The sequence below is a fragment of the Rhodococcus sp. FG69 genome (assembly GCF_057808915.1).
Window position 1 is genome coordinate 54,148 of the sequence record NZ_JBMDIX010000019.1, and the last position, 57,671, is coordinate 111,818.

Annotated in this window: 54 protein-coding genes and 2 tRNA genes (1 of these 56 running past the window's edge); 18 read left to right on the forward strand and 38 right to left on the reverse strand. The window is 63.8% G+C overall.

What is annotated here, in order from left to right:
- From smc to ACODSO_RS16330, 14 genes are all read right to left on the reverse strand, one after another.
- Positions 1-1,288, reverse strand: partial view of a chromosome segregation protein SMC gene (gene smc / locus ACODSO_RS16265; protein ID WP_489037805.1) — the start only. 2,372 nt of this gene lie to the left of the window's left edge; the window shows 1,288 of its 3,660 coding nt (coding positions 1-1,288); it begins with the start codon at positions 1,286-1,288; the stop codon falls past the left edge of the window.
- Positions 1,289-1,307: 19 nt separating this feature from the next.
- Positions 1,308-1,583: an acylphosphatase gene (locus ACODSO_RS16270; protein ID WP_489037807.1), complete on the reverse strand. Its 276-nt coding sequence runs from the start codon at positions 1,581-1,583 to the stop codon at positions 1,308-1,310.
- Positions 1,580-2,482: an SMP-30/gluconolactonase/LRE family protein gene (locus ACODSO_RS16275; RefSeq protein ID WP_489037808.1), complete on the reverse strand. Its 903-nt coding sequence runs from the start codon at positions 2,480-2,482 to the stop codon at positions 1,580-1,582. Before ACODSO_RS16275 ends, ACODSO_RS16270 begins: the two co-directional genes overlap by 4 nt.
- Before the next feature lies 1 nt (position 2,483).
- On the reverse strand, positions 2,484-2,912 hold the full coding sequence (locus ACODSO_RS16280) for an OsmC family protein (RefSeq protein ID WP_489037810.1): 429 nt from the start codon (positions 2,910-2,912) through the stop codon (positions 2,484-2,486).
- 38 nt (positions 2,913-2,950) lie between these two features.
- Complete coding sequence (mutM, locus tag ACODSO_RS16285) at positions 2,951-3,817, reverse strand: bifunctional DNA-formamidopyrimidine glycosylase/DNA-(apurinic or apyrimidinic site) lyase (RefSeq protein WP_489037812.1); 867 nt, start codon at positions 3,815-3,817, stop codon at positions 2,951-2,953.
- Entirely contained in the window at positions 3,818-4,579 is a 762-nt protein-coding gene (rnc, locus tag ACODSO_RS16290) for a ribonuclease III (RefSeq protein ID WP_489037814.1), read from the reverse strand.
- 22 nt (positions 4,580-4,601) lie between these two features.
- Entirely contained in the window at positions 4,602-4,784 is a 183-nt protein-coding gene (gene rpmF / locus ACODSO_RS16295; RefSeq protein ID WP_082897847.1) for a 50S ribosomal protein L32, read from the reverse strand.
- A gap of 2 nt (positions 4,785-4,786) precedes the next feature.
- Positions 4,787-5,308, reverse strand: a complete 522-nt coding sequence (locus ACODSO_RS16300) for a YceD family protein (RefSeq protein WP_489037816.1) — start codon at positions 5,306-5,308, stop codon at positions 4,787-4,789.
- A gap of 215 nt (positions 5,309-5,523) precedes the next feature.
- A complete protein-coding gene (locus ACODSO_RS16305; RefSeq protein ID WP_489037818.1) occupies positions 5,524-6,291 on the reverse strand; it encodes a DivIVA domain-containing protein in 768 nt (255 codons plus the stop codon).
- 123 nt (positions 6,292-6,414) lie between these two features.
- Complete coding sequence (gene coaD / locus ACODSO_RS16310; protein ID WP_068375380.1) at positions 6,415-6,903, reverse strand: pantetheine-phosphate adenylyltransferase; 489 nt, start codon at positions 6,901-6,903, stop codon at positions 6,415-6,417.
- A gap of 29 nt (positions 6,904-6,932) precedes the next feature.
- Positions 6,933-7,487: a 16S rRNA (guanine(966)-N(2))-methyltransferase RsmD gene (rsmD, locus tag ACODSO_RS16315; protein ID WP_489037820.1), complete on the reverse strand. Its 555-nt coding sequence runs from the start codon at positions 7,485-7,487 to the stop codon at positions 6,933-6,935.
- A gap of 14 nt (positions 7,488-7,501) precedes the next feature.
- Positions 7,502-10,918, reverse strand: a complete 3,417-nt coding sequence (locus ACODSO_RS16320; protein WP_489037822.1) for a pyruvate carboxylase — start codon at positions 10,916-10,918, stop codon at positions 7,502-7,504.
- A 113-nt stretch (positions 10,919-11,031) separates the two neighbouring features.
- The gene (gene recG / locus ACODSO_RS16325) at positions 11,032-13,299 is read right to left on the reverse strand and encodes an ATP-dependent DNA helicase RecG (RefSeq protein WP_489037824.1); all 2,268 of its coding nucleotides are present in this window, start codon (positions 13,297-13,299) and stop codon (positions 11,032-11,034) included.
- A gap of 63 nt (positions 13,300-13,362) precedes the next feature.
- A complete protein-coding gene (locus ACODSO_RS16330) occupies positions 13,363-15,048 on the reverse strand; it encodes a DAK2 domain-containing protein (protein WP_489037881.1) in 1,686 nt (561 codons plus the stop codon).
- A 226-nt stretch (positions 15,049-15,274) separates the two neighbouring features.
- Here ACODSO_RS16330 and rpmB point away from each other — a divergent pair, with 226 nt between their 5' ends.
- Entirely contained in the window at positions 15,275-15,466 is a 192-nt protein-coding gene (gene rpmB, locus ACODSO_RS16335; protein ID WP_008717389.1) for a 50S ribosomal protein L28, read from the forward strand.
- 134 nt (positions 15,467-15,600) lie between these two features.
- Positions 15,601-16,389, forward strand: a complete 789-nt coding sequence (locus tag ACODSO_RS16340; protein WP_489037826.1) for an enoyl-CoA hydratase-related protein — start codon at positions 15,601-15,603, stop codon at positions 16,387-16,389.
- Positions 16,390-16,397: 8 nt separating this feature from the next.
- Here the strand turns inward: ACODSO_RS16340 and ACODSO_RS16345 are convergent, their stop codons facing one another.
- Together ACODSO_RS16345 and ACODSO_RS16350 are read right to left on the reverse strand one after the other, a co-directional pair.
- Positions 16,398-17,090 carry a uracil-DNA glycosylase gene (locus tag ACODSO_RS16345; protein WP_489037828.1) on the reverse strand — a complete coding sequence of 231 codons (693 nt, stop codon included), beginning with the start codon at positions 17,088-17,090 and terminating at the stop codon, positions 16,398-16,400.
- On the reverse strand, positions 17,087-18,109 hold the full coding sequence (locus ACODSO_RS16350; protein WP_489037830.1) for a thiamine-phosphate kinase: 1,023 nt from the start codon (positions 18,107-18,109) through the stop codon (positions 17,087-17,089). Before ACODSO_RS16350 ends, ACODSO_RS16345 begins: the two co-directional genes overlap by 4 nt.
- A gap of 147 nt (positions 18,110-18,256) precedes the next feature.
- Here ACODSO_RS16350 and ACODSO_RS16355 point away from each other — a divergent pair, with 147 nt between their 5' ends.
- Positions 18,257-18,493, forward strand: coding sequence for an Lrp/AsnC ligand binding domain-containing protein (locus ACODSO_RS16355; RefSeq protein WP_489037832.1), 237 nt, complete (start codon positions 18,257-18,259; stop codon positions 18,491-18,493).
- Positions 18,494-18,530: 37 nt separating this feature from the next.
- A complete protein-coding gene (locus ACODSO_RS16360; RefSeq protein ID WP_489037882.1) occupies positions 18,531-19,106 on the forward strand; it encodes a DUF3515 domain-containing protein in 576 nt (191 codons plus the stop codon).
- Between the two features lie 6 nt (positions 19,107-19,112).
- On the opposite strand, the gene ACODSO_RS16365 is transcribed toward ACODSO_RS16360, so the two are convergent.
- Complete coding sequence (locus ACODSO_RS16365) at positions 19,113-20,219, reverse strand: D-alanine--D-alanine ligase family protein (RefSeq protein WP_489037834.1); 1,107 nt, start codon at positions 20,217-20,219, stop codon at positions 19,113-19,115.
- 72 nt (positions 20,220-20,291) lie between these two features.
- Positions 20,292-21,290 (reverse strand): NAD(P)H-dependent glycerol-3-phosphate dehydrogenase, encoded by a 999-nt coding sequence (locus ACODSO_RS16370; protein WP_068375345.1) that lies wholly within the window; start codon positions 21,288-21,290, stop codon positions 20,292-20,294.
- A 153-nt stretch (positions 21,291-21,443) separates the two neighbouring features.
- Here ACODSO_RS16370 and cofC point away from each other — a divergent pair, with 153 nt between their 5' ends.
- From cofC to ACODSO_RS16385, 3 genes are all read left to right on the forward strand, one after another.
- Complete coding sequence (gene cofC, locus ACODSO_RS16375) at positions 21,444-22,094, forward strand: 2-phospho-L-lactate guanylyltransferase (RefSeq protein ID WP_197480783.1); 651 nt, start codon at positions 21,444-21,446, stop codon at positions 22,092-22,094.
- 154 nt (positions 22,095-22,248) lie between these two features.
- Positions 22,249-24,396, forward strand: coding sequence for an RNA degradosome polyphosphate kinase (locus tag ACODSO_RS16380; RefSeq protein ID WP_489037883.1), 2,148 nt, complete (start codon positions 22,249-22,251; stop codon positions 24,394-24,396).
- Positions 24,396-25,331 (forward strand): NUDIX hydrolase, encoded by a 936-nt coding sequence (locus ACODSO_RS16385; RefSeq protein ID WP_489037836.1) that lies wholly within the window; start codon positions 24,396-24,398, stop codon positions 25,329-25,331. The genes ACODSO_RS16380 and ACODSO_RS16385 overlap by 1 nt, the downstream gene beginning before the upstream one ends.
- A 76-nt stretch (positions 25,332-25,407) precedes the next feature.
- On the opposite strand, the gene ACODSO_RS16390 is transcribed toward ACODSO_RS16385, so the two are convergent.
- The 3 genes from ACODSO_RS16390 to leuC all read right to left on the reverse strand — a co-directional run bounded on the left by ACODSO_RS16390 (position 25,408) and on the right by leuC (position 28,304).
- Positions 25,408-26,061: an HU family DNA-binding protein gene (locus ACODSO_RS16390; protein WP_489037838.1), complete on the reverse strand. Its 654-nt coding sequence runs from the start codon at positions 26,059-26,061 to the stop codon at positions 25,408-25,410.
- 148 nt (positions 26,062-26,209) lie between these two features.
- A complete protein-coding gene (gene leuD / locus ACODSO_RS16395) occupies positions 26,210-26,827 on the reverse strand; it encodes a 3-isopropylmalate dehydratase small subunit (RefSeq protein WP_489037840.1) in 618 nt (205 codons plus the stop codon).
- A gap of 52 nt (positions 26,828-26,879) precedes the next feature.
- Entirely contained in the window at positions 26,880-28,304 is a 1,425-nt protein-coding gene (gene leuC / locus ACODSO_RS16400) for a 3-isopropylmalate dehydratase large subunit (RefSeq protein WP_489037843.1), read from the reverse strand.
- Positions 28,305-28,438: 134 nt separating this feature from the next.
- Here leuC and ACODSO_RS16405 point away from each other — a divergent pair, with 134 nt between their 5' ends.
- From ACODSO_RS16405 to ACODSO_RS16415, 3 genes are all read left to right on the forward strand, one after another.
- Complete coding sequence (locus ACODSO_RS16405) at positions 28,439-29,140, forward strand: IclR family transcriptional regulator (protein ID WP_489037845.1); 702 nt, start codon at positions 28,439-28,441, stop codon at positions 29,138-29,140.
- A 54-nt stretch (positions 29,141-29,194) separates the two neighbouring features.
- Positions 29,195-29,692 (forward strand): pyridoxamine 5'-phosphate oxidase family protein, encoded by a 498-nt coding sequence (locus ACODSO_RS16410; protein ID WP_489037847.1) that lies wholly within the window; start codon positions 29,195-29,197, stop codon positions 29,690-29,692.
- Positions 29,693-29,783: 91 nt separating this feature from the next.
- Positions 29,784-29,951 carry a DUF5302 domain-containing protein gene (locus tag ACODSO_RS16415; protein ID WP_489037849.1) on the forward strand — a complete coding sequence of 56 codons (168 nt, stop codon included), beginning with the start codon at positions 29,784-29,786 and terminating at the stop codon, positions 29,949-29,951.
- Between the two features lie 73 nt (positions 29,952-30,024).
- On the opposite strand, the gene ACODSO_RS16420 is transcribed toward ACODSO_RS16415, so the two are convergent.
- Positions 30,025-30,097 (reverse strand) — tRNA-Glu (locus ACODSO_RS16420).
- A gap of 104 nt (positions 30,098-30,201) precedes the next feature.
- Positions 30,202-30,273 (reverse strand) — tRNA-Gln (locus ACODSO_RS16425).
- Between the two features lie 203 nt (positions 30,274-30,476).
- Between ACODSO_RS16425 and ACODSO_RS16430 the strand changes: the two genes are divergently transcribed.
- Positions 30,477-32,009, forward strand: coding sequence for a bifunctional 3'-5' exonuclease/DNA polymerase (locus ACODSO_RS16430; RefSeq protein ID WP_489037851.1), 1,533 nt, complete (start codon positions 30,477-30,479; stop codon positions 32,007-32,009).
- Here the strand turns inward: ACODSO_RS16430 and ACODSO_RS16435 are convergent.
- From ACODSO_RS16435 to ACODSO_RS16445, 3 genes are read right to left on the reverse strand one after another with little or no spacing between them, the layout of a single operon-like run.
- Entirely contained in the window at positions 31,991-32,974 is a 984-nt protein-coding gene (locus ACODSO_RS16435; protein WP_489037853.1) for a YihY/virulence factor BrkB family protein, read from the reverse strand. The two genes, ACODSO_RS16430 and ACODSO_RS16435, sit on opposite strands and share 19 nt — an antisense overlap.
- Before the next feature lie 4 nt (positions 32,975-32,978).
- Positions 32,979-34,460 (reverse strand): glutamate--tRNA ligase, encoded by a 1,482-nt coding sequence (gltX, locus tag ACODSO_RS16440; RefSeq protein WP_489037855.1) that lies wholly within the window; start codon positions 34,458-34,460, stop codon positions 32,979-32,981.
- Between the two features lie 33 nt (positions 34,461-34,493).
- Positions 34,494-35,267, reverse strand: coding sequence for a fumarylacetoacetate hydrolase family protein (locus tag ACODSO_RS16445; protein ID WP_489037856.1), 774 nt, complete (start codon positions 35,265-35,267; stop codon positions 34,494-34,496).
- A 134-nt stretch (positions 35,268-35,401) separates the two neighbouring features.
- On the opposite strand from ACODSO_RS16445, the gene ACODSO_RS16450 reads away from it, so the two are divergent.
- Entirely contained in the window at positions 35,402-36,598 is a 1,197-nt protein-coding gene (locus tag ACODSO_RS16450) for an MFS transporter (protein WP_489037857.1), read from the forward strand.
- A gap of 279 nt (positions 36,599-36,877) precedes the next feature.
- On the opposite strand, the gene ACODSO_RS16455 is transcribed toward ACODSO_RS16450, so the two are convergent.
- The 5 genes from ACODSO_RS16455 to ACODSO_RS16475 form a co-directional block, all read right to left on the reverse strand.
- Positions 36,878-37,888, reverse strand: coding sequence for a 3-isopropylmalate dehydrogenase (locus ACODSO_RS16455; RefSeq protein ID WP_489037859.1), 1,011 nt, complete (start codon positions 37,886-37,888; stop codon positions 36,878-36,880).
- Between the two features lie 50 nt (positions 37,889-37,938).
- Positions 37,939-39,534, reverse strand: a complete 1,596-nt coding sequence (gene serA / locus ACODSO_RS16460; RefSeq protein WP_489037860.1) for a phosphoglycerate dehydrogenase — start codon at positions 39,532-39,534, stop codon at positions 37,939-37,941.
- A gap of 187 nt (positions 39,535-39,721) precedes the next feature.
- Positions 39,722-40,723: a ketol-acid reductoisomerase gene (gene ilvC, locus ACODSO_RS16465; RefSeq protein WP_170944858.1), complete on the reverse strand. Its 1,002-nt coding sequence runs from the start codon at positions 40,721-40,723 to the stop codon at positions 39,722-39,724.
- Positions 40,724-40,781: 58 nt separating this feature from the next.
- Positions 40,782-41,285, reverse strand: coding sequence for an acetolactate synthase small subunit (gene ilvN / locus ACODSO_RS16470; protein WP_068376145.1), 504 nt, complete (start codon positions 41,283-41,285; stop codon positions 40,782-40,784).
- Positions 41,282-43,255 (reverse strand): acetolactate synthase large subunit, encoded by a 1,974-nt coding sequence (locus tag ACODSO_RS16475; RefSeq protein WP_489037861.1) that lies wholly within the window; start codon positions 43,253-43,255, stop codon positions 41,282-41,284. Before ACODSO_RS16475 ends, ilvN begins: the two co-directional genes overlap by 4 nt.
- A 258-nt stretch (positions 43,256-43,513) precedes the next feature.
- Between ACODSO_RS16475 and ACODSO_RS16480 the strand changes: the two genes are divergently transcribed.
- Together ACODSO_RS16480 and ilvD are read left to right on the forward strand one after the other, a co-directional pair.
- Positions 43,514-43,996: a PH domain-containing protein gene (locus ACODSO_RS16480; RefSeq protein WP_489037862.1), complete on the forward strand. Its 483-nt coding sequence runs from the start codon at positions 43,514-43,516 to the stop codon at positions 43,994-43,996.
- Positions 43,997-44,052: 56 nt separating this feature from the next.
- Positions 44,053-45,894 carry a dihydroxy-acid dehydratase gene (ilvD, locus tag ACODSO_RS16485; RefSeq protein WP_489037863.1) on the forward strand — a complete coding sequence of 614 codons (1,842 nt, stop codon included), beginning with the start codon at positions 44,053-44,055 and terminating at the stop codon, positions 45,892-45,894.
- A gap of 78 nt (positions 45,895-45,972) precedes the next feature.
- Here the strand turns inward: ilvD and ACODSO_RS16490 are convergent, their stop codons facing one another.
- Positions 45,973-46,809 carry a DoxX family protein gene (locus ACODSO_RS16490; protein WP_489037864.1) on the reverse strand — a complete coding sequence of 279 codons (837 nt, stop codon included), beginning with the start codon at positions 46,807-46,809 and terminating at the stop codon, positions 45,973-45,975.
- A gap of 112 nt (positions 46,810-46,921) precedes the next feature.
- Here ACODSO_RS16490 and ACODSO_RS16495 point away from each other — a divergent pair, with 112 nt between their 5' ends.
- On the forward strand, positions 46,922-48,064 hold the full coding sequence (locus ACODSO_RS16495) for a PQQ-dependent sugar dehydrogenase (protein ID WP_489037865.1): 1,143 nt from the start codon (positions 46,922-46,924) through the stop codon (positions 48,062-48,064).
- On the opposite strand, the gene ACODSO_RS16500 is transcribed toward ACODSO_RS16495, so the two are convergent.
- Both ACODSO_RS16500 and gatB read right to left on the reverse strand, forming a co-directional pair.
- Positions 48,024-49,232 carry a cation:proton antiporter gene (locus tag ACODSO_RS16500; protein WP_489037866.1) on the reverse strand — a complete coding sequence of 403 codons (1,209 nt, stop codon included), beginning with the start codon at positions 49,230-49,232 and terminating at the stop codon, positions 48,024-48,026. The two genes, ACODSO_RS16495 and ACODSO_RS16500, sit on opposite strands and share 41 nt — an antisense overlap.
- Before the next feature lie 14 nt (positions 49,233-49,246).
- Positions 49,247-50,752: an Asp-tRNA(Asn)/Glu-tRNA(Gln) amidotransferase subunit GatB gene (gatB, locus tag ACODSO_RS16505; RefSeq protein ID WP_489037867.1), complete on the reverse strand. Its 1,506-nt coding sequence runs from the start codon at positions 50,750-50,752 to the stop codon at positions 49,247-49,249.
- Positions 50,753-50,846: 94 nt separating this feature from the next.
- Between gatB and ACODSO_RS16510 the strand changes: the two genes are divergently transcribed.
- Positions 50,847-51,311 (forward strand): acyl-CoA thioesterase, encoded by a 465-nt coding sequence (locus ACODSO_RS16510; protein ID WP_231912569.1) that lies wholly within the window; start codon positions 50,847-50,849, stop codon positions 51,309-51,311.
- 84 nt (positions 51,312-51,395) lie between these two features.
- On the opposite strand, the gene ACODSO_RS16515 is transcribed toward ACODSO_RS16510, so the two are convergent.
- The 3 genes from ACODSO_RS16515 to ACODSO_RS16525 form a co-directional block, all read right to left on the reverse strand.
- Positions 51,396-52,427 carry an ATP-dependent 6-phosphofructokinase gene (locus tag ACODSO_RS16515; RefSeq protein ID WP_489037885.1) on the reverse strand — a complete coding sequence of 344 codons (1,032 nt, stop codon included), beginning with the start codon at positions 52,425-52,427 and terminating at the stop codon, positions 51,396-51,398.
- Positions 52,428-52,505: 78 nt separating this feature from the next.
- The gene (locus ACODSO_RS16520; RefSeq protein ID WP_489037868.1) at positions 52,506-53,168 is read right to left on the reverse strand and encodes a response regulator; all 663 of its coding nucleotides are present in this window, start codon (positions 53,166-53,168) and stop codon (positions 52,506-52,508) included.
- A 25-nt stretch (positions 53,169-53,193) separates the two neighbouring features.
- On the reverse strand, positions 53,194-54,327 hold the full coding sequence (locus tag ACODSO_RS16525; RefSeq protein ID WP_489037886.1) for a sensor histidine kinase: 1,134 nt from the start codon (positions 54,325-54,327) through the stop codon (positions 53,194-53,196).
- Between the two features lie 268 nt (positions 54,328-54,595).
- Between ACODSO_RS16525 and ACODSO_RS16530 the strand changes: the two genes are divergently transcribed.
- On the forward strand, positions 54,596-55,243 hold the full coding sequence (locus ACODSO_RS16530; protein ID WP_489037869.1) for a hypothetical protein: 648 nt from the start codon (positions 54,596-54,598) through the stop codon (positions 55,241-55,243).
- A complete protein-coding gene (locus tag ACODSO_RS16535; protein ID WP_489037870.1) occupies positions 55,240-56,625 on the forward strand; it encodes an alpha/beta-hydrolase family protein in 1,386 nt (461 codons plus the stop codon). Before ACODSO_RS16530 ends, ACODSO_RS16535 begins: the two co-directional genes overlap by 4 nt.
- On the opposite strand, the gene ACODSO_RS16540 is transcribed toward ACODSO_RS16535, so the two are convergent.
- Complete coding sequence (locus ACODSO_RS16540; protein ID WP_489037871.1) at positions 56,622-57,671, reverse strand: alpha/beta hydrolase; 1,050 nt, start codon at positions 57,669-57,671, stop codon at positions 56,622-56,624. The genes ACODSO_RS16535 and ACODSO_RS16540 overlap by 4 nt on opposite strands.

The window sequence follows — 57,671 nt, forward strand, 5'->3', positions numbered from 1 at the left end:
CCGCTCGCGCAACGTCACCGCGCTCGCGCGCCTCGTTTATCGCCACCGAGAGCCTCGACACCTCCGCGTCGATGGATTCGGCTTTGGTTCGATAGGTGTCCACCTGACCGGACAACCGTGCGAAGCCCTCGCGTCGGTCCGCAACTGCACGCACTGCGGCCATGTGAGCGCGCTCGGCTTCGGCTGCAGCCGCTTCTCGCTCGAACAACTGCTCCCGTGCGGCTTCGAGAGACTCCCGGGCGATCTCGACCGCTTCGACGAGTTCCATCTCCTCTTCGGCGACGCGTTCGGCCTGCTGTTCGAGCTCGTCCGGATCCTGGCCGCGTCCCCCCGTCGGTGCCGAGTCGAGGTGCCGGGCCCGTTCCTTCGCAATGCGGATGGTTGCGTTCACGCGTTCGGCAAGTGCAGACAACGCGAACCACGTCTGGCCGGCAGCCTCGGCGCTCGGGGTCAGGCGTGCGACCGACTGCTCGAGCTCGCCAAGAGCGACGGTGCCTGCTTGGAGCGTGTCCGCAACCGCCGCATACTGCTCGCGCGCGGCAGCCTCGTCCTGGGTCTGGTTGGCGAACTCCTCTCGTCGTGTGACGAGATCGTCTGCGGCAAGACGCAATCGGGCGTCACGCAGATCCGCCTGAACTGTTTGTGCACGCCTGGCGACCTCGGCCTGCCTGCCGAGAGGTTTGAGCTGACGACGCAGCTCCGCGGTCAAGTCGCTGAGCCTCGCCAGGTTCGCCTGCATCGCATCGAGCTTGCGAACAGCCTTCTCTTTGCGTTTGCGGTGCTTGAGGACACCTGCGGCCTCCTCGATGAAGGCTCGGCGGTCCTCGGGACGCGATTCGAGAATGGCCGCGAGCCGCCCCTGCCCGACGATCACGTGCATCTCGCGGCCGATGCCCGAATCGCTCAAGAGTTCTTGCACATCCATCAGGCGGCACGAGTTCCCGTTGATCTCGTACTCACCCGCGCCATCGCGGAACATCCGCCGCGTGATCGACACTTCGGTGTAGTCGATGGGAAGGGCGCCGTCGGAATTGTCGATCGTCAGCGTGACCTCGGCCCGACCGAGCGGCGCGCGCCCCGACGTCCCGGCGAAGATGACATCTTCCATTTTGCCGCCGCGAAGGGCCTTGGCGCCCTGCTCCCCCATGACCCACGTCAGCGCGTCGACGACGTTGGATTTTCCCGATCCGTTCGGCCCGACCACGCACGTGATTCCCGGCTCGAAACGAAGAGTCGTCGCCGAAGCAAAGGACTTGAAGCCCTTCAGCGTCAGACTCTTGAGATGCATGGCGGTCGAGCCTACCGTTCTAGCGCTCCACGAATCCGGACAGACCCCCTCGTGGCGGATCCCAACTCTCGACGACGAGTGTGACCGTTCCTGGAGTCGACCGACCTCGTAGTCGAGACAGCAGCTGCTCGAGGCGATCTCGGGCGCCTTCGGCGACTACCAGCACCCGACCGTCCGCATGGTTGGTCGCCGAGCCGACGAGTCCGAGCTCCAGCGCTTGCGATCGTGTCCACCAACGGAAGCCGACTCCTTGTACCTGCCCGTGCACCCAGGCGGTCAGGCGCGCATCCGTCACGAGGGCGACACCTGTCGAACCGTGCCGTCGAAACTGGTGGCGAACAAGGACGCGGTGTCCCAACCGGGCCCGCCGAAGCGGACGGAGGTGGTGAGCGGCACACCGGTGGCGATCACGCACGAGGAGCCATCCATCGGATCGATCCGAAGGATGCGACTCGCCAGATTCTGTGCCAGGTAGATCCGCCCGTCCGGTCCCACCGTCATGTCGTCCGAGGCGGTAACGGGGCCGAAACCGTCGACCGGGATCGTCCGAGCAGCACCACCGGGATCACGCACGTCCAACACTGTGATCCGGAGTTCGGGATCGAACGTGTTCGATATGTAGAGCATGTCCCCGTCGTTCGCGATCCCGTTGGCAGTACCGAGATCGGTGCGCACCACCGTCGGCTCGTGCGGCGCAGCACTGGGCACGAGTGTGAGACCCGTCGAAGCCCCGAGATTGCGGGTGGCGAAGAGGTCCCCGTCGGAGGATCTCGCGAGACCGTTGGGCATCACGAGTCCGCGTGCGTAGGTCGAACGAACACCCGACTCGAGATCCACCGTGTCCACGGTCCCGTCCGGGGTACCGAAAAGTCCTGCAGCCGTGCCGTTCCCAGTCGCGAAGTAGAGCGTGCGGTCGTGTACGACCAACCCTCCCGGCGAGGACACGTCGGGCACAGCCACCGAACGGAGGGCGTCCGGCGTCAACCGCTGGATGGTCCCCGGGCCGACGGGCGAGGTTTCCGACAGATACATCGAGCCGTCGCCACCGAACGCAAGATTTTCCAGCATGCCGTATCCCGTCGCCACCGTGTTCACGGACCACGGTGCGCACACCGGAGCCGCGGACGCCGTGGGGGCACACAGCAGCATTCCTGCAGCCATCGACCCGACTGCGGCCGCGGCCCGGATCTTCATGTCAGGCGTCCACGTCTATATCCAGAGTGACGGTCGTGCCCGCCTTCAGTGTGCGGCCGACGGTGCACACTTTGTCGATAGCTCGCTGGACCACCGTCAACAGCCGTTCCTGCGCTTCCGGATCCAGTTCACTGAGGTCCACCTTGAGAATTTCGTTCAGTTCCGGGTAGCGCTCGTTCTCACGGTCCGCGTGCCCGGATACTTCGATTGTGGCGTCGTAGCTGTCGCCCAAACGACGAGAGAGCGGCAGATCGGAACTCATTCCGGTGCATGCGGCGAGCGCGATCTTCAGGAGCTCACCCGGGGTGAATACGCCCTCCACCGAAGCGGATCCGATCAACACCTCGGCGCCGCGTGAGCTCTTGCCGGTGTAGCGGCGGGTTCCGGTGCGTTCGACCCACAGCGATGTCGGAGTGCTTTCGTCAGCCATGAGAGCCGATTGTAGGGACCACTGCGACGGGAGCGGTATCAGGACCGAGTAATTCTCGGTCTCGGCTGGCACTTCGAGCAACTGAACGAGGATCTGTTCATGAACTTCTCCCGCCTGATCGGACTGCCGCAGCGCGAGCACGGCAATCCTTCCTGCCCGTAGGCGTCGAGCGAGCGATCGAAGTACCCGGACTCGCCGTTGACGTTGACATACAACGCGTCGAACGACGTGCCACCCTGCGCCAGGGCCTCACCCATCACGGCATGCACCGCTGTCAACAATCGCCGCAGTGCCGGCCGGGTCAACGTCTCGGCGATCCGATTTCCGTGGATCTTCGAGCGCCACAGCGCTTCGTCGGCATAGATGTTTCCGACTCCGGACAGCACCGTCTGATCCAGAAGGGCTCGCTTGATCTCGGTGTGCTTGCCGCGCAGCACCGTGACGACGGCCTCGGCATCGAACAGGGGGTCGACGGGATCGCGAGCGATGTGCGCCACCGGTTCCGGAACGATCGAACCGTCCACTTCCTCGAGCGGGGCAATCGCCCACCCCCCGAAGGTCCGCTGATCGACGAATCTCAGATCTGCACCGATGTCCAACCGCGCTCGGATACGCAGATGTTTCTCGTCCGGCACCGTCGGAGGCTGGACCAGCATCTGTCCGCTCATCCCGAGGTGAACCACGATAGCGACGTCGCGAGGTTCGAGAGGAAGCCACAAGTACTTCCCTCGACGCTCGGCAGAGGAAATTCGGCGTCCACGCAGTTGCCCGACAAGATCCGGGCCGCCCGCGAAGTGGCGCCGTACCGCTCGTGGATGCAGAACATCCACCGACTCGATGGTGGAACCGACGATATGGGATTCGAGTCCGCGTCGAACCACCTCGACCTCAGGCAGCTCAGGCATTCAGGCCGGGGCCTGTGGGTCGGCCGGGGACAACGTATTCCACGCTGTGCTCGCAGCCTTCTGCTCGGCTTCCTTCTTGTTCCGACCGATCCCGACGCCAAGTGCGCGGCCCCCGACAAGCACCGTGGCGGTGAATTCCTTGTCGTGGTCCGGCCCGGTGGACGTGATCTCGTACACGGGCACGCCCAGCGATTTCTCGGCGGTCAGTTCTTGAAGACTGGTCTTCCAATCGAGTCCTGCTCCGAGGCGCGGCGCACGATCGAGCAATTCAGCGAACAGCGTGAGTACGACGCGGCGCGCGGTGTCGATCCCATGCTCGAGATGTATCGCCCCCAGAAGGGACTCCATACCATCGGCAAGGATGCTCGGCTTGTCGCGTCCGCCCGTTTGTTCCTCGCCTTTTCCGAGCAACAGATGCCGACCGAGCCCGCCGTCACCGAGACTGCGGGCCACCTCGGCCAGGGCATGCATGTTCACGACACTGGCACGGATCTTGGCGAGCTCACCCTCCGATTTGGTCGGATGCGCCACGTAGAGGCGCTCGGTGATCGTCAGACCGAGAACCGAATCACCGAGAAATTCCAGGCGTTCGTTGGTGGGGAGACCGCCGCGCTCGTACGCATACGAGCGGTGCGTCAGCGCCAACGTCAGCAGTGACTCGTCCAATACAACGCCAAGAGCGGCGAGGAGCGACTTTCGGTCGTCCCCGCCGCTGTCGACGGTCGAGCTCTTCTTTACGGCAGAACTGCCTTTGCTCGGCACAGTGTGTCCGCTCCTAGGGAGATCAGACAGCTGCTGCGACCTGGCGGCCCTTGTACGTGCCACACGACGGGCACACGATGTGCGGCATCGTCTTCTCGCCACAACCGCGGTTGGGGCACGTCACGAGGGTGGGTGCAGTGGTTTTCCACTGTGCACGACGCGACCTCGTGTTGGAACGCGACATTTTACGCTTCGGGACAGCCACTTCTACTTCTCCTCGGCTTCGTTGTTCACAAGTTTGTTGCTCGGTTCTGTTCCCACGCCAAATTTGGCTGCAAGACCAGCCCAGCGAGGATCCAGTATGTCATGACTGTGCTCAGATCCAGCAATCGCCAGGCGAACGCCACATTCGGAGCACAATCCTTCGCAGTCTTCGCGGCACAGCGGATTCAGCGGAAGTTCTAATCCGACAGAATCCACGACGACTGGTTCGAGGTCGATCTGATCGTCGAGGATGCGACGAATCTCGTCCTCGTCGGTCGTCTCTTCGGTAACACTGTTCGGGTAGGCGAACAGTTCGGTCAGATAGACATCCACCGAACCCGTCACCGGTTCCAGGCACCGGGTGCACTCGCCCGCCGTGGCAGCTCGAACCGTGCCGGTCACCAGCACGCCCTCCGACACGGATTCGAGCCTGAGATCGAGTTCCACAGGAGAACCCGCCTCGATCGCGATCGCGTCGAGTCCGATCCGCGCGGGCGCAGCGACCGTGCGCTGTATCTGCTTCATCGACCCCGGCCTGCGGCCGAGACTGTCGATATCCAGAACGAAACCCGTACCCGGTTGGGGGCGGGGGGTACTACGACGGCTAGACACAGCGGTTCTCTCTACTCGATTACGTTCGTGGTGTTGCGTGCGATGTGACGGATTCGCAACAGGCAATGGGCAACCACCCAACGATACGCATTCACGCATGTATTGAGCAAATTGTCGCGGTGGGGCTCCTAGCGACGCGGGCGTCGGAAGTCGTCCCCCTGGTCCGACCCGTAGTCAGGGACTCCCGACCCGGTACGCAGCTGCTGTCGTCCCCGACCCACCGACCTGATCGTGCCGGTAAGGAATTCCTCGAACTCTGCGAGCTTGGTATCGACGTACACGTCGCATTCGCTGCGCATCCGGTCGGATTCGGCGTGCGCTTCGTCGATGACTCGCGCCGACTCGGCGTGCGCGGCCTGCACCACCTCGGTTTGCGCGACCAGCCGAGCCTGTTCCTCGACGCCGTCGGCGACCGAACGGTCGTACGACGCCTGACCTGCCTCGATCATGCGATCGGCCTCGGATCGAGCTCTCGTGGTCAACGCGTCGTACTCCTGCTGACCCTGCTCGACCGTGCGTTCCGCCGAGTCGGTCGCATCGTCGACGAGTTGCTCCGCGTGCGCCTTCGCCTCGGCGACCATGCGGTCGGCCTGGGCCTTGGCGTCGGCAAGGATGCGATCGGCGGAATCCCGCGCGTTCTCGACGGTGTCCTGCGCCTCGTTGTTGGCAGTGGTGACAGTCTTCTCGGCTGTGGCTCGGGCATCACCGACCAACTTGTCCCTGTGGTCGAGAACGTCCTGAGCGTCGTCGAGTTCGCCCGGAATTGAATCTCGGACGTCGTCGAGAAGTTCCAGCACATCACCACGGGGGACGACGCAGCCCGCCGTCATCGGGACACCGCGCGCCTCCTCGACAATGGCGACGAGCTCGTCGAGTGCCTCGAATACGCGGTACACCGGTAACCCCAATCGTGTTGGCTGCTGAAGAACTTGTTCTGCGGGCTGGATCCTGTGCTCGTCAGTTTGCCTGGTGATCGCCGTGTGCGTGCGGCACCGACCCGGTGTGTCGCAGGTTGGAACCTATTCGGCCTTGCGTTCGGCGATCCGAGTGAGAAGCCGCGAGTACACGCAGTCGGGAACCATGTCCTCCACGTCGCCCCCGAATGTCGCCACTTCCTTCACGAGCGAACTGGAGAGAAAACTCCACCTCGGATTCGCCGGTATGAAGAGGGTGTCGACTCCGGAGAGCTTCTGATTCATCTGAGCCATCTGGAGTTCGTAGTCGAAGTCGTTGGCGCCTCGCAGACCCTTCACGATGGCCGTGTATCCCTCTTGCTTGGCGTAGTCGACCAACAGACCGTGCCAGGAGGAGATACGAACGTTCTCGAGATGGGCCGTTGCCTCACCGATCATGGCGATCCGCTCGTCCACGCTGAAGAGCCCACGCTTGCTCTTGTTGATCATGACCGTGACGATGACCTCGTCGAACTGCGCTGCAGCTCTGGTGATGACGTCGAGGTGACCCTTGGTCACCGGGTCGAAGGATCCAGGGCACACTGCTCCAGTCATGCCAGCACGGTATCACCGGCAACCGGCCGCTAGCTTTTCACCGCGATCTCGATACGAGTTTCCCCGTACTTCTTGACCTTGTCGGGCTCGAGACCGTCGGGCCACGACGTGTGCGGCGAGCGTGACGATCGCTCCAGAACCACGATTGCATCCGGCGCGAGCCAACCTCCCGACACCAGCGCCGAAAGCATATGCGCCACAGCATCTTCGGTGACAGCGTAGGGCGGATCCGCCAACACCAAGTCGTAGGCCGCGTCCGCACGTCCCGCGAGCACCGACGCGACCGGAGCGCACCGAACAGCCGCGCCGACGAGGCCGACAGCCGCAGCATTCTCACGAACCACCGACGCTGCCCGCGCGTCCGACTCCACCAACACTGCCGACGCCGCACCGCGCGAAAGAGCTTCCAGGCCAAGCGCTCCCGAACCTGCGAACAAGTCGAGAACTGCCACGCCTTCGAAGTCCATGCGAGCCTGCAACGAGCTGAACAGTGCCTCGCGGACGCGTTCCGACGTGGGACGCGTACCGCGAGGCGGCACCTTCAGCTTCCTGCCCCCTGCGATGCCAGCGACGATCCGAGTCATCTACAGGACACTACTCATTCGGCAGATGCGTCCTCGCCCGACGATCCACTTCCGATCACCACGAGCAGGTCCCCACCTTCGACCTGCTGCACGGCGCCGATCGCGAGGCGAGCGACGGTACCGCCCTTCGGTGCAGTGATCGCAGCCTCCATCTTCATCGCTTCGATCGTTGCGACGACGTCACCGACTGCGACCTTGTCCCCCTCGGCGACCGACAGGGTCACCACACCGGCGAACGGAGCAGGCACGTGGCCGGAGTTCGACCGGTCGGCCTTCTCCACAGTCGGCGCTTCGCTCGCGATGGATCGATCGCGCACCGACACCGGGCGAAGCTGCCCGTTCAGAATGCACATCACCGTCCGCATACCTCGCTCATCGGCGTCGGAGATTGCCTCCAGACCGATCAACAGCTCGACACCCTTCTCGAGCTGCACCCGATGCTCGTCGCCTTGGCGCAAACCGTAGAAGAATTGATTTGCCGACAACCGCGAGGTGTCACCGTACTTCTCGCGGTGCGCTGCCAGTTCCGCGGTCGGACCGGGAAAGAGCAACCGGTTCAGCGTGTCTCGGCGCTGAACGGACGTTCCATCAAGTGCCTTCTCGTCCTCGGCAGCGAGTTGTGTCTCCGGTTTTGCCTCGCCGCGACCCTGCAAGGCCTTCGTCCGCAACGGCTCGGGCCAGCCACCTGCGGGTGTCCCGAGTTCTCCGCGCAGGAATCCGATCACCGAATCCGGGATATCGAACTTGCTCGGGTTCTCCGCGAACTCCTCCGCAGAGGCCCCCGCACCGACGAGTGCGAGCGCCAGATCGCCGACGACCTTCGAGCTCGGAGTCACCTTGACCAACCTGCCCAGCATCCGGTCGGCGGCGGCATAGTTCGCCTCCACCGTTTCGAACCGGTCGCCGAGACCGAGGGCGATCGCCTGCTGTCGTAGATTGGACAACTGCCCACCGGGAATCTCATGCGTGTACACGCGTCCGGTCGGCGACGGCAATCCGGACTCGAACGGGGCGTAGACCTTTCGTAGTGCCTCCCAGTACGGTTCCAGGTCGCACACCGCCTGTAGATCCAGTCCGGTGTCACGATCGGTGTGCGCGGCCGCAGCGACGATCGCCGACAGCGCGGGCTGACTCGTCGTACCCGCCATCGACGCGCTCGCACCGTCGACTGCGTCGGCACCTGCCTCCCACGCCGCGAGATACGTCGCCAACTGCCCGCCGGGGGTGTCATGGGTGTGCACATGCACCGGCAGGTCGAAGTTACTGCGCAGCGCGGTCACCAACGTACGAGCTGCCGGCGCCCGCAGAAGTCCCGCCATGTCCTTGATCGCCAGCACGTGAGCACCTGCATCGACGATCTGCTCGGCGAGCTTCAGGTAGTAGTCCAGGGTGTACAGCGTCTCGTTCGGATTGGACAGGTCCCCGGTGTAGCTGAGCGCGACTTCTGCTATCGCACTGCCGGTTTCACGAACCGCATCGATCGCCGGACGCATCTGGTCGACGTTGTTCAGCGCGTCGAAAATCCGGAAGATGTCGATACCGGTGTCGGTCGCCTCCGCAACGAACGAGCGGGTCACCTTTTCCGGGTACGGCGTGTATCCCACGGTGTTCCGCCCACGCAGCAGCATCTGCAGCGCGATGTTCGGTACGGCCTCGCGCAGCGCGGCCAGTCGCTCCCACGGATCCTCGTGCAGGAAGCGCAGCGCCACATCGTAGGTCGCACCTCCCCACGCCTCGATGGACAGCAGCTCGGGAGTCGTGCGCGCGACGTACGGCGCCACCATCAGCAGACCCGAGGTGCGCACGCGTGTCGCCAGCAGCGACTGGTGGGCATCACGAAATGTCGTGTCGGTGACCCCGAGTGCCTTGCGGTTCCGCAGGTCTCGAGCGAACCCGTCGGGGCCCAGCGCCAGCAAACGCTGGCGACTACCGTCGGGAATCGGCGCCGAGAAATCCACCTCGGGCAGCTTGTCCTGCGGGTACACCGGGGATGGGCGGTCACCGTGCGGCTTGTTGACCGTGACGTCCGCGAGGTAGGTCAAAATCTTCGTACCGCGGTCTCCGGAGCTGCGGGAGGTCAGCAACTCCGGGCGCTCCTCGATGAACGAGGTGGTCACCCGTCCCTCGGTGAAATCCGGATCTACGAGAACGGCCTGCAGGAACGGGATGTTGGTCGCCACTCCTCGGATGCGGAACTCGGCGACCGCTCGTCGGGCCCGCGCGATAGCTGTATCGAAATCTCTTCCGCGACAGGTTAATTTGACCAGCATCGAGTCGAAGTATGCGCCGACCTCGGCGCCGAGGGTGGTGCCACCGTCGAGGCGGACTCCTGCACCGCCCGGGGTGCGATAGGCAGTGATGCGGCCCGTGTCGGGCCGGAATCCGTTGGCCGGGTCCTCGGTGGTGATACGACACTGCAACGCCGCACCGCGCAGCACTATGTTGTCCTGACTGAGTCCGAGATCGGCGAGGGTCTCCCCCGAGGCGATCCGTAGCTGCGACTGGACCAGGTCGACATCGGTGACCTCCTCGGTCACCGTGTGCTCCACCTGAATTCGTGGATTCATCTCGATGAAGACGTGGTTGCCGCGAGTGTCGAGCAGGAATTCGACGGTGCCGGCGCACGAGTATCCGATTTCCTTGGCGAATGCCACGGCGTCCGCGCACATCCGCTGCCGAAGCTCCTCGGGGAGATTGGGGGCAGGCGCGAGTTCGATGACCTTCTGGTGCCGCCGCTGCAGCGAGCAGTCACGCTCGAACAGGTGCACCACGTTGCCCTGCCCATCGGCCAGAATTTGAACCTCGATGTGGCGCGGATCGATGACCGCCTGCTCGAGGAATACCGTCGGGTCACCGAAGGCGGACTCGGCCTCACGTGCGGCTGCTTCGATCGACTCACGGAGCGTCGATGGCTCGGCCACCCGGCGCATTCCGCGGCCGCCACCACCTGCAACGGCTTTGACGAAGAGTGGGAATGTCATCGACTCCGACGCCGCCACCAGCTCCTCGACATCACTCGACGGTTCCGAGGACGCAAGAACAGGCAATCCGGCGCGCTTCGCCGCAGCGATCGCACGAGCCTTGTTGCCGGTCAGCTCGAGCACGTCGGCCGAAGGTCCGACGAACGTGATCCCGGCCTCGGCGCACGCCGACGCGAGATCGGGATTCTCGGACAGAAATCCATATCCCGGGTAGACGGCATCGGCGCCCGAACGCTGGGCGGCCGCGACGATCTCCTTCACCGAGAGATAGGCGCGAACGGGATGACCCTTCTCGCCTATCTCGTACGCCTCGTCGGCCTTCGTCCGGTGGACCGAATTGCGATCCTCGAACGGGAAGACGGCCACGGTGGCGGCACCCAACTCGTACGACGCGCGGAAAGCACGGATAGCGATCTCACCGCGATTGGCAACCAACACTTTGGAGAACATTCGCTTAACCTACCGCCGACCGATACCTCGGATGTGAACTCTGTCTCGAGATGTGGGACAGAATGATCAGTTTTGGCTTCTGGAACGGTGCAGTGGACCGCTATCGAAGGAACTCAGGACTTGTCGAGGTAGTCCGCACGGTCCGATCTCCACGCGGACTTCATCATCGACACGATCCCTGGATGATCCACCATCTCCGGATCGGCGTCGAACAGACTCCGGGCGCATGCGTGCGCGTCGGCGATCACGTCTTCGTCGTCGATGAGCGACAGGAGCCGCATACTACTGACGGTTCCGGACTGCGCGGCACCGAGAACGTCGCCTTCTCGCCTGGTCTGGAGGTCGAGTTTCGCCAGTTCGAATCCATCGTTGGTAGCCGCCACCGATTGAAGCCGAGCGAATGTAGGGCCCATCGAACCGAGCTGGCTGATCATGATGCAGAGCCCTTGATGCCCGCCTCTGCCGATTCGACCGCGAAGCTGGTGGAGTTGGCTGATGCCGAATCGATCCGCATCGACTATGACCATCACCGTGGCGTTCGGGACATCGACGCCGACCTCGACGACCGTCGTGCAGACGAGCACGTCGATTTCGCCCGCGTTGAATTCCTGCATGGCCGCGTCCTTGTCGTCCGAATGCATGCGCCCGTGCAACAGACCTACCCGCAGATCCGCGAGCGGGCCGGAGCTCAGCATCTCGAACATGTCCAGCGCCGATTTCGTCTCGGGAAGGACATTGTCGTCGTGCATGGCATTTCGGGTCCGAGGCTTCTTCTCGGCCTCGTCACCGCCGATCCGAGAGCACACGACGTACGCCTGGCGCCCCTGCGACACCTCTTCCTTGATGCGCGCCCACGCGCGATCGACCCACGCAGGTTTGTCCTTCGACGACACCACATTGCTGATGATCGGTGCCCGTCCGCGCGGCAGTTCGTCGAGCGTGGAGGTTTCCAGATCACCGAGCGACGCCATCGCGATGGTCCGAGGGATCGGGGTTGCGGTCATGACGAGTAGGTGCGGGTTCGAACCCTCCCGCGCCTTCGACCTCAAGGCATCGCGTTGCTCGACACCGAACCTGTGCTGCTCGTCGACGACGACCATCGCAAGGTCCATGAACTCGACGCGATCCTGGATGAGCGCATGAGTACCGATCACGATGCCGGCGTCGCCGGTGACCGTGTCCAGAAGAGCCTTCTTCTTCGCCGCAGTTCCCATCGAACCGGTCAGCAACGTCACCTTGATCGCCAGTTCGTCCGCACCGAGCTCGCCTGCACCCGCGAGTGTGCCCAGCATCATCGAGATCGAGCGTGCGTGCTGCGCCGCGAGGACCTCTGTGGGCGCCAACAGTGCGCACTGATGACCTGCGTCGATCACCTGCAGCATCGCCCGAAGCGCCACGATCGTCTTTCCGGAACCGACCTCACCCTGCAGAAGGCGAGACATCGGGTGATCGCGTGCCAGATCGTTCGAGATTTCCTCGGCTACCCGCTGCTGTCCTGCGGTGAGCGTGAACGGAAGACGCTGCTCGAACCGGGCCGCCACGCCGTCGGCGACAGGTGGGCACGGCGGGGCTGCACGCGTGGACACGTCGCGGCGCCTCGCTGCCAGCACCAACTGAACGGCGAGGGCCTCGTCGAACTTCAGACGCGCTCGTGCTTTCTCCTTCTCCTCGACGGAGTCCGGAAAATGGATCCAGTGCAAGGCGGTGTCCAGTGACACCAGGTCACGTTCGGCGAGGATGTCGCCCGGCACCGGGTCCTCGACGGTGTCGAGTTCGTCGAGAATCTGCCGAACCGCACGCATGAACGTCCAGCTCTCCACCTCCTTCGACGCCGGATACAACGGAACGAACCGACGGTCGAACACCGACATGTCGACGCTGCCTGTTGCATCCACCGCCCCGCGCGCCACCCCTGCCAGTGCCCCACCACCGACGATTCTGCCCTGCGGGACAACGGCTCCGTCCTCGTCGTCTCCGCCGAGGATGACGTACCCGGGGTGCGTCAGATTCCACCGTCGACCGAAGTACTTGACCTTGCCCGAGAACATTCCCTTTCGGCCGGGCACGAGCACATGTCTGAGTTTGTGAGGGCTGAAGAAGGTCGCGTCGATCTGCTGGCCGTCGGCGGCGAGCGTGACCGCGAGGAATTGTCCTTTTCGGGCCTTCATGTCGCGCACTTTCGCAGCCGTGATGGTCGCGACGATGGTGATGTGCTCTCCTTCGGGCGGTTCTTTTTCAGTCAGTTCCGCGCCCTGCGTCATGTATCGATGCGGGTAGTACCGCAGGAGATCCTCGACGGTCAGCAGCTCGAACAGCTCCGCCAAAGGTTCCGCGACCTTCTTGCCCAGGACAACGTCGAGTCGATCCGATAAGCCGACCATCGTGTTGCTCGCCCTGTCCTTCCACTACTACCGCCCACTACTACCGCCCACTACTACCGCAGGTCACTCGACGCCGAGCTGCACCACGTCTCCGGGCTGTCCGCCTGCATAGACGACCACTTCGATGCCAGGATGACGATCCGCGACGTAGACCGCCAGTCCTTCGACAACGTCCGCCGGATCGGGATGTCCGGCCACCGGCTCGCCGTGCAGCATCGTCACCATCTCACCACCCACCGACAACAATTGATCCAGCAGGGCGCGGCCGGCCGCGAGCACGTCCTGACCGATCACCACTACCTCACGGCCCGCCAGACCGAGGCCGTTGCCAGGCTCGCACATTCCGACCCACGTGAGGGAGATCTCGTTCGCGATCTGCAGCGATGCCCAGCGCGTGCCCGCCGCGGCCTCGGACATCGCGAAGGCGTCGTCCACCGCAGCCCGCGACGGGTCGTGTACGGCGAGCGCCGCCAAACCCTGAACCATCGACGAGGAGGGAAGCATGAGAACGTCCTTGCCCGCAGTGCGCGAGGCGATGGACACCGAGACCAGCTCCTGAGCGGAGAGCGCACCGTTGGGAAGGACGAGCACCTCCGTGTGTTCGGCGCGCAGGATGGCATCGCACAGCTCCGCCGTACCGATCCTTCTCGTGTCGCACCGAAGTACAGCGGCACCCTCGCCCACGTAAAGTTGCTCGGCGCCGTCGCCTGCGACGACGGCAAGAATGTCTCTCCCGTGAACGTCGTTGCTGTCCGTCGTCGACGGCCCGTCCACACAACCCACCGTGCTCAGCGCGTCGATGCGAATGTCGTGCACTCGACCGACGTCGAGTCCTACCTCTACTGCCAGACCCGCATTGGCCGTATGCACGTGCACGGACCAGCTGCCCTCACCGTCACCGGCGACCACCGTCGAGTCACCCAGTTCGGTGAGTGCAGACCGGAGCGCCACTACATCGTCCTCGGCGATGTCCGTCACTCGGTAGAGAACCTCGTACCCATTTATCGACGATCCGCCATGATGGTGATGCTCGGCCTCCGTCACCGATCGAAACTTCGTCGGGTTCGAAGCGACGATGGCGCGGTGGTATCGCGGACGAGTGGGCAGCGTTCCTGTCACCACGGCCGAGAAGCAATCGAGCATGATGACGAGCCCAAGAGCACCGGCATCGACGACACCCGCGGCATCGAGGACCGACAATTGCGATCGTGTCCGATCGAGTGCCGTCGAAGCGGACTCACTCGCGCGATGCACGACCGATGCGAGATCGGATCCCGCCGACTCGGCAGCCGCCTCGGCTGCGACGGCCAGAACCGTCACGATGGTCCCCTCCACGGGAACGCTGACGACATCGACGACGAGGTTCGATGCCCGCCCGAGAACGCGCGCCACACCAGGACCATCGAGGCGGCCGCCGCGGCATTCCTCGGCCAGCGCGCGCATCACCTGAGACACGATGACACCGGAGTTGCCACGGGCTCCCGCCACCGCACCTCGAGCGAGACTCGAGGCAACGGCGGCAAGATCGGCGTCCGGGCCTGCACTTCGCATGCACTCGACTGCGGATCGCACGGTGAACACCAGGTTCGTGCCCGTATCGGAATCGGGTATGGGAAACACGTTCAGTTCGTTGATTTCCTCGCGCCGGTCGGTGAGACCGTCGACACAGCGATAAGCCCACTGCCGGAGCTCATCGGCGCCCAGTTCCGTCACCGCCACCGATCCCTGACGGTCGACCACCTCACCCATGTCCGTCACGACCCCCGTCCCCCTCGATTCGGCCACAGCAAGCCTAGACTCGAACAGTTCCGGAGGCCGTTCAGCCACCATTTCAGGTGGCGGTTTGGTGAAATCCGGGTACGCCGCTATTCTTGCAGGGTTGCCCTAAGAGGAGCGGCGTGCTTATGTGCGTCTCGTTCTTTGGCGCAACCGCCCTCATGTTAATGCTCAATCATCTATCAAGGAGTTCGCGACTATGGCTGCCGTCTGCGACGTATGCGCCAAAGGGCCCGGCTTCGGTAAGTCGGTCTCGCACTCGCACCGACGGACCAACCGTCGTTGGAACCCGAACATCCAGACCGTTCACGCTCAGGTTGCCCCCGGCAACTCCAAGCGCATGAACGTCTGCACTTCCTGCCTCAAGGCGGGCAAGGTGGTTCGGGGCTGATACCTGCCCCCGAGAACGAGTACAAAACTGTGCCCCGCGACCGAACCTGGTCGCGGGGCACAGTTTTTGTTCGCTACAGAGGTAGGGAACACCGTTGTGACGGTCGCCGACGGGCACACGTTACAGTGCAAATCGTGACAACTTCCGAAAGCACCGGGACGGTCGACCTCGTCGACGGAGTACTGCAGATCACTGTGGCGACAGACGCGGCCGGCACTTCACTGAGCGGCGCCGCCATGGTGGACGGAGCGCGCGCACTGCAGGCGCTCAATGCAGGAAAACTGACCGCAGGTGCCGTACTTCTCATCGGCTCGGGTACTAATTTCTGCGCAGGCGGAAACGTCCGGGCTTTCGCAGCCGCCCCCGATCGCGGCACCTACGTGCGAGGTGTGGCCGACGAGTTCCATCGCTTCGTGATCGAACTTGCCGCGTGCACCGTTCCTGTCGTCGCCGGTGTCCAGGGATGGGCAGCAGGCGCAGGGATGAGCTTGGTATGCCACGCCGATGTTGCGATCGGTGGACGCTCGACCAAATTGCGCCCGGCGTATTCGGGCATCGGCCTCACCCCGGATGGTGGTCTGACATGGACACTTCCGCGAATCGTCGGACCGGCTCGTGCCCGCGATATTCTGCTCAGCGATTCGGTCGTGCACGGTGAGGAAGCTGTCCGACTCGGCATTCTCAGTCGACTGGTCGGTGACGACATCATCGTCAGCGAGGCGCAGCGCCTTGCCCGTACCCTTGCTGCCGGACCGACCGCGGCGTTCGAGGGCGTCAAGGCACTACTGCAGAAGTCCGACGCCCACACTCTGGCAGAGCAACTCGATGCCGAGGCCGCGTCGATCGCCGCGGCCGCCGACGGTCCGACCGGACGCGAAGGAGTCGACGCCTTCGTGGAAAAGCGTCGACCCGACTTCGCGTAGATCTCCGGCTACGGCAGTCTCCAGTCGATGGGTTCGTGACCTCCCGCGACGAGCAAGTCGTTGGCACGACTGAACGGCGTCGATCCGAAGAAGCCGCGCGACGCCGAGAGCGGTGACGGATGCGCCGACTCGATGCACTGCGTCGAACCGAGCATCGGTTTGAGTGTGGCGGCATCGCGGCCCCACAGAATGGCAACCAATCCGGCCGTATCGTCCCTGTCACCTCGCGCGACGAGAGCTCGAATCGCCTGCTCCGTCACCGCTTCCCACCCCTTCCGGCGATGCGACCCCGCAACACCGGGTTGCACCGTCAGAACGCGGTTGAGCAACAGCACACCCTGATCGGCCCATGGCGAGAGATCACCGTTGGATGGAGTCGGGAACCCGAGATCGGTGGTGTACTCCTTGAAGATGTTGGCCAGACTGCGGGGAACTGGCCGGACGTCGGGTGCGACCGAAAAGCTCAACCCGACGGCATGCCCAGGAGTCGGGTACGGATCCTGCCCGACGATCAATACCCTGACGTCGGCGAACGGTCGGGTGAATGCGCGAAGCACGTTCCCTCCGGACGGGAGGTAGTTACGTCCGGCTTCCACTTCCGCGCGGAGCATCTCCCCCATGGCCGCTATCTGTTCCTCGACCGGTTCCAGCGCTGTGGCCCAACCTTTTTCGACTATGTCCTGCAGCGGTTTCGCAGTCACGAGGTGCTCCCGTCGAAGCTGGACCATCCGGCGGAACCGGAGAACGGCGCTCCGTCCACTGTCACCGTCGGCGACACCGAAGGACCTGCCACGTGCCCCACCACCGTCCAGCCGTCAGGAATCCGTGCCGTCTGGGGAAACGTCGCAGCGAACACGTGGTCTTCACCTCCGCCCAGAACCCAGGACAGGACTGGCACACCCAAGTCCGCTGCGGCAGAGACGATCTCTTCGCCGACGTCCAATAGTGCACTGTCAATGTCGACCGAGACCGAGGAGGCCTGCGCGATGTGGCCCAGATCGGCGACGAGGCCGTCGGACACATCGGTCAGCGAGGTCGCTCCCGCCAGTGCAGCGAATACACCTTGTTCGTACTCGGGAGTCGGAACTCGGTGAGCGTCGACGAGTACCGCATGCCCCGTCCGACCCGATTCGAGCACTGCGAGACCAGCGGCCGACCAACCGAGATGTCCGACGACGGCGACGACATCACCCGGGCGTGCCCCCGACCGCAGCACCGGCGGTCGTCCTTCGAGATCGCCGAGTGCGGTGACGGAAATCACGAGCTCCTCGGACTGGACGAGATCGCCGCCGATGATCGAGCAACCGGCGCGTTGCGCTTCGCGCCAGAGACCCTCGGACAGACCGTCCGTCACCTCCACCGACGTGGTTGCAGGGCACCCGAGAGCAACGAGGAATCCGGTGCAGCGAGCCCCCATGGCCGAAATGTCGGCCCCATTCTGCGCGACGGCCTTCCGTCCGATGTCGATCGGGCTCGACCAATCGAGCCGGAAGTGCCTGCCCTCCACCAACATATCCGTCGTCGCGACCACTCGACCGTCTGCAGCGGCAACGACTGCAGCGTCGTCGCCCGGCCCGAGGATCGTGTGGCTCGATTGGATCCGGCCGCTCGTCGAACGGTCGATCACGCCGAACTCCCCGACCTCAGCGACCGTCGGACTGTGGGATTCGTCTCGGTCAGCACCGATGTCGATGTTCTTCCTCTTTTCCGTTGTGACCACCTGGCTCCCCTCTCGCGCGGACCGACTCCGACCGCTGCGGTACCTTCTTACCGACAACCGCGCTTGTCGGGTGCGAAGACGCCCGTAATGCGAGACCACCGCGACACTACCTTCGGGTACTGCCGGGACATTCGGAAAGGGCCGACGATGGTGCAAGCGTTCATCCTCGTACAGACAGAGGTGGGTCGATCCGCTCTGGTCGCATCGGCGCTGCACGAGGTTCGTGGAGTCGAATCGGCAGAGGCCGTGCTCGGGCCGTACGACGTCGTCGTCCGTATCGTGGCCGAGGACGAGGACGAACTGACCGCAATCGTCGCTCGCGTACAGAAAGTCGACACGATCACCCGGACGTTGACGTGTCAGGTCGCGGAGATCCCCGCCTGACCCGACTGTCTGTCCTTCTATATCCGAGCGGAAGATGATGACAATCGAAGCCCCATCGCCGGAACCCGAGTCGTCCGAGCGGCGTCACCCGGCCCTCATCGCGACGGCTGTGGCCTTGCCCATCGCGTTGCTGGTCGGGGTCATCGTCGCCGCCGTCACGGTGTCCGGTGATGCAACACGCCCCCCGGAGGCGCTTGGGCCGGTCGATGCTCCCGCTGCTGACAGTTCGGACTGCGTGACACTGCTGGACGCGCTTCCCGAAGCCCTTGGCGATTACACACAGGCCGAACTCGTGGATCCCGCACCGGCAGGCGCACGCGCGTACGCCCCCGACGACGATGTGTCCGAGGCGATAGTTCTTCGATGCGGTCTGCCTCGTCCTGCCGGATTCGACGTGGCATCCGCGCTTCAGGTGATCAACGGCGTTCAGTGGTTCGAGGTATCGGGAGCCGACACGGGAATCGATGCAAGTACCTGGTACACCGTCGACCGACCGGTGTACGTGGCACTGACGGTTCCCGGCGGTTCCGGACCGACCCCGCTGCAGGACGCATCGGACTCGATCGCGGGAGCGTTGCCGCAGACCGCGCTCGACCCTGCACCTCTGCAGTGACCTCGGCTACCTGAGCCCGGTGCCGCGCGCCAATGCCGTCTCGATGAGCGTGTCGATCAGGGTGCGGTAGTCGACTCCCGCGGCATCCCACATCTTCGGGAACATCGAGATCGAGGTGAAGCCGGGCATAGTGTTGATTTCGTTGATGATCGGTCCGTCCTCGGTGACGAACAGGTCGACCCGGGCGAGACCCTGGCAATCCAGCGCTCGGAACGCGTCCACGGCGATCCGGCGGATCTCGTCGCTGACGTCCTGAGAGAGAACCGCGGGAACGTCGAATTCACAAACGTCGTCGAGGTACTTACTGTCGAAGTCGTAGAACGCGTGATCGTCCACCGGGGCGTCGCGCATGCGGATTTCGGCGACAACGCTCGCACGCACGGAACCGTCCGGGAACTCCAGCACTCCGCATTCGACCTCACGACCCGCGATTGCGCCTTCGACGATCACTTTCGGATCGTGGACGCGAGCATGCGTGATCGCACCGGCCAGTCGATCCCAATTGCTGACGCGACTGATCCCGATGGAGGATCCCCCTCGAGAGGGTTTGACGAACACCGGTAGGCCCAGGAACTCCTTCTGCTCGGCAGTCAGGGACTCGACACCACGCCTGAGCACAACCTGTCGGCCCACGGGAAGTCCTTCGGCCGCAAGAAGTTTCTTGGTGAACTCCTTGTCCATACCGGCCGCGCTCGCAAGGACGCCCGGTCCGACATACGGGACCCCTGCTAATTCCAGTAACCCTTGAACTGTGCCGTCCTCACCGTATGCACCGTGCAGCAACGGAAATACGACGTCGACCGAGGACAGGACCGAGCCTGCGTCATCGTCGCCCAACGAGAGCAGTGCGCCCTTCCGGCCAGGATCGGCGGACAAGGTCAGCGCCGTCGAGTTCTTGTCCACACTCGGCAGCACTCGGCCGTGGATGGCGAGTTCAGCGACGTCCTGCGCTCCGAGCACCCACGCGCCCTCCTTCGTGATGCCGACAGGCACGACGTCGTAGCGCTCGGGGTCGATGTGCCGGAGCACACTGCCTGCGGAGACGCAGGAAACCGCGTGCTCATTGCTTCGTCCGCCGAAGATCACGGCAACTTTGATACGGGATCGACTCACGGTGACCCACCGTACCGTCCGAGCGATCTTCGAGCGCGACCCGTCGCCCTTGGCCGAACTACTCCGTCGGTGCTACTCGGGCTTGATTCTGCGTCCGAGGAGATGCCCTACGGCGTCGGGGACGGACAGCCCCTCGTGACACACCCGGTGGACGGCATCGGTCAACGGCATCTCGACGTCGTAGCTCTCGGCAAGCGCGCGCACCGAAGTGCACGACTTCACGCCCTCGGCGACCTGTCCGTGTGCGGCTTCCTGGGCGCTCTCCATCGATCCGCCTGCCCCCAGACGCTCACCGAAGGTTCGATTCCGCGACAGCGTGGACGTACACGTCGCAACGAGATCCCCGACGCCCGCGAGGCCGGCCAGCGTCGCGGGCTTCGCGCCGAGCGCCGTGCCGAGACGAATTATCTCCGCGAGTCCTCTCGTCATGATCGAGGCGAGGGTGTTCTCCCCGTACCCCACCCCGCTGGCCATGCCGCACGCAAGCGCGATGACGTTCTTGCACGCTCCACCGATCTCGCAGCCGATCACGTCTGTATTGGTGTAAGGCCGGAAGTATCCTGTGGCACAGGCCTTCTGAACCTCGAGTGCACGCCGGGAATCCGAACAGGCGATGACTGTCGCGGCCGGCTGGCCCTCCGCGATCGGGCGTGCCAGGTTCGGCCCCGACAATGATGCGATTCGGCTTGGATCGGCACCCGTCACCTGTGCGATGACCTGACTCATCCGCAGCAGCGTTCCGGTCTCGATTCCTTTGGCAAGGCTCAGCAGAGTGGCGTCTTTCGGAATCGAGTCGGTCCACTCGGCGAGGTTGGCTCGAAGCGATTGCGACGGAACCGCGAGAACCACGATGTCGGCACCCTCGAGAGCGCGTTCGGGATCGCTGGTGGCGGTGATGTTGTCGGGCAGAGTGATGCCGGGTAGGTAATCGGGGTTTTCGTGTCCTTCGGCGATTGCGGTGGCGAGCTCGGACCGCCGAGCCCACATCGTCACGTCGGTGCCTGCGTCGGCCAACACTTTGGCGTACGCCGTCCCCCAGGATCCGGAACCGAGTACCGCTGCTCTGGTCATCGAAAGCCACCTTCGTCGATTCGTCCACTCACTGACCCACCCGAGTACGTGGACACCTCGAAAGCCCACGGACCGCCGCCCAACACTAACGTCCCGCCTCGCCCGCCGAGGTCGAACGGTGACGGCTGCAGTACCGCTGGCAGGATCGAGGTCATGAGTACCGCGCACGTGGTGATCGCAGTCAAGGATCTCGCCGCAGCCAAGACGCGTCTGGCCGATGCCTTCGCCGACATCGATCGCGCCCGACTGGTCGCTGCAATGTTCCGGGACACCGTCGTCGCCGCGCGCGCGGTCGATGCCGTCTCGGCCATCACTGTCGTCACGCCGGATCCTTCCATAGCCGCCGCCGCAGTCGACTTGGGCGCCCGGGTGGTGAAGGAACCGTGTGACCGAACACCCTTGGACTCCGTTGCGCGACTCAACTCGGCCTTCGAGGCGGCGGCCTCGATAGTGCGCGCCGAGGGAAGTGACGACATCATCGCTTTGCAGGCGGACCTTCCCGCCCTCCGAACCGCCGAGCTGGCGCAGGCCTACCTCGCGGCTCGTGGGCATGCGAGGTCCGTCGTGAGCGATCATCACGGAACGGGCACTGCCGCCTTGATCGTCGACGGGTCGTCCGGTGAGTTCGCACCGCTGTTCGGACCGTCCTCGGCGCGGCGGCACCGCGAGTCGGGCGCATACGATCTCGACGGACACTGGCCCGGTCTCCGGCTCGACGTCGACACCATCGACGATGTGCGGGAGGCTCACATCCTCGGCGTCGGGCAGGCGACCGCTGCAGTTCTGCGGTCGCTGGGGTGGTAGTCGACTCGACCGCGGCGAGCGAGTCGGACACAATTCATCGATCCGAGTTTCACCGGTCACGGCTATAGGGGATGATCGAGCGGTGAGCAACAGCGAAACAGAAGCCGACTCCGCCGCAACGACAGCCCCGGGACATCGCACCGATGACGGTCCGATCAGTCCGCCGCCGGCCACGACTTCGGCCTCGAGTCCGGCCGCGCTTCCTGCGGCAACTGAACCGCACGCTCCCGATGCCAAAGAGGCGTTACCCGAAAACCGTTATCTGAACCGCGAATTGAGCTGGCTGGACTTCAATTCACGAGTACTTGCACTCGCTGAGGACTCCTCTCTCCCACTGCTGGAGCGTGCGAAGTTCCTGGCAATCTTCGCCTCGAATCTCGACGAGTTCTACATGGTTCGCGTCGCCGGCCTCAAACGTCGCGACGAAACCGGTCTGTCCGTACGATCGGCCGACGGGCTGACCCCTCGTGAACAACTCGCCTTGATCGGTGAACGCACTCAGGAACTGGCGCGCCGTCACGCCCGTGTTCTGCTCGACGCCATTCTTCCGGAGCTCACCGCGGTCGGCATCGAGATCATTCGCTGGTCCGATCTCGACTCGGACGAACGCGGTCGACTGTCGACCTATTTCCACGAGCAAGTGTTTCCGGTCCTCACCCCTCTTGCGGTCGATCCAGCGCACCCGTTCCCCTACATCAGCGGTCTCAGCCTCAATCTCGCTGTCACAGTTAAGGATTACGCCACCTCGGGCGAGCACTTCGCACGTGTGAAGGTTCCCGACAACGTCGATCGATTCGTTCGGGTGCGTCGCGGTGACGGTGGTCATCGAGTCGATGCATTCCTGTCCATGGAAGAGGTGATCTCGGCGCACCTCGACGTGCTCTTCCCCGGAATGGACGTGGTGGAGAGCCACGCCTTCCGCATCACCCGTAACGCCGACTTCGAGGTCGAAGAGGACCGGGACGAAGATCTGCTCCAAGCGCTCGAGCGTGAGCTGGCACGACGCCGCTTCGGCTCTCCGGTTCGGCTCGAGATCGCCGACGACATGACCGAGCACATGCTCGAACTGCTGTTGCGCGAGCTGGACGTCGACCCGAGCGATGTAATTCAGGTGCCAGGGTTGCTCGATCTGTCCTGCCTGTGGCAGGTGTACGGCGTCGACAGGCCGACGCTCAAGGACGCCCCTTTCGTTCCAGCGACACATCCGGCTTTCGGCGAGCGCGAGACACCCAAGAGCGTGTTCTCGACGCTGCGGGACGGCGATGTGCTTGTCCATCACCCGTACGACTCCTTCTCCACCAGTGTGCAGCGCTTCATCGAGCAAGCCGCAGCAGATCCACAGGTACTGGCGATCAAGCAGACCTTGTATCGCACGTCCGGAGACTCACCGATCGTCAACGCGCTCGTCGATGCTGCCGGCGCAGGTAAGCAGGTGGTTGCACTCGTCGAGATCAAGGCGCGCTTCGACGAGCAGGCGAACATCGAATGGGCGCGAAAGCTGGAGAAGGCGGGCGTCCATGTCGTGTACGGTCTCGTCGGACTGAAGACGCACTGCAAGACGTGCCTGGTCGTGCGGCGCGAGGGATCGGTCATTCGCCGCTACTGCCATATCGGAACGGGCAACTACAACCCCAAGACAGCTCGAATCTACGAGGATGTGGGCCTGCTGACTTCCTCGCCCGAGATCGGCGCCGATCTGACCGACCTTTTCAATTCGCTGACCGGTTATTCGCGCAAGACCAGCTACCGCAACCTTCTCGTCGCTCCATACGGTGTGCGTCGCGGCATCATCGAACGCATCGAAGCGGAAGTCGAGTATCTGAAGGCGGGACGCGAGGCGGGTATCCGACTGAAGGCCAACGCGCTCGTCGACGAACAGGTCATCGACGCGCTGTACCGCGCGTCCGCGGCCGGAGTGCCGGTCGAGGTCGTGGTCCGCGGAATCTGTGCGCTGAAGCCAGGTGTGCCCGGATTGAGTGAGAACATCGAAGTTCGATCGATCCTCGGCCGCTTCCTCGAGCACTCACGCGTCCTCAATTTCCGCGGCGCGGACGAGTTCTGGATCGGCAGTGCCGACATGATGCACCGAAACCTCGACCGACGCGTAGAGGTCATGGCGCAGGTCAAAGATCCACGTCTGACCGGCCAGCTGCACGACATCTTCGAATCGGCGCTCGACCCGACAACCCGATGCTGGATTCTACAACCCGACGGTGGCTGGGCGGCGTCGCCGGCTCAGGGAGAAAGCGTCCGCGAGCACCAGGGTGAACTGATGCGCAGCCGGCGGAACCAGGCGTCTTGATGTCTGGCGGCGACAAACCCTTGCGTGCAAACATATTCGCCGCCGGCGCCGTCTTGTGGCGAAACTCTCCCGACGGTGACAACGAGATGCAGGTTGCAATCGTCCACCGCCCGAAGTACGACGATTGGTCGTTCCCCAAAGGCAAGATCGATCCAGGTGAGACGTCGGTCGACGCAGCCGTCCGAGAGGTAGCGGAGGAGACCGGGTTCGATTCTCGACTCGGTCGCTACCTTTCCACTGTGACCTATCCGATTCCAGGACATCGCAAGATGAAGAAGGTCGACTATTGGGCAGCGAAGGCAGAGGACGGAAAATTCGAGCCGAACGCCGAAGTCGACGAACTACGTTGGGTACCACCCAAGGAAGCCGTGCAACAGCTGTCCTACCCGATGGACCACAAGATTCTCCGCCGGTTTCTCAAGCAACCCGTCGACACCGAGACCGTCCTGCTCGTCCGTCACGCCAACGCCGGGCGACGCTCGCGATACAAGGGCGACGATGCCTTGCGACCGCTCGATTCCGTAGGTGAGGCTCAGGCGGCCGCCTTGGTTTCTCAACTGTCCGCATTCGGCGCCGACTCGGTACACGCGGCCAACCGACGCCGGTGCGTTCAGACGGTTCAACCGTTGGCCGATTCCCTTTCCGTCCAGATCACGCTGGAGCCGCTGTTGTCCGAGGAAGGCTATTGGGACGCTCCCCAGGAGGCCCGGCAGCGAGCGCTCGACATCGCTGGTCTCGGAGGCGTCCAGACGATCTGCAGTCAGGGCAAGGTAATTCCCGATCTGCTTCAATGGTGGGCGGACCGCGATGGCGTCACGCTTCCCCCGAACCGAAATCGCAAAGGCAGTGTGTGGGTGCTGTCCCTTCGAGACGGGAAGCTGCTCGCTGCCGATCATCTGGCCAGTCCACTACCGCCGACCCCTGCCGGTAGCTGAACCGAGTCTCAGCACGAAACAAGGCCCCGCGAGATTTCTTCCGCGGGGCCTTGTTCGTCGAACCAGTGCTGTGAAACTACTTGCGTGCTGTGCGCTTTGCGGGAGCCTTCTTGGCTGCCGTCTTCTTGGCCGCGGTCTTCGCCGGAGCCTTCTTGGCCGCTGCTGCAGTCGTGGTGGTCTTCTTGGCCGCGGTCTTCGCCGGAGCCTTCTTGGCTACCGTCTTGCGGGCCGTCGTCTTGGCGGGAGCCGCCTTCTTGGCTGCAGTCTTCGCCGGAGCTGTCTTGCGCGGCGTCGTCTTGGCGGGAGCCGCCTTCTTCGCGGCCGCAGTGGTCTTGCGTGCGGTGGTCTTGACTGCTGCCTTCTTGGCGGCGGTCTTCTTCGCTGCCGCAGTCTTCTTGGCAGGAGCCGAAGCAGATCCACGCTTGACGGCAGGGCCGGTGGCGGGAAGCTTCTGGCCGCCCGCGATGACTGCCTTGAACTGAGCACCGGGACGGAATGCCGGAACATTGGTCGGCTTCACGCGTACGGTCTCGCCGGTGCGGGGGTTACGAGCGACGCGAGCTGCGCGACGACGCTGCTCGAACACACCGAATCCCGTGATGGTGACACTCTCGCCACGGTGGACGGCGCGCACGATGGTGTCGACGATGTTCTCGACAGCCTCTGTGGCGCTCCTCCTGTCAGACCCCAACTTCTCGGTCAGGGCGTCAATCAGCTCTGCCTTGTTCATGGATTTCCTCCGCAATATTGTGGCCCATCGTCGGACCGACTACTACAACGGTAAACCCCAAGACGTCAAGAGTCTATGAGCCACGCCAATTCTCATTCGGCGTGGCGGAATGATTTAGCGCCACAATGCGTGTCGGAGGACGAAATTGCTACCCCTCCGAGGGCTCCTCGATGCGCTCGGGGAGGGTTGCAGGTTTCCATGACGGCCTTGACTTTTCGTACTCCGCAATGGCCTCTACCTGGCGTAATGTCAATCCGATGTCGTCCAGACCTTCCAGCAGCCGCCACCTGGTGTAGTCGTCAATGGCGAAGCGCACCACCAAGGTTCCAGCCGTCACCGTCTTCGCCTCCAGGTCGACGAGAATTTCCAAACCTGGCTGTTCCTCGAGAGCCTTCCAGATCAATTCGACGTCACTTTGATCGACTTCGGCCGCCAGCAGACCGGCTTTTCCGGCGTTCCCCCGGAAGATGTCGGCGAACCGGGAGGCGATGACAACGCGAAAACCGAAGTCCGATAGCGCCCACACCGCATGCTCCCGGGAGGACCCGGTTCCGAAATCGGGACCGGCAACGAGTACCGAACCTTTGTCGTACGGCGCGACGTTGAGGACGAAATCGGAATCGTTGCGCCACTCGGCGAAGAGTCCATCCTCGAATCCCGTGCGCGTCACCCTCTTCAGATAGACAGAGGGAATGATCTGATCGGTATCGACATTGGACCGCCGCAGCGGGACGCCGATTCCTTTATGCCGGGTAAAGGCTTCCATCGAAATATTCTCCTACGTTCGGCGGGTATCGGTACAGCTTCCAGAAATTGGTCTAGTCAAGATCTGCTGGGGACGACAACGTTCCGCGCACCGCAGTAGCGGCCGCCACCAACGGTGAAACCAGATGAGTCCGGCTGCCCTTGCCCTGGCGCCCCTCGAAGTTCCGGTTCGACGTCGACGCCGACCTCTCCCCGACAGCGAGCTGATCGGGATTCATACCGAGGCACATCGAACACCCGGCCTGACGCCATTCTGCGCCGGCGGCCGTGAAAATCTCGCCCAGACCCTCCTTCTCGGCCTGCGCTCGCACACGCATCGAACCCGGGACGATCAACATTCGGACACTGTTCGCGACGGTGCGGCCGTCGAGCACCTCGGCCACGGCGCGGAGATCTTCGATTCGACCGTTGGTGCACGATCCGACGAACACCGTGTCGACGGATACCTCGCGAAGCGGCGTATTCGCCTCCAGTCCCATGTACTGCAAGGCCTTCTCGGCGGCGAGCTTCTCGCTCTCGTCGACCATCGTGGCCGGATCGGGCACTCGATCTCCGAGCGGGGCCCCTTGGCCGGGATTGGTTCCCCAGGTGACGAACGGAGTGAGCGAGGAAGCGTCGATATGTACTTCGTTGTCGAAGACGGCATCCGGATCGGTCTTCAATTCCTCCCATGCCGCAACCGCAGCATCCCAGTCGCTACCTTGTGGCGCATGGGGACGGCCCTTGATGTACTCGTAGGTGATCTCGTCCGGGGCGATCATCCCGGCGCGGGCGCCCGCCTCGATCGACATGTTGCAGATGGTCATTCGAGCTTCCATCGACAGCTTTCTGATGGCTTCGCCGCGGTACTCGAGAACGTATCCCTGACCGCCACCGGTGCCGATCTTCGCGATCACCGCGAGAATCAGATCCTTGCTCGTAACTCCGGGAGCCAGCTCACCGTCGACCGTGATGGCCATCGTCTTGAAGGGTCGCAGTGACAGTGTCTGAGTAGCCATGACATGTTCGACCTCGCTGGTACCGATACCCATCGCGATCGCGCCGAACGCGCCGTGGGTCGAGGTATGACTGTCGCCGCACACCACCGTCATCCCGGGCTGCGTCAGCCCCAATTGGGGGCCGATGATGTGCACGATGCCCTGATCCAGATCACCCATCGGATAGAGCCGAACACCGAACTCCTCACAGTTGCGGCGCAACGTGTCCACCTGCGTACGAGACACCAGGTCCTTGATCGGCGAAAAAATGTCCGCCGTCGGTACGTTGTGATCCTCGGTCGCGATGGTCAGATCGGGCCTACGCAACGGGCGGTTCGCCAGACGCAGACCGTCGAAAGCCTGTGGACTGGTGACCTCGTGAACCAAATGCAAGTCGATGTAGATCAAGTCGGGTTCACGCGAACCGCCCTCGCCACCGCCGCGAACGACGACATGCTGATCCCAGACTTTCTCTGCCAGTGTGCGTGCTGTGCCGGCCATAAGAACACCAACCATTCCTCGAGTGCGTCGCGCCGGTGGACTGTTCGGCTGGCCCACGTCGCTTATTCCGTGTCGACATATCCAAACTCGACCCGGTGGTGACTTCCCACTATGCGAGACGATAATATCGACCTATGAGACAGCATAGCGGCATCGGTGTTCTCGACAAAGCGATGGGTGTTCTGCACGCGGTGGCCGAGGAGCCCTGCACGCTCAGCGATCTCTGCACTCGCACCGGGCTTCCGAGAGCAACCGCGCACCGCCTCGCTGTCGGCCTCGAGATTCACCGCCTGCTGACCCGCGATTCGAACGGACTGTGGCGACCCGGCCCGGGGCTTGCCGAACTCGCCGCCACCGCAGCGGACACATTGATCGATGCCGCAGCGGCCGTACTTCCTCGCCTTCGTGAAATCACCGGCGAAAGCGTGCAGGTCTACCGCTGCGAGGGGACCGTACGCGTGTGCGTGGCCTCGATGGAACCACCGACAGGACTGCGCGACACGGTCCTCGTCGGTGCGCGATTGCCCATGACCGCAGGCTCCGGCGCAAAGGTTCTGCTCGCGTGGGCCGATGCACAGACTCAGCGCGCGGTGCTCCCCGACGCGGAATTCGGCGAGCGGGTTCTCGCCGAAGTACGCAGGCGCGGATGGGCCCAGAGTGCAGGTGAACGGGAGCCTGGCGTCGCAAGCGTCGCTGCGCCGGTCAGGGACGGCGCCGGTAACGTGGTTGCGGCCGTGTCCGTCTCGGGTCCGATCGACCGAATCGGCAGGCGCCCAGGCGCACGATGGGCCGCCGACCTCCTCGCTGCGGCGGATGCGATACACAAACGTTTGTAGCGACTCTTGCCGAAACACGGTGTCTCGGCGGTAACGTCTGCTACATAGGACAGCGTGGGTAACAATCAGCGTGCACAGATCACGATGTCAGAATCCGAGACCGCCACGTTTCTCGAGCGCTCTCGCATCGCCAACCTCGCCACGATCGGCCGCGACGGGAGACCTCACCTGGTCGCCATGTGGTACGCCCTGATCGACGGGGACGTGTGGTTCGAGACGAAGTCGAAATCTCAGAAGGCTGTCAACCTCCGCCGAGACTCCAGGGTGACGATTCTCGTGGAAGACGGTCTCACCTACGAGACGCTCCGAGGAGTGTCGATCGAGGGGCGGGCCGAGATCGTCGACGATCCAGCGTCGATCAGACGGGTCGGCATCAGCGTGTGGGAGCGCTACACAGGGCCGTACTCCGACGACGTAGCGCCACTCGTCGATCAGATGATGAACAAGCGCATTGCGGTGCGCATAGCCGTCGATCGCGTCCGATCATGGGATCACCGCAAGCTCGGGCTTCCTGCCATGCCACTCGGCGGGACTACGGCAACGTACTTGTGACCACTCCGGCCCGCTCGCGCGGAAAAATCGGGTGAGCACGACGTCACAGGTGCGGTACGTTTCAATCGTCACCGACGTGCGAGGAGCGATCATGTCCGAATCGACCAATGAAGATCTCAAGAAGAAGTTTCGTGAGGCACTCGAGAAGAAGAACCATAAGTCGACCCTGTCCACCGATCACAAGGACAGCGGCTCCAAGATCAACAATGCACACGGTCCTGCAGATCATCAGAAGATGTTCCGCCGCAAGAGCGTCTGACATTTTTCGGCAAGGATCGAGCAAAAAAAATACCCTCTCATCGCACGCGATGAGAGGGTATTTTTCATTCTTGTAGCCCCGACGGGATTCGAACCCGCGCTACCGCCTTGAGAGGGCGGCGTCCTAGGCCGCTAGACGACGGGGCCAGGAACTTTCAGATACTGCATACTTACAACCAAGGCGAACCAGTTGAAAGCTCAGCCAGCTTAACCGGCTGACGCTCGGCGACCAAATCGTCTCCGAACGTTTGCTGGGGTACCAGGACTCGAACCTAGAATGGCGGTACCAGAAACCGCTGTGTTGCCAATTACACCATACCCCAATGACCTTGGCGCTGATCCGCATCTTGTCGATGTGCACCGCGTTTCGAGCCGGGATAGAGACTATCAAAGGACAGTGGTGTTTCTCCAAATCGCCAGGTCAGGGACCTCGATTCGAGCTCAGTGGTAGCGATCGACCCTGCCGGCGACGGTCCGACGTGGTCAGCGCAGACTCGAGTGCGATGAGAACTGCGAGTTCGACCCGATGAGGATGGTGGTGGCGCCCACGGATGCGTCGACGTTCCTCTTCCCCACCACCGAGGACGGGGTTCCCTCGGGACCGACCATCGAGTGCTCGGATCTCGCGGAGACTGTCTCTCGGATCGAACGGAGCGAGCAGCCCAGATGGGTGTGGGAGAGCGCCGCCCGCACCTATCCGACGCTTCTGCGCGCGGATGTCCGGGTAGCCAGATGCCACGACCTGTCGTTGACCGAGGCCATTCTCCGAATGCGCCGAGGTGAGACGTACGTACCAGGACAGACCACCGTCGACGATCGGCCGGGGCTGTTCGACGCCTATCAGCATCCGAGTTCGGACTCGGTGGTCACCTGGCATCGCACTCAGTTGCAGACAATCGGCGATTCCAGCGACCTGCGACTGCTGACCGCCGCCGAGTCCGCGGGTGGCCTTGCCGCCGCAGAGATGAGCTTCGACGGGCTCCCTTTTTCCGCCGCTGCGCACGAGAACTATCTCGAGAAAGCACTTGGCAGCCGACCCATCGAAGGCCACCTTCCACCTGAATTGACGGCACTGGAAGCAGCGGTCGGCGACGCGTTCGGGCGACGCGTGAATCCGAGCTCACCGGTGGAAGTCGTGTCCGCGTTCGCCCGAGCAGGTATCGAACTGACATCGACGCGGGCACACGTGCTTCGCGACATCGACCATCCAGCCGCTCCGCTCCTCCTCCGCCACCGAGACCTGTCGAAGTTGTTCAGCACCAACGGCTGGGCATGGGCCGACACCTGGGTGCGCGGAGACAGATTCCGTCCGGTGTACGTTCCAGGCGGTGTGGTGTCCGGTCGGTGGTCCAGCCGCGGAGGTGGAGCCCTGCAAATACCGAAACCGTTGCGTAGCAGTATCATCGCAGACCCAGGACACCAGCTTGTGATTGCCGATGCCGGCCAGCTGGAACCACGAATTCTGGCCGCGATGTCGAGGGACCGAAAAATGATGGAAGCGGCGGGATCCGACGATCTCTACGCACCCGTTGCGGCGGCAGCGTTCGACGGGGACCGAGCGAAGGCAAAGGTAGCGGTGCTGGGAGTGCTGTACGGGGCTACCGCGGGTGAGGCGCGGTCGCTGCTGGTTCTGCTGCGCCGTCGCTTTCCCGACGCAGTCGAATTCGTGGAGAAGGCGGCACGAGCCGGCGAGCGCGGCGAGGTGGTTCGTTCGCTACTGGGTCGCGCCTGCCCTCCCCCTGACGAAGCCTGGTGGTCGCACGGCGACGCACACGCCCGCGGGCGCTTCACTCGGAACTTCGTCGTTCAGGCGACCGCCTCCGAATGGGCACTGTGCTTGCTGGCAGACCTGCGCCGTCGGTTGGCCGAGAACGCCGGTTCCGGCGAACTGGTGTTCTTCCAACACGACGAGGTCGTCGTCCACAGCCGCGAACCCGACACGGCAGCCCGCCTCGTCATCGAGGCCGCCGAGACCGCGACGCGGTTGTTGTTCGGCGACACGGAGGTTCGATTCCCCATGGATGTCGCGATCAGAGAGTGTTATGCCGAGCCGGATTGATCCTCGCCGCGGGGACCGTCGAACGTCACGTCGATCTCCTCGAATCCCTTGCTCCGCTGTGCTTCGGCCTGCCCTGTATAGGTCAGCCTGTCCCCCTCGGTCAGCTGTACGTCGTCGGTGAACGGCGTCAGAAGGGCACGCGGATACAACTTGTCGACACGAACCACGTTGATCTCGACTGAAATCACGACGAGGGCGGCTGCGATGTACATGAATGCAAGCAGACCGAGGACGACGGCGAACACCCCGTTGGTGATCGAGGCCCGCGAGACGACGTACTTGATGTAGACGCCGCCGAACGTCTGCAACAGCTGCCAGATGACACCGGCCACGACCGCCCCGGGGAGCACGTCGGCTACCGAGAGCGCTCGCGCGGTGGCGAGCCGGAAGGCGACGGTGAATACGATGACGTTCAGAACGACCACTGCGACGAGAACCACGGCGCCACTGACGGCTCCGAAATATCCGGCGGAGCTCGCGACGTTCACGGCCGTGATCGCAAGGACCGCAACTCCGACAGTGCTGAGCAGAGCCAATCCCCGAACACGCGCAAAGATCGGATCGGGACGAAGATTCTTGGGGACCGCCCACGCGGTGTTCATCGCGTTCTGGACGGCCACCGCGACTCCGAGTCCACCGTAGAGCGAACCGAGGACACCGACGACCAATCCGAGTGTCCCACCACCGATCTTGTCGGGCTCGCCGACATCGGAACCGATGATCGGAATCTGACTCAGTGCGGAGTCGAGGATTTGCTGCTGCAACTCGGGGTTACCGGCAAGCACGATCCCGAGAATGGTCGATGCGAGCAACAGCAGAGGAAAGAGAGAGACGAACGCGTAGTACGCGATCAGGGCCGCAAGATATCCACCTTGGTCGTCGACGAACTTGTAGATCACCGCCAGCGGAAACCCGAGGACCGGATGCTTGCGTTGCACCCGGTCCAGCCGGCCGGCCGCGCTCAAGGGATCACGACGCCTGGCCGACCGTGGCGCGCGCAGCGGCGAGTCGTGCCAATGTCGTGTCCCGCCCGAGCAACTCCATCGACTCGTAGAGCGGGGGGCTGATGTGAGATCCGGTCACCGCGACCCGCACCGGAGCGAACGCCTTACGAGGCTTGAGCTCGAGACCGTCGATCAGGGCCGCCTTCAAGGACTCTTCCAACGCTGCGGTTCGCCACTCGGGCACCGCCTCGAGCGCAGCGATGGTCGCGTCGAGCACCGGTCCGGCATCGTTACCGAGGTTCTTCGCAGCTGCAGCCGGATCGATCGCGAATTCCCCGTCGGCGACATAGAGGAATTTCAGCAGTGCCCACGCGTCGGACAGCACGACGATGCGCGTCTGAACCAGATCTGCCGCGACGGCGAACTGCGCATCGTCGATCTCTGCGGGAAGCTGGCCCTGTTCGGTCAGGAACGCGCGGAGACGAGCAGCGAAGTCGGCCGGCTCGAGAAGCCTGATGTGCTCGGCATTGATCGCGTCGGCCTTCTTCTGGTCGAATCTCGCTGGATTCGAATTGACTTTCGAGATGTCGAACGCGGCGACCATCTCGTCTAGAGAAAATACGTCGTGATCGTCCGAGATACCCCATCCGAGAAGGGCAAGATAGTTGAGAAGCCCCTCGGGAACGAAGCCGCGGTCGCGATGGATGAACAGATTCGATTCGGGATCCCTCTTGGAGAGCTTCTTGTTCCCCTGCCCCATCACGAACGGCAGGTGTCCGAACTGCGGCGTGAAGCCTGCGACACCGATCCGCTCGAGCGCTTCGTACAATGCGAGCTGACGCGGAGTCGACGACAGAAGGTCCTCACCGCGAAGCACGTGGGTGATCTTCATCAAGGCATCGTCCACGGGATTGACCAAGGTATACAGGGGAATTCCGTTTCCACGAGTGAGCGCGAAGTCAGGGACTGTCCCGGCCTTGAAAGTCGTCTCGCCACGAACGAGGTCGTCCCACGAAAGATCGTGGTCCGGCATCCGAAGGCGCACAACGGCTTTACGTCCGTCCGCCAGGAACGCCGCCTTCTGATCCGCGGTCAGATCCCGATCGTAGTTGTCGTAACCCAACTTCGGGTCGCGGCCGGCAGCGAGGTGCCTGGCCTCGACCTCCTCAGGAGTCGAGAAGGATTCGTATGCCTCACCAGCGTCGAGCAGCTTCTGCACAACCTCGAGATGCTGATCACGACGGAGCGACTGGCGGTACGGTTCGTAGGGCCCACCGACCTCCGGGCCTTCGTCCCAGGACAGTCCGAGCCACCGCAACGCGTCGAGAATCGACGCGTACGACTCCTCCGAATCGCGCGCAGCGTCGGTATCCTCGATGCGGAAGACGAAGGTTCCGCCGTGGTGTCGGGCGAACGCCCAGTTGAACAATGCGGTTCGGATCAATCCGACATGCGGCGTGCCCGTCGGTGACGGACAGAATCGAACACGTACTTCGGTGGAGGTCATAGCTCGCTCACGTTCGAGGGGATGAATTGGTCTCTAGCTTTTCGCGGCAACAGGATTGGTCAAGGTACCGATGCCCTCGACGGTGATCGACACCGTCTGTCCCGCGGTGATCGGCCCGACCCCCTCGGGCGTCCCGGTGAGGATCACGTCGCCCGGCAGCAAAGTCATCACCGCAGAGATCCATTCGATGATCTCCGGGATGTCGTGCAGAAGCAGAGACGTTCGGCTGCGCTGCGCGACCGCACCGTCGACCTCGGTCTTTATCTCGACGTCGGAGGCATCGAGCTTGGTTTCGATCCAGGGTCCGAGCGGGCAGAACGTGTCGTGCCCTTTCGCCCTGGTCCACTGACCGTCCTGACGCTGATGATCACGCGCGGAGACGTCGTTCGCGATCGTGTAGCCGAGTACTACGTCGAGAGCTTTGGCCGCAGGGACGTCCTTACAGGGACGACCGATGACGACTGCGAGTTCTCCCTCGTAGTGCACCTCGCTGGATGTAGGAGGCAGGACGATCGGGGCACCGGGACCGACGATCGAGGTGTTGGGCTTGATGAAGATGACCGGATCCTTCGGCGCCTCTCCGCCCATCTCCGCCGCGTGTGCCGCGTAGTTCTTTCCGATGGCGATGATCTTGCTCGCCAGAATCGGCGCAAGCAGGCGCACGTCAGCGAGAGGCCAGGATCGACCGGTGAAGGTCGGTGTGCCGAAAGGATGTTCGGCGATCTCCCGGGCCGTCTGCTGCTCACCTTCTCCCTCGATACTCACGAACGCCACACCATCAGGACTTGCAATTCGACCGAGACGCATGTCGAAAGTCTATCGACCACTACTCCGCGCGTCGGCACGCCCGTCCGATAGCCCCGCCACGACGGGTGTACAGTCCACTCATCGTTTCACGATGCAAGATTTGATGCCCATATAGTGAGATTTGAGGATAGGACATGACCACGACCGACCGCCATCATCGAACACGCACGTCGCGAAAATGGTTCATGCTGGCACTCGGCATGCTCGCGCAGACGGCGGGTGCGGTCTTCATCAACGGCGCAGCATTTCTCATTCCGGCACTGCACGACGACCGAGGCCTCAGCCTCGCCAGCGCAGGACTACTCGTCGCGATGCCGACAGTCGGAATAATGCTGACTCTCATTGCCTGGGGTGTACTCGTCGATCGCATCGGCGAACGACTGGTGTTGGTGATCGGCCTCGGACTCACCGCACTCTTCAGCTTCGCAGCCGTATTCACGACCTCGTTCGTGCTTCTCGGCCTCTGTCTCCTCGCGGGCGGCATGGCGGCCGCAAGTGCGAACAGCGCGTCGGGTCGAGTGGTCGTCGGCTGGTTTCCGCCGCAACGACGAGGCCTCGCAATGGGAATCCGCCAGATGTCGGTACCGCTCGGCGTCGCCATCGCCGCCCTGACCATCCCCTCCATCGCACGCGATCACGGCGTCTCTGCTGCCCTCCTCGTCCCGGCGATCATCTGCCTCACCGGAGGTCTCCTGTGCCTTGGCGTCGTCGATCCCCCACGACCGAGCCGGGCAGCAGCTGCAGAGAAGGGTCTACTCGCGAACCCGTATCGGTCGAGCAGTCAATTGTGGCGAATCCACTCGACGTCTGTCCTGCTCGTCGTCCCCCAGTACGTCGTATGGACCTACGCACTGGTGTGGCTGATGTCCGACCGTGAATGGTCGGCCGCATCGGCAGGCATACTCGTCACCGTCACGCAGATCCTCGGGGCTCTCGGCCGGATGGGGATCGGCGCGCTGTCCGACCGCGTCGCAAGCCGGATGCGGCCCCTGCGATGGGTAGCTGCCAGCGCGGCAGTCAGTATGCTGGGCCTCGCACTGACGGACTGGCTCGATTCACCGCTCTCCGTCGCCCTACTCGTGGTCGCATCGATCGTCACCGTCGCACCGAACGGGCTTGCGTTCACAGCCGTCGCCGAGTACTCCGGTCCGTACTGGAGCGGTCGGGCTCTCGGCGTCCAGAACACGGGGCAGTTCATCGCTGCGTCCCTGGTACCTCCCGCCTTCGGCGCCCTCGCAGCGGTCAGCTTCCCCTTGGCATTCCTGATATCGGCCGTCTTCCCTGCCCTGTCCGTACCTGTGATCCCTGACGATCACGAGTCGAGCGAGTAGGTCGCCGTTCTGGGTCTGGGTCGGTTCGGCCCCGCCCCCCGGTGACCGAATGTCTATTTCGGTCACCTGGCGGGACCGAATGTCTGTCTCGGTCACTCTGAGTGTGCGAGTGTCCCATTCGGTCACTTGGCGGGACCGAATGTCTGGTTCAGTCACCCGGGGCGCTAGCGAACGACTCATTCGGTCACCGGTGGGCACCCCAGAAACAGCGAATGTCCCATTCGGTCTCCGGAGTGGAGACCGAATGGGACATTCGGTGCGAAAAAGAGTGAGCCCTGACTACAACCGCCCGGCGATTCGGTCGCCGACCTCCGAGGTGCTTGCGGCTGCTGCCCCTCGCGAGGCGAGGTCTGCGGCGACGGCCGCTTCGACTCGCTCGGAGTTCGCATGATCGCCGAGGTGAGCGAGGAGCAGCGAGACCGACAGGATTGCAGCCGTCGGATCGGCCTTACCCTGTCCCGCGATGTCGGGGGCACTGCCGTGAACGGGCTCGAACATGGACGGGTTCGTCCTCGTCGCGTCGATGTTTCCGCTGGCTGCGAGCCCGATTCCGCCACTGACGGCGGCCGACAGGTCGGTCACGATGTCGCCGAACAGGTTGTCGGTGACGATGACATCGAAGCGTCCCGGATCGGTGACGAGGTGGATCATCGCCGCGTCGATGTGCTGGTAGGCGACCTCGACGTCGGGGAACTCCGAGGACACCGCCTCGACCGTGCGTGCCCACAGGCTTCCGGCGAAGGTCAGCACGTTGGTCTTGTGCAGCAACGTGAGGTGCTTCCGACGCCCGAGTGCACGGGCGAACCCGTCACGTACGACGCGTTCGACGCCGTAGCGCGTGTTGACGCTGACCTCGGTGGCAACCTCGTGCGGGGTGTTCACCCGCAATGCACCGCCGTTGCCCGTGTACGGACCTTCGGTTCCTTCGCGGACCACGACGACGTCGATTGCCTTGTTGCCGTCGAGCGGACCGACCACGCCCGGGTACAGCTTCGCCGGCCGCAGGTTGATGTGGTGATCGAGCTCGAAACGGGCCCGCAACAGCAGACCGCGTTCGAGCACGCCACTGGGCACCGACGGATCACCGATTGCGCCCAAGAGAATTGCGTCGTGCCCGCGAAGTTCGTCGAGCACCGAATCCGGGAGAAGCTCACCGGTCGCGTTGTACCGGCGAGCACCGAGGTCGTACTCGGTCTTCGAGGTACCGGGCACGACGACGTCGAGCACCTTCAGCGCTTGTTCGACAACCTCGGGACCTATTCCATCTCCGGCGATGACGGCGAGCTTCATTGACTCCTCGTTCTTTCGGGGCAATCGGGTACGTGTCGGATCAGAACAGCTCAGGACAGGTCGACGAGTTCGATCGTCGACGCGCCCACTGCACTGGCGATGCTTGCACGGAGCTCCTGGGACACGTCCTTGTCGACGCGAAGAAGGATCGTCGCGCCGTCGCCTTCCGAGTCCTGGCTGAGTGCGGCAGCTTGGATGTCGATGCCGGCGTCGCCGAGCAACGTACCGATGCGGCCGAGGCTTCCCGGCTGGTCGGCGTAGTTGACGATGAGGTTCTTGCCCTCGGCACGGAGTTCGAAGTTGCGACCGTTGATGTTGACGATCTTCTCGACCTGCGAAGTACCGGTGAGCGTTCCGGCGACGTTGAGGACGCTTCCGTCGCCGTAGACAGCGCGGATGTCGACGACGCTGCGGTGGTTCTCGCTCTCGGACGCCTTCGTGACCTCGGCTGTGACGCCTCGTTCTTCGGCGAGCGACGGGGCGTTGACGAACGTGACCGAGTCCTCGATGACAGCGGAGAACAGCCCGCGCAGCGCTGAAAGCTTCAAGATCTCGACGTCCTCTGCCGCGAGTTCGCCGCGGACATCCACCGACAGTGACGAAGGGAGCTCTTCGGACAGTGCACCGAGCAGCACGCCCTGCTTGCGAACGATTTCGAGCCATGGCGAAACCTCTTCGCCGACGGCTCCGCCCTTGACGTTGACAGCGTCGGGAACGAATTCACCTGCGAGGGCCAGCAGTACCGACTTGGCGACGTCGGTGCCCGCGCGATCCTGCGCCTCGGTGGTCGAGGCGCCGAGGTGCGGAGTCACGACGACCTGCGGCAACTCGAACAACGGACTGTCGGTGCAGGGCTCGGACGCGTAGACGTCGATGCCCGCAGCGAAGACGTGGCCACTGGTGATGGCGTCGGCGAGCGCCTGCTCGTCGACGAGTCCACCGCGGGCAGCGTTGACGACGATGACACCAGGCTTGGTCTTGGCGAGTGCTTCCTTGCCGATGATGCCCTTGGTCTCGGGTGTCTTCGGCAGGTGAACGGAGAACATGTCTGCACGCGTGAGCAGCTCGTCGAGGGTGACGAGCTCGATGCCCAGCTGGGCTGCGCGGGCAGCGGAGACGTACGGGTCGTACGCGATGACGTGGGTTTCGAAGGCTGCCAGCCGTTGCGCGAACAGCTGACCGATTCGGCCGAGTCCGACGACGCCGACGGTCTTGCCGAAGATTTCCACTCCGTTGAACTTGCTGCGCTTCCATTCGTGCTGACGCAGGGTCGCGTCCGCCGCCGGAATCTGGCGAGCTGCGGAAAGAAGCAACGTGACCGCGTGCTCGGCTGCGGTGTGGATGTTGGACGTCGGAGCATTGACGACGAGAACGCCGCGCTCGGTGGCTGCGGGCACATCGACGTTGTCGAGGCCCACGCCTGCACGGGCGACGATCTTCAGGTTCGTTCCGGCCGAGAGCACCTCGGCGTCCACGGTAGTGGCGGATCGAACGAGGATCGCGTCGGCCTCGGGGACCGCGGCGAGCAGAGCCGGGCGGTCCGGTCCGTCGACCCAACGAACCTCGACGCCGTCGCCGAGTGCCTCGACGGTGGACTGCGCAAGTTTGTCGGCGATCAGTACGACAGGACGGCCTGGCTGGCTCACGTGAAAAACTCCCCTATTTCGGTTGGAAACTTCTGTCGGTCGAGCTGGGCTTTGTGTCTGCGGTGCGGTCGAGTTTAGATGTGCGGCCGGATGGAACAGGTTCCCACCCTCGCGGGGTGACGACCGAGAGGCACCCGCACGCGCGTCGAACACGCGCTTCGGGTGCCCCTCGATGTGCAGCGGAACGTCAGGCGGTTTCGGTGATCGGCCGATCGACCCAGCTCATCAGGTCGCGCAGCTTCTTGCCGGTGACCTCGATAGGATGCTCGGCGTTCGCCTTGCGGAGTCCCTCGAGCTCGGTGTTGCCGTTCTCGACATTGGCGACCAGGCGACGGGTGAACTCACCCGACTGGATGTCGGCCAGAATGGCCTTCATCCGCTCCTTGGTGCCTGCGTCGATGACGCGCGGTCCCGAAAGGTAGCCACCGAACTCGGCGGTGTCGGACACCGAGTAGTTCATCCGAGCGATGCCGCCCTCGTACATCAGGTCGACAATCAGCTTGAGCTCGTGCAGAACCTCGAAGTACGCCATCTCGGGCGCGTATCCCGCCTCGACCATGACCTCGAAGCCCGTCTTGACGAGCTCTTCGGTGCCGCCGCACAGCACGGCCTGCTCGCCGAAGAGGTCGGTCTCGGTTTCTTCCTTGAACGTGGTCTTGATGACGCCTGCGCGGGTGCCGCCGATGCCCTTGGCCCACGACAGTGCGAGCGCCTGGCCCTCACCCTTCGGGTCCTGGTCGATGGCGATGAGCGCCGGGACGCCCTTGCCGTCGACGAACTGGCGACGCACGAGGTGGCCGGGGCCCTTGGGTGCGACCATGCCGACGGTGACGAACTCGGGAGCCTTGATCAGGTCGAAGTGGATGTTGAGTCCGTGGCCGAAGAACAGCGCGTCGCCGTCCTTCAGGTTGGGCTCGATCTCCTCGGAGAAGATCTTGGCCTGAGCGGTGTCAGGTGCGAGCACCATGATCACGTCGGCCCACTCGGACACCTCGGCGGGAGTGCCGACCTTCAGGCCCTGCTCCTCCGCCTTGGCGCGAGACTTCGAGCCAGCCGCCAGGCCGATGCGCACATCGACGCCGGAGTCGCGCAGGCTCAGCGAGTGCGCGTGGCCCTGGCTTCCATAGCCGATCACAGCGACCTTGCGGCCCTGAATGATCGACAGATCAGCATCGTCGTCGTAGAACATCTCGACTGCCACTGTTTGTAACCTTTCCTTCGATTTCGCTGAATATCACTTCCGCCGCTCAGCGCGACGCTGTGATCGATTTCGGTCCACGTCCGACGGCAACGACTCCCGACTGAACTATTTCTCGAATTCCATAGGGGTCCAACATCTTGAGCAACGCATCGAGCTTCGAGCGTGTGCCCGTCGCCTCGACCGTCACAGCCTCGGGCGATACGTCGATCACCTTGGCGCGGAACAGGTTGACGGTCTCGATGACCTCGCTGCGCACGCTCGAGTCTGCACGAACCTTGATGAGCAGGAGCTCACGCGCAACCGACGAGTCGTCGTCCTGCTCGACGATCTTGATGACGTTGATGAGCTTGTTGAGCTGCTTCGTCACCTGCTCGAGCGGGAACTCGTCGACGGTCACGACGATCGTCATGCGGGAAATCCCGGGAATCTCGGTGCCCCCGACCGCAAGCGAAGAGATGTTGAAGCCGCGACGTGAGAACAGTGCGGCAACGCGGGCCAGCACACCTGGCTTGTCCTCGACGAGAACGCTGAGGGTATGGCTCGTGCTCACTTGTCGATGCCTTTCGCGTCGGTTGACTGAACTTCTGCGTGCAGGGCGTCGCCGTGGGCTTGTTCTCGCGCCATGGCCTCATGGATGATTGCCGGCTCCGCGACGGAGGCTTCGTCCTCGTCGAACAACGGACGGATCCCGCGCGCCGCCATGATCTCGTCGTTGCCGGTACCCGCAGCCACCATCGGCCACACCTGGGCGTCGGCGCCGACGATGAAGTCGATGACGACCGGGCGGTCGTTGATCGCACGTGCCTGGGCAATGACAGCGTCGACATCTTCCTCACGCTCGCAGCGAATTCCGACACAACCAAGCGCTTCCGCCAGCTTGACGAAGTCCGGGATGCGCTGCGCGCCGTGGGTACCCAGATTGGTGTTCGAGTAGCGCTCTTCGTAGAACAGAGTCTGCCACTGACGCACCATGCCGAGGTTGCCGTTGTTGATCAATGCAACCTTGATCGGGATGCCCTCGACTGCACACGTCGCGAGTTCCTGGTTGGTCATCTGGAAGCAGCCGTCACCGTCGATGGCCCAGACCTCGGCGTCGGGAAGGCCCATCTTGGCACCCATCGCTGCGGGAACTGCATAGCCCATCGTGCCGAGTCCGCCCGAGTTCAGCCACGTGCGCGGCTTCTCGTAGTTGATGAACTGGGCAGCCCACATCTGGTGCTGTCCGACGCCTGCGCAATAGATCGCATCGGGTCCGGCGAACTTGCCGACCGAGGAGATCACGAACTCCGGGGACATGCTGCCGTCGCTAGGACGGTCGTAGCTGAGCGGGTAGGTCTTACGAATCCCGTCCAGGTACTGCCACCAATCCTCGAGCTCGAGGGTGGTGCCGGTTGCCTGATCGGCGCGGATCGCCTCGATGAGCTCGGTGATGACCTCTTTGCAGTCGCCCACGATCGGGACGTCGGCGTAGCGGTTCTTGCCGATCTCGGCAGGGTCGATGTCGGCGTGGATGACCTTGGCATTCGGCGCGAACGACGACAGCTGTCCGGTGACGCGGTCGTCGAATCGTGCACCCAGCGTGATGAGCAGGTCGCTCCGCTGGAGAGAAGCCACAGCCGCAACGGTGCCGTGCATTCCCGGCATGCCCAGATTCAGCTGGTGTGTATCCGGGAACGCACCGCGCGCCATCAACGTGGTGACGACCGGGATGCCGGTCAGTTCGGCCAGTTCGAGCAACTCGGCAGATGCGTTCGCCTTGATGACGCCGCCACCGACGTACAGGACGGGCTGCTTGGAGTCGGCGATGAACCGGGCTGCTTCGCGGACTTGCTTGCCGTGCGGTTTGGTCACCGGACGGTACCCGGGGAGGCGCATCTCCGGCGGCCACGAGAACGTGGTCTGCGCCTGCAGGACGTCCTTCGGGATGTCGACGAGAACAGCGCCGGGCCGACCGGATGACGCGATGTAGAACGCCTCGGCCATGATGCGCGGGATGTCCGCCCCATCGGTGATCAGGAAGTTGTGCTTTGTCACCGGCATGGTGATGCCGGAGATATCGGCCTCCTGGAAGCCGTCGGTGCCGATGAGGCTGCGAGCGACCTGTCCGGTGATCGCGACGACCGGGACCGAGTCCATCTGAGCGTCGGCGAGCGGGGTCACCAGGTTGGTGGCACCAGGTCCGGACGTGGCCATGCAGACGCCGACGCGGCCGGTGGCCTGCGCGTATCCAGTGGCAGCGTGACCCGCGCCCTGCTCGTGGCGAACGAGGACGTGTCGAACCTTCTTCGAATCGAACAGTGGGTCGTATACCGGAAGCACGGCGCCGCCCGGAATGCCGAATACCGTGTCGACGTCGAGTTCCTCGAGTGCTCGAACGACGGATTGTGCGCCGGTCACCTTCTCGGGGGCGACGTGACGTCGGGATCCGTCGATGGCGCCGTTGTTTTCGGGCGCCGACGAGCTGTTGGCTGCCCCCGACTTACGTGTCGTGGGCCCTGGGCGTGCAGTTGGTGCGCTCACTGATGCTTCCTCAGTATGAAAGAAATTGCTGGGCGATCTCTGGGCAAGAAAAAACCCCCGTCAGCCGAGGCTGGACGAGGGTGGCGCGTCGATGCGAGTAGGAGTGAACCGGCTCAGGCGACGACGCGCCGGCCGATTACGAGTATCCATGTTCGCTTCACGCGCTCGACGGTAGGCGCGCGCATAGCGAAGAGTCAAACTCGTCACGACGCAATCCCATTATGTGAGATCGCGTAGATGCAATGCGAAGATGAAGGGGTGTCACCTTCGCAGCAGTCCGAACCACCGGACATATCCTCCCATACGCCCGATCCGTCGCCGCAGGTCATCCGTCTCCCGCGCCTAGCGCTGGTCGGCGTCGCCCTCCTCGTCTTCGGTGTCGCCTTCCCCGCAATCAGCTGGCCCGCCGCTTTCGGATGGCTGTTCGTACTTCCGATCGCCGTCGCCGTCTGGGTTATCCGGGTGCGCACAGTCATCGGTCGCGACGGACTGGCAATGCGTCGGGTCTTCGGATCCGACTCGGTCCGCTGGGACGAGGTCCGCGGGATCCACTTCCCCGATCGCCGATGGGCCCGGGTCGTGCTCGACGACAAATCCGAGAAGTCGCTTCCGTTGGTTCGCTTCGAACTCCTGCCGCTGCTCGCCGCCGCCAGCGGTGGGCGGATCACCGACCCCTACGCGGCCGCGGCCGCCGCTGCAGACGAAGACGAGACGGTCACGCCAGAGGAAAAGGACTTGTAGGTCGGGAGTAATCTCGGGCACGCGATAACCGCTCTCGGGATTGAGGAAGACACTTTATGCCGCCGCTACGGTCACGGGTCACCACTGTCGGACGCAACGCAGCGGGCGCGCGCTCGCTGTGGCGCGCCACCGGAATGACAGATTCGGATTTCGGAAAACCGATCGTGGCGATCGCCAATTCCTACACGCAGTTCGTGCCCGGGCACGTCCATCTGAAAAATGTCGGCGAGATCGTCGCGGACGCCGTGCGCGCTGCGGGCGGCGTCCCCCGCGAGTTCCACACCATCGCCGTCGACGACGGAATCGCAATGGGCCACGGCGGCATGCTCTATTCGCTTCCGAGCCGCGAAATCATCGCCGATTCGGTCGAATACATGGCAAATGCGCACACGGCCGACGCGCTCGTCTGCATCTCCAACTGCGACAAGATCACGCCCGGAATGCTCAATGCGGCCATGCGGCTGAACATTCCGTCCGTCTTCGTCTCGGGCGGGCCGATGGAAGCTGGCAAGGCGGTCGTCGTCGGCGGCGTCGCGCAGGCCCCGACGGACCTCATCACCGCGATCTCGGCGAGCGCCAACGATGCGGTGTCCGAAGAAGGACTGGACGAAGTCGAGCGCAGCGCGTGCCCGACGTGCGGGTCCTGCTCCGGCATGTTCACGGCCAACTCCATGAACTGCCTCACCGAGGCGCTGGGATTGGCGCTGCCCGGCAACGGCTCGACGCTCGCCACCCACAAGGCCAGGTATGCGTTGTTCCAGCGTGCGGGCACCACCGTCGTCGAGGCGGCGCTGAAGTACTACCGCGACGAGGACGAGTCCGTTCTGCCGCGAAACATCGCCACTCCTGCCGCCTTCCGCAACGCGATGGCTCTCGACGTGGCAATGGGCGGTTCCACCAACACCGTCTTGCACACCCTGGCTGCAGCTCAGGAAGGCGAGGTCGACTTCGATCTCGACACCATCGACGCCATCAGTCGCAAGGTGCCGTGTTTGTCCAAGGTGTCCCCCAACTCCGACTATCACATGGAAGACGTCCACCGGGCCGGCGGAATTCCGGCGCTTCTCGGCGAACTCCGTCGTGCGGACCTATTGGAAACCGACGTGTCGACAGTGCACACAAAGAACTTCGACGAGTGGCTCGACACGTGGGACATTCGCTCGGGCAAGGCGTCGGACGAGGCACTGGAGCTCTTCCATGCCGCCCCTGGCGGCGTTCGCACGATCGAGCCGTTTTCGACCGAGAACCGATGGTCCTCCCTCGATACCGACGCTGCCGGCGGATGCATCCGAGACAAAGAGCATGCCTACACCGTCGAAGGTGGTCTGGTGGTGCTGCGCGGGAACATTGCCCTCGACGGCGCCATCCTCAAGACCGCGGGCATCGACGAGGAACTGTTCTCGTTCCAAGGCCCTGCGCTCGTCGTCGAGTCGCAAGAGGAAGCAGTCTCGGCGATCCTGCAGAAGAAGATCACAGCCGGCGACGTTCTGGTCGTGCGCTACGAGGGCCCCAAGGGTGGTCCGGGCATGCAGGAGATGCTGCACCCGACCGCGTTTCTCAAGGGCGCGGGGCTCGGCAAGGTGTGCGCTCTGATCACCGACGGACGCTTCTCCGGCGGAACGTCCGGGCTGTCCATCGGCCACATCTCGCCGGAAGCTGCTGCCGGTGGCGTGATCGGTCTCGTCGAGAACGGTGACCAGGTCCGCATCGACGTTGCGTCGCGCACACTCGAGATCCTCGTCGACGAGGAGACCCTCGCTGCCCGTCGGGCAAAGATGGAGGCATCCGAGCGGCCATGGCAGCCAGTGGACCGTCAGCGCACGGTCACCACTGCTCTGCGCGCGTACGCGGCGCTCGCCACCTCGGCGGACAAGGGTGCGGTCCGATACGTTCCGTGATCGGCCGTCCCATCCGAGTGGCGCGGTTGAGTGCACTACGGAGCACTTGACTGCGCCACTGGGCGGAAGGCCCCAGCCTTACTGGACCAGCGGATTCGCACCGTTGAGGAAGATCCACATGCACACGCCCCCGGCGACGCCGAGAACGAGTGCAAGGAACGACCCGAATCGCGGACGCGTCGCCCATCCCCGACGGCCGTCGAGAGCGATCTTGCCCGGACCGGTCAAAATGATCGCGGCAGCGGCGACACCGAGCACCGTTTCGTACTCGATGCCGCTCGGCGCGAAGAACTGCAAGCCTGGCTCCGCGGCCTGTTTGAAGCACCAGGCGTTGATGATCACGCTCAGCACCGCGGCGCCGGCGAACGGCGTTGCGAGACCGAGGATCAGTAACGCTCCACCGGCCGTCTCGCCGACCGCGCCGGCGATGGCCAGTAAGTTGGCCTGCTCGTAGCCGCTCTCCTCCAGCAGGGACCGGAAGCCGTCGAGTCCCGGCCCGTTCCAGATTCCGACGAGCTTCTGCAGACCGTGGACCAGGAAGATTCCACCGACGACGAGCCTGAGCACCAGTAGCCCGAGGTCGGTTGTTCCGCGGCGTGCGGGGATCTCCACCGTCTCGGTCCGCACCACAGGTTCCGGTTCTGCGGCGGCGTACGCGGGCGCCGGAGTCGACTTCATGACCTCGGTCGGCTGCTCCGAGTACCCGGCACGACTGTCCGGCGCGATCGGTTCGTCGAACTGCGAGGGCCGGAACGACGGGATCTGCTCTGTCGGATAGGTCCCCGACCCACTTCTACCGAAGTCCAGCTCGTCTTCGGTCTTCGGATGCAACTTTTCGGTCGGCTGGTCGTACGGACTCGACGCGGGCTCGTAGCCTGTGTCGGATCGTTCGGGGTCGCGAGGCTTGTCGGTCACACGTCAACACTAGAGCGAACCGAGGTCGAATCCCCTGCATTCCGGCCTGGCGCGGCGCCGAGTTGTGCGTCGCGTCGCAGAGGCTACCGGGCTCTCGAGTAACGTTTCGGGTATGAAGCTGGTGCGTGCCTCGTCCCGAACAGCAACCCTCGCGACAGTTGTTGCTATGACCACGGTCCTCGTGGCCGGCTGTGCCCGATTCGACGACTCGACCGCTTCTCCCTTCACTCCCGAGCCCTCGTTCGGCGCCGCCGAGATCGATCCCGCCGATCCGAATGCTCCGCCGACGTCCACGACTCCGAACGGCCCGACGACACCTCCAGGCCCGTGTGTCGATCTCGATCCGAACGTCATTGCTACGTGCCTCGACACCACCGGCGGGCTCGTCATGCTGCCGGACGGTGCATCTGCGTTGGTCGCCGAACGTCGCACCGGCCGCATAGTGCAGGTGGCGCAGGGCCAGTCTCCGGTCGAGATCGCGAGGGTGAACGTCGACGCCAGTGGTGACGGCGGCCTGCTCGATCTGGCCCTGTCGCCCAGCTACACCGAGGACGGTCTGATGTACGCATACATCACGACGCAATCGGACAACCGCGTCGTTCGCATCGCCGCGGGTGATACTCCGAAGGACGTACTCACCGGAATTCCGAAGAGCGCGCAGGGGAATCGCGGGGCACTCGACTTCTACAACCCGAGACAGCTGTTGGTGCTGACCGGTGACGCCGGTAACCCTGCCGCCGCAACCGATCCGACGTCCCTCGCCGGCAAGCTCCTCCGTGTCGAGTCCCTGGTTCCGTCTCAGAACGGTCCTGCCCCACAGGTTGCGCTCAGCGGCATCGGTACAGCCGGCGACGTCTGTATCGACCCGACCGGCGGAATCTGGGTTACCGATCGCACTGCCGTCGAAGATCGACTCCAACGCATCGATCCTCTCGGCGCCGTCATCTCCCCCGTCTGGACGTGGCCCGACCGACCGGGCGTCGCCGGGTGCGGGGCCGGGCCGAGTGCGGTGGCCATAGCTCTGACGAACGCCAAGGCGATGGCGGTGTTGGTCACCGACGAGAACACCGGCGCGGTCACAGCGGCACCGTCTCTTCTCGTGCAGGACCGCTACGGCCAGTTGAACGGTGCCGCGATCTCTCCCGACGGTCAGATCTGGGCAGGCACCGTCAACAAGAACGGCGAGACGCCAGGGCCCAACGACGATCGGGTCGTCAAGATCCCGGTTCCTGCGGGCGGCGGCGGCTTCGACTAGCCCCGGTGTCGCCGGCGAGCAGCGTCGCAATCATCGGTAGGACGAGCACCGTGATAGCGCCTGCCGCAACGAGTATGGATGCACTCGCGGTCGACATCTGACCGGAGTCGACGGCCACGCCGGTGACTGCGACGATCAGCGGAAGGCCCGTCGTCGCATAGAGCGCGACACGGACCTGTTCGCGCGTGCTGAACCGGCTCTGCGCGTCCCACCTCGTCGCGAAGAACACAGGCAGTCCACGTACCAGGACGAGAAGAGCCAGGAAGGCAACGAGAACACCTGGCGCAGCAACGACAGCGCTGACGTCGATCGACATGCCCGAAGTGACGAAGAAGACCGGAATCAGAAAGCCGAACGCCAGACCCCCGAGCTTCGCCTCCAATTGCTCGTCGCCGGTGGGCATCACGCGGCGCAGGATGAAGCCCGCTGCGAATGCACCGAGGATGATGTCGAGCCCGAAGACCGTCGCGATTGCGGTCAGTGTGATCAGGAGGAGAACTGTCAGACGCACTGTGGTCTGGGCAGTCGTGTCCGAGCCCCGCCGGATCACCGCGAGCAGCTTCGAGCCTTCACGCCGCAGAGCAAGCGGAACGAAGCCGACGGCGATCGCGGCAAGAACGAACAACCCTAGAATCACGATGGACTCGATATCCCCACGCGATCCCAGCAGGATCGCCATCGCGATCACTGGACCGAGTTCACCGATCGCGCCGTGATTGATCACAGTGCGTCCCAGTGCAGAACTCTGGAGACCACTGTCCTTCAGGATCGGCAGAAGTGTGCCGAGAGCTGTCGACGTCAACGCGATCGCGACAGCAATCTCAGCTGACACAGCTCCAGAACGTCCGAGCAGCAACACGGCCGCGAATGCCGCTGTGAGACTGATCAGCCACGTCACCACAGCGCGACGGCCGCCCCGTCCAGTGATCTCCGAGACGTCGATCTCGAATCCCGCGAGCAGGAACAACATTCCGAGACCGAGCTGTCGCAGTAGATCGACCTCACTGCCGTCGACTGCCCAACCGAGAACGTTAGGCCCGACGATCATGCCGAACACCAGCAGGAGAACGACTTCGGGTAGCAGCCTGCGCGGCACGAACCCGGCAAGGAGCGGCGCCAGGACAGCGATCAGCGCGATCAGAAACAGCGACGCTCCCGCCGAGGGCATGGGACTATTTCAGCTCAGCTGCAGGCAGCCAGTACGAGTTCCTTGACACGTGCTGCATCCGCTTGTCCCCGAGTCGCTTTCATGACGGCACCGACGATTGCGCCCGCGGCTTGCACCTTGCCGGCGCGAATCTTGTCGGCCACACCAGGATTGGCCGCGAGTGCCTCGTCGACAGCTGCCTGCAACTTGGTGTCGTCCTTCTCCACGACGAGTCCGCGCGCCGCCATGACAGCGGTCGGTTCGCCTTCGCCGGCAAGTACACCGTCGACGATCTGACGCGCACCGTTGTTGTTGACCTTGCCGTCGGCAACCAGGTTGGCGACCTCGGCAACCTGGGCGGGGGTGATGGCAAGTTCGGTGAGCTCGACACCTGCGATGTTCGCCTGCTGCGCAAGATAGGACACCCACCACGAGCGTGCCGCCTGAGCCGTCGCACCGGCATCGACCGTCGCAGCAACGAGTTCGAGTGCGCCCGAGTTGACCAGGTCGCGCATCTCCTCGTCGGACACTCCCCAGTCCGCCTGAATGCGGGCACGCCGGAGCCACGGGAGTTCCGGAAGCGTCGCGCGCAGTTCTTCGATCCACGCTGCGTCGGGAGCAACGGGGGCCAGATCGGGTTCGGGGAAGTACCGGTAGTCCTCCGCGGTCTCCTTCTTCCGTCCCTTGGAGGTCGTGCCGTCCACTTCCTGGAAGTGGCGAGTCTCCTGAGTGACCTCGCCGCCACTCTGCAGGACCGCTGCCTGCCGTCGCATCTCGTAGCGCACCGCCACCTCGACGCTCTTGAGCGAGTTGACGTTCTTGGTCTCGGTACGCGTTCCGAATTCGGTCGCCGTCTTCTCCATGAGCGAGACATTCGCGTCGCACCGCAGCGAACCCTGGTCCATGCGTACGTCGGACACCTCCAACGCCTTCAGCAGATCACGTAGTGCCGTCACGTATGCACGCGCGACCTCGGGTGCCCGCGCGCCGGTGCCGGTGATCGGTTTCGTCACGATCTCGACCAGCGGGACGCCTGCGCGGTTGTAGTCGAGAAGCGAATGACTTGCGCCCTCGATCCGGCCTGTGGCGCCACCGACGTGCGTCGACTTACCGGTGTCTTCTTCCATGTGTGCGCGCTCGATTTCGACGCGGAACGTGCTGCCGTCATCGAGCAGCACATCGAGGTATCCCTCGGTCGCGATCGGCTCGTCGTACTGCGAGATCTGGTAGTTCTTCGGCTGATCCGGGTAGAAGTAGTTCTTCCGCGCGAAGCGCCCCCACGGGGTGATCGAGCAGTTGAGTGCCAGACCGATGCGGATCGCGGACTCCACGGCTGCGGAGTTCACCACCGGTAGCGCGCCGGGGAGGCTCAGACAGACCGGGCACACCTGGGTGTTCGGCTCCGCGCCGAATGCCGTCGGGCAACCGCAGAACATCTTGGTCGCTGTGCCCAGCTCGACGTGGACCTCCATCCCCAACACGGGGTCGAAACGGGTCAGTACGTCGTCGTAATCGATCAGATCGACCAAGGCTGCAGTCATGCAGAGGAGTTTATGCGCTCCGAACAACGCGCGAGTAACCACGGGTGCTGGCTACGCTCTTCCGGTGACGGACACAGCGAAGCAGACGCTCTTCATGACAGTGCTCATGACGCCGGACATGGCTAATTTCTCCGGGAACGTACACGGCGGGACGATTCTGAAGTTCCTCGACCAAGTAGCGTACGCATGCGCCAGCCGATACGCCGGGGCATACGTCGTGACACTGTCGGTGGACCGGGTCGTGTTCCGTGAACCGATCCATGTGGGCGAACTCGTCACGTTCTCGGCCTCGGTCAACTACACCGGGCGAACATCGATGGAGGTCGGGATTCGCGTCGAAACCGAGAACATCCAGCGCGGAGAAACTCGACACACCAACAGTTGCTACTTCACGATGGTAGCCGTCGGCGACGACGGTAAGCCGCTCGAACTACCGCCGCTGATACCGGACACCGCTGTCGGTCGACAGCGGTTCGAGGCTGCGCGACGACGGCGTGAGCTGCGACGAGAGACCGAGATGCGCGAGTCCGAGATCCAGCAGGAAGCCAGCCGAATCTAGGGGGCTCCGCCCCCCAGTGGCACGGTTGAGTGCACCGCAGTGCACTCTTTCGTGCCACTGGGCCGAAGGCCCGAGAACACGCCCTCAGCCGAAGAACGCCGCCGCATCGACGTAGCGACTCTCGGGCACTCGCTTGAGCTGCTTGACGGCCTCCGACAGTGACACCAACCCGATCTCGGTGCCGCGCAGCGAGACCATCTTGCCGAAATCTCCTGCGTGCGCGGCATCGGCGGCGTTGACGCCGAAGCGCGTGGCGAGCACCCGGTCGTACGGCGTGGGTGTTCCACCGCGCTGGACGTGACCGAGGACCGTCGTTCGCACTTCCTTGTTGATCCGCCGCTCGATCTCCTGGCCCAGTTGGTGGGCGACGCCGGTGAACTTGACGTGGCCGAATTCGTCGATGCCGCCGTCGACCAGCGACATCGACCCTTCCTTCGGCTTTGCCCCTTCGGCGACGACGCAGATGAAGTGCGAGTCACCACGCTGGAATCGTTTGCGCACCAGATCGCAGACCTCGTCGACGTCGAACGGCTGCTCCGGAATGAGAGTCATATGAGACCCGGAAGCAAGGCCTGCGTGCAGAGCAATCCAGCCTGCGTGCCGGCCCATTACCTCGACGAGCATGACGCGCTGGTGCGATTCCGCGGTGCTGTGCAGGCGGTCGATTGCGTCCGTGGCAATGGTCAGTGCGGTATCGAAACCGAAGGTGACGTCAGTGCAGTCGATGTCGTTGTCGATGGTCTTGGGGACTCCGACGACTGGGACGCCTTCTTCCGAGAGCCAGTTGGCCGCGGTCAGCGTTCCTTCGCCGCCGATCGGGATGAGGACGTCGATCCCGTTGTCCTCGAGGGTCTCCTTGATCCGATCGAGGCCGGCGCGTAGCACCTCGGGGTTGGTCCTGGCCGTCCCCAGCATGGTTCCGCCCTTGGTCAGCAGACGGTCATTGCGATCGTCGTTGCGCAGTTGAATGCGGCGATTCTCCAACAACCCGCGCCATCCGTCCTGGAAGCCGACGACGGTCGATCCGTAGCGCGCATCCGCGGTGCGGACCACGGCCCGAATCACCGCATTGAGGCCAGGGCAGTCACCGCCGCCGGTCAAAACTCCGATGCGCAATTTTTCGCCTCTCGTCGACTCCATACCCGATACCTTAAATCTTGCCGTCTCGATGCGATGTCGGCAGCGCGAGCGCGCTCATCCCGGTGTGACGAGTCCGCTCTCGTACGCAAGCACCACGGCTTGTGCTCGGTCTCTCAGTCCGAGCTTCCCCAGAACCTTGCCCACGTGAGTCTTGACCGTCTGTTCGGCAACGAACAGTGCCCCGGCGATCTCGGTGTTCGACAGGCCCTGGGCAATCAGTTCGAGAACCTCACGTTCACGTGGAGTGAGAACTGCCAGAGTCGACGGGTGAGTACGCGGCGCGGTGCGGCGCGAAGTCACGTCGGCGATGAGTCGCCGAGTGACCGATGGAGCGAGCAGCGCCTCCCCCGCAGCGACGACGCGGACGCCCCGGATCAGTTCGTCGGCGGGTGCATCCTTGAGCATGAAACCACTCGCCCCGATGGTAAGCGCTTCGTAGACGTAGTCATCGATGTCGAACGTCGTGAGCATGAGGATCCGCACCGGCGGGTCGAGATGGGCGGACATCAGTGCACGCGCCGCCTCGAGACCGTTCATCTGCGGCATGCGGACATCCATCAGCACGACATCGGGTCGCAGCCGTTTAACCTCGGCGACGGCGGCCACGCCGTTGTCGGCGTCGCCGACCACACTGATGTCGTGCTGCGCTGCGAGCAGCGCCCCGAATCCTTGTCGAACCATTGCCTGGTCGTCTGCGATGAACACCGTGATGGCCACGGAAGAACACCCTATGCGCTTGAGGCTACGGTCCGGTGACAACCGCGGCCGATGCAGTGGACGGCAGCCGCGCGACCACCTCGAACCCCCCGTCCGAACGCGCCCTGGCATCGAGCCAGCCGGACACTCCGACAGCGCGATCTCGCATACCTGCCACGCCGTGTCCACCGGTTCCAGGTCGATGCGTCGCCACGCCGCGTTCTTGCGGACTGCCGTTGACGACCTCGAGATAGGTGACGTCGACCCCGTAGTCCAGCCGCACGTGAACATCGGTGCCCGGGGCATGGCGCGAGGCGTTCGACAAGGACTCCTGCAATATTCGATAGAGCGCCAGACCCGTTGTTGCGGAAACCATCTCCGAGCTTCCGGCTGCCGTCCAACTCAGGCGCACACCTGCGCGCGCACTGTTCTCCAGTAACGCAAGGACATCCGCAGCGCTGGGTTGAGGTGCGTCGTCGGCGGTGACTCCGTCGCTCCGTAGAACACCGAGCATTCCTCGAATTTCGTTCAGCGCCTCGCGTGCTGTAGCGCCGATGGAATCGAATTCTGCAGCAGCGGCCGGTGATACGTCCGCGATCCGATAGGGCGCACTCTGCGCCTGCACGACGACGAGAGACATGTGGTGCGCCACGACATCATGTAGATCGCGGGCGATCTTGGCTTTCTCCTCCAGGATGGTGCGACGGGCGCGCTCGAGCTCGGAGACCTCCTCCTGTTTCGCGAGTTGCCGACGCGAGAGCACGAGCCAGCGAATCAACAGCCCGAACATCACGATCGCGGGCAGCGCGACGGCCCAGCCGATGCCGTCGTCACCCGGGGTGTAGCCCAAGAACAGCAAGACCGTCGATATCCATGCGAGCCCGACGATCTGCACCGCGCAGCGCATACTGACCGCGAGCAGGAGCGCAAGCAATACGATGATGTGGGTGACCTGCCAGGGGTAGTCGTAGCCTGGTACGCGATCGAACGCGACTGGGATGACGACGGCCGACCCAGCTGAAATCGCCCATCCGAGAGCGGGATTGGCGCGCACGAGTACGAACGGGAATACCGCAAGGGCGGCAACTACCGGCATGATCAGGGCCGGCACGTCGTGCGTGAGTTGGAGCGTAGGCAACGCGATCGAGTACAGAATCGCAGTCACAACGACGATCGCCACATCGACACCGCGACCAGGGGGAAGCGCAGCGAGGGCGCGCCGTACAGCTCCCGGCTGCTCGGTCCGGAGTGCCTTGCTCTTGGACGACCGTCTGATACCCACACGAAGAACTGTAGGAACTTCAGGGCGAAAAGTCGTCATACCTCGGAGTGAGATCGCTCCGCTACCCCAGTCGTAGACACCGTCGTCAGCGGTACCGCGAAGGCACCCGAAATGGGCACCGTAGACCGATTACCTGCTTCGGAGTTACTACTTAACGTCGGCCACCATGAGAAACAGAGCAGGAACACGCACTGCGCAGATCTGCATCGGGCTACTCGGAACAGGCGCCATGCTCGGGATCGGCTCTGTGAGCGCGCCGCCGTCAGCAGGAGCCGACATTCCCCTCACCCGCGCGTCCCAGGCCGATCGGGCCCTCGACGCTGTGGCGACCGAACGTGGCGATCGGGCGCGTACTGCGATCCCCACCGCGTTCACGGAGCGCTTCTACACCCCCGTGCTCGAGCACGGAGTTCTGGTGAATCCGACCGGCGACTGTTCCTCGCCGATCCCACTTCCGTCCGAATTCGACGTCGCATGCAGAGCACACGATCTGGGCTACGACCTGCTCCGTTTCGCCGGAGGCTCCGGCACGACGGAAGCAGCACGGCGAGATCTCGACTCCCGACTCGGCGAGACAATGAATGCGAGCTGCGCCGGCCGCCCCGAGGGAGAAGCCCGTGCGTCGTGCAGCATGATGGCCGACATTGCCTCCGGTGCAGTCGAGTTCAACTCCTGGCGCCAGCACTACGGCGTCCCCGATCCCGAACCTGCACTTCCCTTCCTGTTCATCGGCATCACAGCGGGAACCCTTGCGGTCGCGGCGTCTACCGCGTCGGTGCTCGCGTCGCTCCGAGTGCGAGAGGTGACGGCATGAGCGCTCAGGTTCTCGACTCTCCCGCCGCGCGCCGATACCAGAGCCCACTACCGCGGCGAATCGCTGTACCACGCACCACCACAACGGTTCTGGTTGCAGCCGCAGTCATCGCATCGCTCGCACCGTCACTGTTGCCGAGGTCGTCGTTGACGCAGGCGATCGTCACCGGTGTGGCCGCGTCGCTCGGCCTTGCACTCTCGGCGATCCTCTTCCGTGTGGCGAACCGAGTGTCGACGCCGTCCATACACCCACGCACGCGCCTGATTGCACTTGCCGGAGGCACGGTCGCAATCCTTGCCGCAGCGATGCTCGACGCCCGCTGGCAGAACGGCCTCCGCGCAGCCATGGCGAGCGAGCCGACCTCGCCGATGCATTGGATCGAAGTGCTGTACGGCTCGATTTCGATCTGTGCAATTCTGGTGGTGATCTGTGTCGGATTCGCACGAGGTACATGCAGGCTAGGTCGGACCAAAACTGCTGTGCTGTTAATCGTTTCGGGACTTTCGGGCTATTTCTTTGTGCTGCCTGCGACATGGTCTGCGTTCGCAACGCAGTCGGCTTCGGCCGATGCGTCGATGGACACTTCGCTGTCGCTTCCACAATCGTCCGGCAGGTCGGGTAGTCGCGACTCGCTGATCGATTGGAACAGCTTGGGACGAGAGGGAAGAAAATTCGTAACCGGCGGTGACGACGGCTCGGCGGTCCGAACCTATGTTGCACTCGACGCCGACCCGGTGTTGCTCACACGCGCCCGGATAGCCGTGGACGAGCTCCAGCGTTCCGGGGGATTCGCGAAATCACATGTCGTGGTGGCTATCCCGACGGGTTCGGGATGGGTCGACGAGAACGCGGTGACGGGTATCGAGGATCGATTCGACGGCGACGTCGCGACAGTGGCACTCCAGTACTCGCACCAGCCGAGCTGGGTGACGTTCCTGTTCGCCAAGTCCGAGGCCACCGAAGCCGCACACGCTGTGCTAGATGCAGTGCGAACCCGGATAGCGGAACTACCGGCGACCGCCCGACCCGATCTGTACGTCTACGGCCAAAGTCTCGGCTCGATCGGCGGTAGCGCTGCAGTGGCTGAAGATCGGGCCGCGATCTGCGGCACACTGTGGGCCGGCCCACCGGCCGGGGAGGTCGAAACGGGTGCGGCGGTCGTGCTCGCCAACTCATCCGATCCAGTCGTCCGGTGGTCCACCGATCTGCTCACCGCACCACCGAATCTCGACGGCGTTCGCGTCGATGCTCCCATGCCGCAGTGGATTCCGGTGATCAGCTACCTGCAGACCACTGTCGACATGGTCTCCGCATTGGATGCGCCGGACGGACACGGGCACAGATACGGCGAAGATCAGGGCGCACTCTTGCCGAACTGCTAGTTCGTGAGCCCCATTCGTGAACTCAGCCAGTCCACTTCGACTTCCAAAGCCGGAGCCCACACGTCCATCGAGTGGCCGCCGGGGAGTTCCCGATAGTGTGCCTCCATTCCCGAGGCAACCGCGCTGTCGTACGCATGCAGTACCTGCGGCCGGAACTCGCTGTCCTCGCTGCCTGCAACGAATGCCCCTCCTGTCGCCGGAAAGTTGCGATTCGCCATCACCTGGAGTGGGGCGACCGCGTCGAATCGCTTCTCCGACGCCTCCGAGTCGTCGCCGAATGCAGCGGTGACGGACTCTGCGTGCGTCCCACGGCGTGGCTCGTCTTCTCCCGAGATATCGAGAAACGTGGGATACACCATGGGCGCGAGTACTGCGGTTTGCAGGGCGCAGGTACCGCCGTACGAGTAGCCGCCGATCGCCCACGAGTTCGGATCCTCGGACACCTGCAGGTGCGACTTGGCCCACGCGGGTACATCGACGGACAAGTAGGTGAACGCGTTCCCGAGATCGGAATCCATACACATCGGATTCGCCTCGGTATCGCCGAGGCCGTCCGCGACGACCACCACCGGCGCCAGCCCGTCGTGGGCTGCCGCGTAGGTATCCATGGTTCGGGCCAGATGCCCACCCTGGAACCAGTCGACCACGTGTCCCGGCTGACCGGTCAGCAGCACGAGAACCGGTAGTGGTGCGTGCGTGTCGACCGAGTAGGCCGGTGGGAGGTAGATCGACGCCGGGCGCGCCCGGAAACCGGACACCACACCCGGTATGTCGGCTTCGATGACCTTCCCGGCGGCCGGCAGGGTGGCGGGCGGATGCCCGAGCGCCGCTGCCGCCGTCGGGTATCCCAGAACGTTCGCGTTCAGTTGAGCCGCGAACGCGGCAACCGTCACCGCGACGGCCACTACACCGACTACCCGGCGCCGTCGGTACACGATCCAGCACACGATCGCCGCTACGGCCACGACCGTCAGCACGAGCGGCGCCGATCCGTCGATCCGCACGTGCGCCAGGTCCACCAGCGCGCCGTGCATCCAGTCGAACAC

What these genes read in the sequence shown, in the direction of transcription:
- ACODSO_RS16275 (WP_489037808.1), bottom strand. Translation starts at nt 2,482, where the DNA reads ATGAAGATCCGGGCCGCGGCCGCAGTCGGGTCGATGGCTGCAGGAATG.
- ACODSO_RS16280 (WP_489037810.1), bottom strand. Translation starts at nt 2,912, where the DNA reads ATGGCTGACGAAAGCACTCCGACATCGCTGTGGGTCGAACGCACCGGA.
- mutM (WP_489037812.1), bottom strand. Translation starts at nt 3,817, where the DNA reads ATGCCTGAGCTGCCTGAGGTCGAGGTGGTTCGACGCGGACTCGAATCC.
- ACODSO_RS16300 (WP_489037816.1), bottom strand. Translation starts at nt 5,308, where the DNA reads ATGAAGCAGATACAGCGCACGGTCGCTGCGCCCGCGCGGATCGGACTC.
- coaD (WP_068375380.1), bottom strand. Translation starts at nt 6,903, where the DNA reads ATGACTGGAGCAGTGTGCCCTGGATCCTTCGACCCGGTGACCAAGGGT.
- rsmD (WP_489037820.1), bottom strand. Translation starts at nt 7,487, where the DNA reads ATGACTCGGATCGTCGCTGGCATCGCAGGGGGCAGGAAGCTGAAGGTG.
- ACODSO_RS16320 (WP_489037822.1), bottom strand. Translation starts at nt 10,918, where the DNA reads ATGTTCTCCAAAGTGTTGGTTGCCAATCGCGGTGAGATCGCTATCCGT.
- recG (WP_489037824.1), bottom strand. Translation starts at nt 13,299, where the DNA reads ATGGTCGGCTTATCGGATCGACTCGACGTTGTCCTGGGCAAGAAGGTC.
- ACODSO_RS16330 (WP_489037881.1), bottom strand. Translation starts at nt 15,048, where the DNA reads ATGGGTGAGGTGGTCGACCGTCAGGGATCGGTGGCGGTGACGGAACTG.
- rpmB (WP_008717389.1), top strand. Translation starts at nt 15,275, where the DNA reads ATGGCTGCCGTCTGCGACGTATGCGCCAAAGGGCCCGGCTTCGGTAAG.
- ACODSO_RS16355 (WP_489037832.1), top strand. Translation starts at nt 18,257, where the DNA reads ATGGTGCAAGCGTTCATCCTCGTACAGACAGAGGTGGGTCGATCCGCT.
- ACODSO_RS16360 (WP_489037882.1), top strand. Translation starts at nt 18,531, where the DNA reads ATGACAATCGAAGCCCCATCGCCGGAACCCGAGTCGTCCGAGCGGCGT.
- ACODSO_RS16370 (WP_068375345.1), bottom strand. Translation starts at nt 21,290, where the DNA reads ATGACCAGAGCAGCGGTACTCGGTTCCGGATCCTGGGGGACGGCGTAC.
- cofC (WP_197480783.1), top strand. Translation starts at nt 21,444, where the DNA reads ATGAGTACCGCGCACGTGGTGATCGCAGTCAAGGATCTCGCCGCAGCC.
- ACODSO_RS16385 (WP_489037836.1), top strand. Translation starts at nt 24,396, where the DNA reads ATGTCTGGCGGCGACAAACCCTTGCGTGCAAACATATTCGCCGCCGGC.
- ACODSO_RS16390 (WP_489037838.1), bottom strand. Translation starts at nt 26,061, where the DNA reads ATGAACAAGGCAGAGCTGATTGACGCCCTGACCGAGAAGTTGGGGTCT.
- leuD (WP_489037840.1), bottom strand. Translation starts at nt 26,827, where the DNA reads ATGGAAGCCTTTACCCGGCATAAAGGAATCGGCGTCCCGCTGCGGCGG.
- leuC (WP_489037843.1), bottom strand. Translation starts at nt 28,304, where the DNA reads ATGGCCGGCACAGCACGCACACTGGCAGAGAAAGTCTGGGATCAGCAT.
- ACODSO_RS16405 (WP_489037845.1), top strand. Translation starts at nt 28,439, where the DNA reads ATGAGACAGCATAGCGGCATCGGTGTTCTCGACAAAGCGATGGGTGTT.
- ACODSO_RS16415 (WP_489037849.1), top strand. Translation starts at nt 29,784, where the DNA reads ATGTCCGAATCGACCAATGAAGATCTCAAGAAGAAGTTTCGTGAGGCA.
- ACODSO_RS16430 (WP_489037851.1), top strand. Translation starts at nt 30,477, where the DNA reads ATGAGGATGGTGGTGGCGCCCACGGATGCGTCGACGTTCCTCTTCCCC.
- gltX (WP_489037855.1), bottom strand. Translation starts at nt 34,460, where the DNA reads ATGACCTCCACCGAAGTACGTGTTCGATTCTGTCCGTCACCGACGGGC.
- ACODSO_RS16445 (WP_489037856.1), bottom strand. Translation starts at nt 35,267, where the DNA reads ATGCGTCTCGGTCGAATTGCAAGTCCTGATGGTGTGGCGTTCGTGAGT.
- ACODSO_RS16450 (WP_489037857.1), top strand. Translation starts at nt 35,402, where the DNA reads ATGACCACGACCGACCGCCATCATCGAACACGCACGTCGCGAAAATGG.
- ACODSO_RS16455 (WP_489037859.1), bottom strand. Translation starts at nt 37,888, where the DNA reads ATGAAGCTCGCCGTCATCGCCGGAGATGGAATAGGTCCCGAGGTTGTC.
- ilvC (WP_170944858.1), bottom strand. Translation starts at nt 40,723, where the DNA reads ATGTTCTACGACGACGATGCTGATCTGTCGATCATTCAGGGCCGCAAG.
- ilvD (WP_489037863.1), top strand. Translation starts at nt 44,053, where the DNA reads ATGCCGCCGCTACGGTCACGGGTCACCACTGTCGGACGCAACGCAGCG.
- ACODSO_RS16495 (WP_489037865.1), top strand. Translation starts at nt 46,922, where the DNA reads ATGAAGCTGGTGCGTGCCTCGTCCCGAACAGCAACCCTCGCGACAGTT.
- ACODSO_RS16500 (WP_489037866.1), bottom strand. Translation starts at nt 49,232, where the DNA reads ATGCCCTCGGCGGGAGCGTCGCTGTTTCTGATCGCGCTGATCGCTGTC.
- gatB (WP_489037867.1), bottom strand. Translation starts at nt 50,752, where the DNA reads ATGACTGCAGCCTTGGTCGATCTGATCGATTACGACGACGTACTGACC.
- ACODSO_RS16510 (WP_231912569.1), top strand. Translation starts at nt 50,847, where the DNA reads ATGACAGTGCTCATGACGCCGGACATGGCTAATTTCTCCGGGAACGTA.
- ACODSO_RS16530 (WP_489037869.1), top strand. Translation starts at nt 54,596, where the DNA reads ATGAGAAACAGAGCAGGAACACGCACTGCGCAGATCTGCATCGGGCTA.
- ACODSO_RS16535 (WP_489037870.1), top strand. Translation starts at nt 55,240, where the DNA reads ATGAGCGCTCAGGTTCTCGACTCTCCCGCCGCGCGCCGATACCAGAGC.